Genomic DNA, 57,671 nt, shown 5'->3' with positions numbered 1-57,671 from the left:
AAGGCGCTGCGCTCGGCGCCGCAGGTGCGGGAGTTCCAGGTGCGCCCGCCCTACCGGTTCGGGTACCGCTGGGAGTCGGAGTGGGGGCACATAGTGCACCCGGACCGGGGCCTGTGCGGCGCCAAGGTGATCGGCGAGATGACGCCGCGCGAGGCCGCGCGCCTGCCGACCATGCCCCTGTGCAAGGAGTGCGTCATGAGGTACCGTCGCCGCCACCCGCAGGACCAGGTCCGCCGCCCGGTCGAGCCGTCCGGCCCGGTCGAGCCGTCCTGAGGCGCCGAGCCGTTCCCGACGAACACGCCCGTCCCGACGAAGGAGCCCCGTGCCGCCCTACGACCTCGATCACCGGCTCGTCGTCGGTGTCTCCTCGAGCGCGCTGTTCGACCTGTCCGACTCGCAGCGGGTCTTCGACGAGCAGGGGATCGACGCGTACCGCGCCTACCAGGACGAGCACCTGGACCGGACGCTGCGCCCCGGGGTCGCGTTCGAGTTCGTCCAACGTCTCCTGAGCCTCAACGACCTGTCGCCCAGCGCGCAGGACCCGCTCGTCGAGGTCTTCGTCCTGTCGAAGAACGACCCGACGACGGGCCTGCGCGTCATGAGCTCGGTCGCCGCGCACGGGTTGCCGATCAGCCGGTCGATCTTCACGCAGGGCCTCGCGCCGTACGCGTACATCCCGGCGCTCAACATCTCGCTCTTCCTCTCGGGGGACGCGCGCGACGTGCGCACGGCGACCCTGCTGGGACACCCGGCCGGGCAGGTCCTGGGGAGCGCCGCCGTCGGGCACGTCGCCGCAGCGGGCCCGACGGCGGAGCGCACGCCCGGCGCGCCCGTCACCTCGGGCGAGGCGCGGCCTGCGCCCGACGACGCGGCCGACACCGACCTGCGCGTGGCCTTCGACTTCGACGGCGTGCTCGCCGACGACAGCGCCGAGCGCATCTTCCAGTCGGACGGGCTCGAGCAGTTCCACCGGTACGAGAGCGCGCGCAAGGTCACCGAGCACCATGCGGGGCCGATCCTGCCGTTCCTGCGGGCGCTGAGCACGATCCAGCGCCGCGAGGAGGAGCGGGCGGTCGAGGACCCGACGTACCGGCCCCGGGTGCGCGTCTCGATCGTCACGGCGCGCAGCGCACCCTCGCACGAGCGGGCCGTGAACACGCTGCGCTCGTGGGGCGTCACGGTCAACGACGCGTTCTTCCTGGGCGGCGCCGACAAGGGGCGCGTGCTGCGCGTCCTGCGCCCGCACATCTTCTTCGACGACCAGCGCGGGCACCTCGACCCGGTCGCGCGCGAGGTCGCGAGCGTCCTGGTGCCGTACGGCGTGACGAACGAGGCGGCGGTGGTCCCGGCCGGACCGGCCGGGGTCGCCGAGCCGGACGGGCCCGCCGAGCGGGCCGCAGCCGCCGTGCCGGACTCGACCGCCCCCGCCCCGGTCGGCTGAGGCGGCCGTCGTGCCCTCCGTCTCCCGACCGTCCGCGCGTCCCCTCGACGACGGGGCGAGGCCCGGCCTGCTGCTCCCCGCGGCCCGCACGGTCCGGGCGCACCTGCCGACCTACCTCCTGACCGTCGTCCTCCTCCAGGGCGTCACGGGCCTGGTCGTCGTCCCGCTCATGGTGTGGTTGTTCGACCGGGCGCTCGCGGTCGCCGGGGTCGCCTCGTTCACGCACCTCGACGCGGTGCGGGTCCTGTCGAGCCCGGGCGCGGTGCTCCTGCTCGTCCTCCTGGCTCTGGTCGCCTCGGTCGTGGTCCTCGTCCAGCAGGGGGCGTTCCTCGCGATCGGCGTGCGCGTGCGGGCGGGGGAGCCCGTCTCGGTGCGCGGTGTCGCGCACGACCTCGCCCGTGCGAGCCGCCGGCTCCTCGGCCCTCAGCTCGTGCTGTTCGTCGGGTACTCCTTCGTGCTGGTCCCGGTGGGCGGGTTCGGGATGGCGGCGTTCCTCGTGCGGGGCATCGCGATCCCGGACTTCGTCGTCGGGGAGCTCCTCAAGTTCGACGGCGGCCTGTTCGTCTATCTCGCGTTCCTCGCGGGAGTCCTGTTCCTCAATCTGCGCCTGGTGCTGACGCTCGCGATCCTGCTGACCTCCGACGTGTCGGTCGCGGGGGCCATGGCCGCGAGCTGGCGCGCGACCCGGCGGTCGTGGCCGCGTCTCCTCGGAGTGTTCGCGGTCGTGGGCGTCGCGGTGCTCGTGGTGGCCGCGGGGATCGTGACGATCGCGCTCGTCCCCACGCGGGTCGCGGACCTGCACGCCCCCGGCTTCGCGCCCCTCGTCGCGGGGGCGACGCTCACGGTCGTGCAGGTGGTCGGGTTCGTCCTCGCGGGGTTCGTCGCGGCGGTCCTGACGCAGGTCGTGGTCGCGGTCGCGGGGCGTGCGGTACCGCTGCCCGACGGCGCCGCTCCCGCGGGTGCCGCAGCCTCGCCCGGGCAGGTGGCCGGGCCGGTGGCAGCCGCGCCGGCCGGACGGCACGCGCTCCTCGGCCTGTTCCGCGGCCGGGCGGGCCGACCGCGCGCGGTGCGTGCCGCCGTCGGGCTGGGTGCCGTGCTGGTGCTTCTCGCCGTGACGGCGGCCAACACCCGCGCCATGACCACGCTCGTGCGCGAGGAGCCCGGTGCGGTGATCGCGCACCGGGGCGACCCGGGCGGCGGCGTCGAGAACTCGATCGCGTCGCTCGAGTCGGCCGCGGTGCTCGGCGCGGACTACGTCGAGCTCGACGTGCTCCAGGCCGCCGACGGCGGGCTCGTCGTCTTCCACGACCTGACCCTGCGGCGGCTCGCGGGCACCGACCGGGCCGTGCACACCATGACGCTCGACGAGCTGACCGCGACCACGATCCGTCAGGGCGGGTTCGAGGCGACGATCCCGTCGCTCGACGAGTTCGTCGAGCGCGCCCGCGAGCTCGACGTGCCGCTCCTGGTCGAGCTCAAGGCGCACGGCCACGAGACGCCGACGTTCGTCGCGGACGTCGTCGCGCTCCTGCGCGCGCAGGGCGTCGCCGACGAGTACCTGGTCCAGTCGATCTACCCCGAGCAGGCCGACGAGGTGCACGCGCTCGGCCCCGAGATCGCGGTCGGCTACGTCGTCCCGTTCCTGCGCGGGGCGCTGGGCGACCTGCCGGTCGACTTCGTGGCGATCGAGCAGTCGTCCGACTCGGCCCGCGTGCGCGCCGGGGCTCGTGCGGCCGGGATCGAGGTCTATGTCTGGACCGTCAACGACCCTGCGACGATGCGCGCCCAGCTGCGCGGCGGCGTCGACGGCATCATCACGAGCAGCCCGCGCCGTGCCGTGGCCGAGCGCGCCACGGTCCGCGACGACCTGGCCCTGTCCACGCGGCTCGAGGACGAGCTGCGCGACGCGCTCGCGTGGTGAGCTCCCGTGCCCACGAGAACGGGGTCGAGGTCGCCATCCCCTCGATGACGACCTCAACCCCGTTCTCAGCACCGGCCGGCCGGCCGGCCGGCTGGCTGGCCAGCCAGCCGGCCGGGCGAGGTGGTCAGCCCTCGCGCGGGCCGTCCACGGCCGACCCGACCAGGAACTGCGAGTACGCCCCGATGGTCAGGAAGGTCGGGAAGTCCTCGGCGAGCGCGACGGCACGGAACACGTGCGCGGCGTCGTCGATCCGGTTGCCCTCCCCGCGCGGCAGGTCGTCGACGACCTCGGCGAGCAGCGCCTCGACGCGGGCCCGCGTGATGGGCACGCCGCCCTCGGTGCGGGTCCCGGACGCGATCCACTGCCACACCTGCGAGCGGGAGATCTCGGCCGTCGCGGCGTCTTCCATGAGGTGGTCGATCGCCGCGGCCCCCACGCCGCGCAGCCACGACTCGATGTAGCGCACGCCGACCGAGACGTTGGACCGCAGCCCTGCCGCGGTCACGGTGGCACCCGCACGGCGCACCGAACCGATGTCGAGCAGCTCGTGCTGCCCCACGCGCACGTCGTCGCGCAGTCGCGAGACCTGGTGCGGCCGGTCGCCCAGCACGGCGTCGAACTCGGCGCGTGCCGCGGGGATGAGGTCGGGGTGCGCGACCCAGGTGCCGTCGAACCCGTCGCCGGCCTCGCGCCGCTTGTCCGCGCGGACCTGCTCGAACGCCTTCTCGGTCACGTCGGGTCGGCGGCGGTCGGGGATGAACGCGCTCATGCCGCCGATCGCGTGCGCCCCGCGCCTGTGGCACGTCGCGACGAGGAGCTCGGTGTAGGCCCGCATGAACGGCGCGGTCATGGGCACCTGCGAGCGGTCGGGCAGGACGTACTGGTCGCCGCGCGTGCGGAACGACTTGATGACGGAGAACAGGTAGTCCCAGCGGCCCGCGTTGAGCCCCGCGCAGTGGTCGCGCAGCTCGTGCAGGATCTCCTCCATCTCGAACGCGGCGGGCAGGGTCTCGACGAGCACGGTCGCGCGGATCGTGCCCTGCTCGATGCCCAGGTACTCCTGCGCGAACACGAACACGTCGTTCCAGACGCGCGCCTCGCGGTAGCCCTCGAGCTTGGGCAGGTAGAAATACGGTCCGCGGCCGCGCTCGACGAGCTCTCGCGCGTTGTGGAAGAAGTACAGCCCGAAGTCCACGAGCGAGGCGGACGCCGAGACCGCGACGCCCGCGCGGTCGGCGTAGCGCAGGTGCTTCTCGATGAGGTGCCAGCCGCGGGGCCGGAACACGATGGTCGGCAGGTCGGTCAGCTCGGTCGAGCGCAGCGCGTACTGCTTGCCCTCGGGGGAGGTGAACGCGAGCGTGCCGCGGATCGCGTCGTGCAGTGCGAGCTGGCCCTCGATCACGTTGCGCCACGTGGGCGACGACGCGTCCTCCTGGTCGGCGAGCCACACCTTGGCGCCCGAGTTGAGGGCGTTGACCGCCATCTTGGGGTCGGTCGGGCCGGTGATCTCGACGCGGCGGTCCTCGAGGCCGGGGGCGCCGCGCGAGCCGGCGACCTGCCACGACGGGTCGTCGCGCACGGGTCGGGTCGCGGCGCGGAAGTCGGGGTCGATCCCGTCGGCCACGTCCTGGCGGCGCTGCTGGCGGTCCATGAGCAGCCCGTGGCGGGCGGCGAGGAAGCGGTCGTGCAGCGCGGTGAGGAAGTCGAGGGCGCCCGGGGTCAGGATATCGCGGTAGCGCTCACCGAGGGGCCCGGTGACGTCCAGGGTGCCCGACGGCGTCGCGCGCCGAGCGTCGTCGTCGCGCCCGCCGTGGGGGCCGGGGTGCTGACGGGCCGTGGTGGGCCGGTCGGACGAGGTGCGTGACGTCGTCGGGCCGGAGGGATGGGGGTTGAGGGTGCTGGTCGTGCTGGCTGTGCTGGGCATGGCATGGCTCCGATGGTCTGTGCCGCGAGGTAGAGGGGAGTCGTCGAGGTAGAGGGCCGCAGCCCTCTACCTCGACGCGTGGCCTCTACCTCGGTGAGGCGAGGCGAGGAGGCGAGGATCAGTGGAACTGGGCGGTCTCGGTGGAGCCGGCGAGCGCGAGGGTGGCGCTGTCGGGGTTGAGAGCCGTGGCGACGCGGTCGAAGTAGCCGGTGCCGACCTCCCGCTGGTGGCGGGTGGCCGTGTAACCGTCGGACTCGGAGGCGAACTCGGCCTCCTGGAGCTCGACGTAGGCGCTCATCGCGCGGTCGTTGTAGCCGCGGGCGAGCTCGAACATGGAGTGGGACACGGCGTGGAAGCCGGCCAGGGTGATGAACTGGAACGCGTAACCCATCGCGGCGAGCTCCTTCTGGAAGCTCGCGATCTGGGCGTCGTCGAGGTGCTTCTTCCAGTTGAACGACGGCGAGCAGTTGTACGCGAGCTTCTTGTCGGGGTACTGCGCGTGGACGACCTCGGCGAAGCGGCGGGCCAGCTCGAGGTCGGGCTCGCCCGTCTCGACCCAGATGAGGTCGGCGTACGGGGCGTAGGCCAGGCCGCGCGAGATGACCGTGTCGATGCCCGGACGCGTCCGGTAGAAGCCCTCGGCGGTGCGCTCGCCCGTGAGGAACTCCTGGTCGCGGGGGTCGACGTCGGACGTGATGAGGTCGGCGGCGAGCGCGTCGGTGCGGGCGATGATGACGGTCGGGACTCCCGCGACGTCCGCGGCGAGGCGGGCCGCGTTGAGCGTGCGGATGTGCTGCGAGGTCGGGACGAGGACCTTGCCGCCCAGGTGACCGCACTTCTTCTCGGACGCGAGTTGGTCCTCCCAGTGCACGCCCGCAGCGCCCGCCTCGATCATCGAGTGCATGAGCTCGTAGGCGTTGAGGGGCCCGCCGAAGCCGGCCTCGGCGTCGGCGACGATGGGGGCGATCCAGTCGCGCTCGGGAGCGGTGCCCGCGGGGGAGCCGGATCGCTCCGAGGTCTCGATCTGGTCGGCGCGCAGCAGCGCGTTGTTGATGCGGCGCACCACGGCCGGCACCGAGTTTGCGGGGTACAGCGACTGGTCGGGGTAGGTCTGGCCGGACAGGTTGGCGTCGGCCGCGACCTGCCACCCGGACAGGTAGATGGCCTTGAGGCCCGCGCGGACCTGCTGCACGGCCTGGTTTCCGGTCATGGCGCCGAGCGCAGCCACCCACTCCTCGGTGTGGATGAGGTCCCACAGCTTCTCGGCGCCGCGGCGGGCCAGGGTCCGCTCCTCGCGGACCGAGCCGCGCAGGGCGATGACGTCCTCGGCCGTGTAGTCACGCTGCACGTCGGACCAGCGGGGGTCGGTCGCCCACGACAGGGCGAGGTCGGCAGCGGTCTGCCGCTGGTCGCCGGGGCGCGAGGGTGAGTGGCTGTGGGCGTGGCTGGTGCCGGCGGGTGCGGGGGAGGGGACGGGGGCCGTGACTGCCTCGGTCCGGGAGGTCGCGGACGCCCGGGGCGTGGCGTACTCGTTCTCGGAGCGGCGGCTGATGATGGGCGGGGTGGTCACGGGGTGCCTCCAGAGCGTCGTTGCGTGCGGTGGTACTCGTTCCGGCGCGCCGCCCGGGTGAGCGGTTGCCGTGGAACGACCTTCCTTCGCCGCACAAGGGGTCCACAAGGACTTCTTCGGCAGAAGAAGTATGTTTCTTCTGTTGTGCGCAAGGAGTGGCGTGTGTCACCCTCAGTCATGGCATCTGACGCGCGGTCAGCACAGAAGTTCCTCGGACGGCAGGGCGGGGCGCTGCCGGGCGGCACCCCGCTCGGCGGCACGCTGCCCGTCGAGGACGAGGCCGACGCCCTCACGATCGGCCGTCGGGTCCGGCACCTGCGGACCGAGCGAGGCATGACGCTCGAGGAGCTCGGGGCCGCGATCGGGCGGGCGCCCTCGCAGGTCTCGGTGATCGAGAACGGGCGCCGCGAGCCCAAGTTCTCCCAGCTCCAGGCGATCGCCCGTGCACTCGGGGCCAGCGTCGAGGACCTGCTCTCGGCCGAGCCGCCCACGCGCCGGGCGGCCCTCGAGATCGAGCTCGAGCGTGCGCAGCGCGGACCGCTGTTCGCCTCGCTCGGGCTCGGTGCGGTGCGGGTCGGCAAGTCGCTGCCGAGCGACGCGCTCGAGGCCATCGTCGGTCTGCAGCGCGAGCTCGAGCGCCTGCACACCGAACGGGCCGCGACCCCCGAGGAGGCGCGCCGCGCGAACACCGAGCTCCGCGCGACCATGCGAGCCCAGGACAACCACTTCCCCGAGCTGGAGGCCACCGCGCGCGAGCTGCTCGACGGCGTCGGGCATGCGCGAGGTCCCATGTCCCAGCGTGTGGCCGCGGACCTCGCGACGCACCTGGGCTTCTCGCTGCACTACGTGCACGACCTGCCGCACTCGACCCGCTCGGTGATCGACCTGCGCCACCACCGCGTGTACCTGCCGAGCACGGGCACGCGCGCGTCGAGCGATCCGCGTTCAGCCCTGCTGCAGGCGCTCGCGTCGCACGTCCTGGGGCACCACGAGCCGCGCGACTACGGCGAGTTCCTGCGCCAGCGCGTCGAGGCCAACTACCTCTCGGCCGCGCTCCTGCTCCCCGAGCGCGACGCCGTCAAGCTCCTCAAGGAGGCCAAGGACGCGCGCGAGATCTCGGTCGAGGACCTGCGCGACGCGTTCTCGGTGTCCTACGAGACCGCGGCCCACCGGTTCACGAACCTCGCCACGACGCACCTGGGCATCGGGGTGCACTTCATGAAGATCCACGAGTCGGGGATCATCCACAAGGCGTACGAGAACGACGGCGTGCGCTTCCCCGCGGACCCCCTCGGCGCGGTCGAGGGCCAGTACGTGTGCCGCAACTGGACCGCGCGCACGGTGTTCGCGGTCGAGGACCGACTGAGCCCGTTCAGCCAGTACACCGACACCCCGACCGGCACCTACTGGTGCACCTCACGCGTCCAGGACTCCGACGACGGCCAGTTCTCCGTCAGCGTGGGCGTGCCGTTCGGGCACGTCAAGTGGTTCCGCGGGCGCGAGACGACGGAGCGCACGGTCTCACGCTGCCCTGACGAGTCGTGCTGCCGTCGCCCGCCCGCGGCCTTGACCGAGCGCTGGGCGGACCGGTCGTGGCCGAGCGCGCGTCCGCACGCGAGCATGCTCGCCGCGATGCCGGTCGGGGCGTTCCCGGGCGTGGACCAGACCGAGGTGTTCCGGTTCCTGGAGTCGCACGCCCCGGCGCTGCGGTAGCCGCCCTCCCGCTGAGTGCGGAGTTCTTGCGAGAAACGCCCGGCGAGTCGCGCAAGAACTCCGCACTCAGCGAGGCGACAGGTCAGGCCAGGCGGGGGAAGACCGGCGTCGGCGGGCTCACGCGGGTCCCGGCGCCGAGCTGGGCGCGCAGGCGGGCGGCGCCGTCGGGCACGAAGGGCGAGAGCTCGACCGCCACGACCCGGCACGCCTCGACGAGCCGTGCGAGCACCTCGTCGAGACGTTCGCCCGTGCCCGTCCCTCCGGCGCGCTCGCGGGCTGCGAGCTCCCAGGGCTTCTCGGCGTCGACGTACCGGTTGGCCGCGTCGACGATGCGCCACACGGCCCCGGTCGCGGTCCGCAGGTCCGCGTCCGCGAGGGCCGCGTCCACGGCAGGGGCGACCTGCCCGACGGCGGAGCCCAGCTCGTCGGGTGCGCTCGCCAGGGTGCGGGGGAGCGCGGGCACGACGCCGTCCCGGAACCGGTGCACGAGCGTGAGCGTGCGGTTGACCAGGTTGCCCACGCCGTGGGCCAGCTCGTCGTCGTGCCGCGCGACGAGGCGCTCGGTCGTGAACTCGGCATCGCCCAGGAGCGGGACCTCGCGCGCGAACCACCAGCGCAGGGCGTCGGTGCCGTACGCGTCCACGAGCCCGACGGGGTGCACCGCGGTGCCCGTCGACTTGGCGAGCTTGGCGCCACCGGCCGTGACGTAGTCGTGCACGTGGATCGTGGTGGGCAGCGGCTCGCCCGCCGAGAGCAGGAGCGCGAGCCAGTACACCGCGTGGAAGCGTGTGATGCCCTTGCCGATCACGTGCACGCGCTCGTCGCCGCCCGACCACCAGGTGCGGTAGTCGTCCGCCGCTCCGGGGTCTGCCGGGTCAGTGCCCTCGCCGCCGTAGCCCAGCGCGGTGACGTAGTTGGTCAGCGCGTCCCACCAGACGTACACCACCTGCGAGGGGTCGCCCGGGACAGGGACGCCCCACCTGTCCGAACGGGCTGCTGGCCGCGAGACGCTGAAGTCCTCGCACCCGGCGTCGACGAACGCGAGGACCTCGTTGCGCTTGGCGGCGGGGTTGATGCGCACGCGCCCCGTCGCGATCTCCTCACGGATGCGGTCGCCGTAGCGGGACAGCCGGAAGAACCAGTTCTCCTCGACGACGCGCTCGGGCAGGGGCGCGTGCTCCGGACAGCGGCCCGACGCGTCGAGCTCGTCGGGGGTGTAGAACTGCTCGCAGCCCGCGCAGTACAGGCCCTCGTAGGAGCGTCGGTAGAAGTCGCCGGCCTCGGCGCAGCGACGCCACAGCGCCTCGACGCCGGGGCGGTGACGAGGGTCGGACGACGTCGACAGGAAGTCGTCCGTGGACAACGACAGCGCAGGGCGCAGGGCGCGGAAGTCCTCGACGCGCTCGGCGACGAACCCCCCGACCTCACGGTCCGCGGCGCGGGCGGCGCTCACGTTCTTGAGGGCGTGGTCGTCGGTGCCGGTCAGGAAGCGGGTCGGCCGCCCCCGCAGGCGTGCGTGGCGGGCCAGGACGTCGGTCTGGACGAGCTCGAGCGCATGACCGAGGTGCGGGTCGCCGTTGACGTAGGGGATGGCGGTCGTGACGTAGAAGGTGGGCCGGGCGGGTGTGCTGGCGGGGGAGGTCTGGGCGGTCATGGCGAGAGTCCTCTCGGGGACGACGGGCACCCTTGACGGGTGCGGTGGCGCCTCGACCGCACCGGGCCCGGACACACGAAAGGCCTCGCTACGGCGAGGCCTTGGGTGGTGGAGCGCGTCAGCGCATCACGAAAGGGCCCCGGGCGGGGCGCATCATGACGGTTGACGAGAAGCTCATGCGCACGACCTTACCAGCGGGGCCCTCGAGCCCCGCTGAGTGCGGAGCAGTTGTCGTGCGACCCGGCGTGTCGCGACAAGTGCTCCGCACTCAGCGGCGGGGTGGGGTGGGGCGCGGCGGCTCAGCCCGTCGAGCTCGACGCCGCGGGCTGCTTGGTCAGCATCTGTTCCTTGAGCCGTGCGGTGTCGGCGTCCGTCCAGGTGTCGGGGGCGTTGAGGGCCGACCAGCCGTCGGCGTACTCGAGGTAGTAGACGTGTCCGTGACCGGCGGGGATGTCGGAGGCGGCCGCGACGAACAGGTCGCCCGTGAGCTGCCAGAACGTGACGACGGGGCGCCACCGAACGGCGTCGAGCACGTCGGGGCCGCGGGGTTCGCGCATCCAGTCGGGCTCGGACCACAGGGTCGTGGGGGACCACCAGGTGACGCCGTCGGACGCGTGCTGGACGTAGACGATGCGCGGGGTCTCCCACGTGCCGGGCACGGTCCAGATGTTCGCGGCGCTCGAGACCTCGGTGCCCCAGCGGATCTGGCTGCCCTCCTCGTAAACGGGCGAGTACTCGGGGGAGCCGGGGTCGCGGTTCGCCGTGAAGTCCGTCCAGTTGGGCGTGAAGTTGGGTGTGCCCACGAACATGGCGCCGTCGGTGCGGGTCGTCATGTCCTGCAGGCCGCTGAACGCGCCTTGTGCGCCGAACGAGCCGAGCGAGATGCCGAACGCCATGAGCTTCGGCCGGGTGTCCTCGGGCTGGGCGGACCAGGCCTCGTACACGGCCTCGTAGAGGGCCTTGCCGGCGTCGGGCGGGGTGCTGCGGTCACCGACGAAGCTGATCCAGCTCGGCAGGTACGAGTACTGCATCGAGGCGATCGCGGTGTCGCCGCCGTGCATGAGCTCGAGCGAGTTGCTCATGCCGGGGTCGACCCAGCCGGTGCCCGTGGTGGTGGCCACGACCAGGACGGACCGGTCCCAGGCGTTGGTGCGGTCGAGCTCGTCGACGACGCGCTGCGCGGTCGCGTCGAGGTCGCCTGCAGGGTCGAGGCCCGCATAGACGCGGATCGGGACCTGGACGTCGGCCGGGTCGACCACGTCGCCGCCCGCGGCGAACTCGGTGAGCTCGGCCTGGGTGGGGCCGAGCGTCACGAAGCGTCGTCCTTCGGCACCGAGCGACGCCCACGACGAGCCGGACTCCGGGGAGCCGGACCGCTCGGGCGAGGTCGGCGCGTCGAGCGCAGGGTCGATCTGCTCGTTGGCGCTCGCGTAGACGTTGTTGAGCAGGTGCAGCACGCCGGCCCAGATGACGCCGTTGAACAGCAGCACGACCACGACCGCGACGATGACCCCGCTGAGGAAGCGGGCGATCGGCTTGGGCATGATGTTGTCGACCAGCAGGCTCACCCACTGCGCGACGCGGCGCAGCGCGCGGGCGAGCTGCAGGACGCCGATCGCGATGAGGACTGCGACGAACACGACCGCGACGTCGTTGGCCGGCGCCTGCTCGGGCATGCCGAACAGGGCGCGCAGCTCGTGCTGCCAGCGTGCGCCGAGCACCAGGAAGAGCGGCACGAGGACGATCGTCGCGGCCCCCAGGACCCACCAGGCGATGCGGCTCACGCGTGGGCTCCAACGGATCCGCAGCCCGACCTTGAGGGCGAACCACTCGACGAACGCCCCGATCCCGTACCCGCCGACCATGCTCATGCCCGTGATGAGCGCCTGGTAGTACCAGGCGCGGGGGATGAGCGAGGGGGTCAGGGAGTAGCAGAAGAAGAGCAGGGCGAGGACGAGCCCGGTCGTGGAGAAGCGTCGCGCGTAGTGCTGGAGCCACGCCCACGCCCGACGGCGCAGCGGGGGTCGGGTGGGTCGCTCACCGCCCGGGGCCACGTCCTGGCGTCCTGGTGCGACCGGTGCGGTCGCGGGGGACGGTGCGGCCGCGTCGGACGCGGAGGCGTCCTCCGTGGTCGTCGTGGTCCTGCTGCTCGGGGCGGTCTGGGACCGGCGCGGGGCGTCTGGCGTCACGGGTGCGATCGTACGGGGCTGGTGGGATCGCGCCACCGAGAGCGCTGCGGGCGGGTCGTGGCGGTCAGGGGAGGTAGCCGCCGATGAGCGCGTCGACCCACGCCTGCTTGTCCCCGCCGGAGCAGTCGCTCGTGTAGTTCACCCAGGAGGCGCCGAAGCGGATCGCTACGCAGTCTGCGACCTTCTCGCTCGCGTTGGAGCCGAAGGCGCCTGCGAGGAGGCCGTCGATCTGCGACCACGACATGCCGTGCGCTGCCATGAGCCGGCCCTGGTAGATGTGCGCCATCTCGTGCCGGATGACGTCCTTGGTCTTCGACGGCTGGCCGGCGAGCCGTGACGCGTTGACCAGGATGGTCGAGGTGTTGCCCTTCCACACGCCGCCGAGGTGGCCTGAGAGGCCCGGGTCGTCCCAGGAGAGCGAGACCCCGCCGTTGCCGGGAAGGCTGCGCAGGGTTGCTTCGCCGATCTCCCGGATCGACGGGGACGGCGCCGCAGGGGTGGACGGGTCGGCGGGCGTCTGCTGCGCGGGGGCCGACTGTGCTGCAGCGGTGCGCTCGGCCGCGGCCTGCTCGGCGGCGGCTCGTTCTGCGGCGGCCTGTTCTGCGGCAGCTTGCTCGGCCGCGGCCTGTTCTGCGGCTGCCTGCTCGGCCGCGGCCTGTTCTGCGGCTGCCTGTTCGGCTGCCGCCTGTTCTGCTGCTGCCTGCTCGGCAGCGGCGACGCGGGACTGCTCGAACTCGAAGCTCGCGATCGCCAGGCGCACCCGGGCGTCGAGGCCTTCGGCGTGCTCGACGGCGTCGCGAAGTCGCACGAGCCCTCTGGCGAGCAGGGGGCGGGGCGTGCGTCCGGTCCTCTCGGCCTGCTCGTCGACCTCGTCGACCGCGCGACGGAGCGCGAGACGGAGGCCTTCGTCGACCTTCCCGGTGGCCCGTTCGACCGTGCGGGTCGCGCGTTCGACGAACCTGCTCGCCTTCTCCTGGGCGTTCGCGCGTTCGATGTCACCGGTCGCGGTGGTCGAGATCCCGGTCGCGGTCGCAGCCGAGTCGCCCGTGGTCGCGGCCGTCCCGCTCGCGAGGACGACGACGAGCGCGACCCCGGCGAGGCGCGTCCCGAGCCTCCGACGACGTCGGGTTCGTCCGGCGCCCGGCAGTGCCTCGCACCGGCACGGGCTCTCGGCGGGTCCGGCAGCGCAGGTGTGGTCGACGGTCGAGGGCTGAGAGTCGCGCATGCTCTCTCAATGCAGCTGCCTCGGGCGTCAGCAGGTCTCCGTCGTTCGGGCGTCGACGGAGACCTGCCGGGTCAGCGCTCGTCGTCCGCCGCGTCGCCGATGTACGTCGAGACGTCGTCGGGGAGCCCGTCCTCGTTCATGTCGTCGGAGCGCTTGCGCCGGGCGTCCCAGCGCAGCGCGGCGGCGGCGAGCAGCGCCGAGGCGACCGAGGCGAGGAGGACTGCGGCCTTGGCCGACTCGGTGTGCTCGGAGTCGGGGAACGACAGCTCGGCGATGAGCAGCGAGACCGTGAAGCCGATGCCGGCGAGCAGCCCCACGGGCAGAAGGTCGCGGACGCCGATGCCGGGCGCGAGACGCAGCGGTGTGAGTCTCGTGACGAGCGCCGTGATTCCCAGCACTCCGATCCCCTTGCCGACCACGAGCCCGACGATGATGCCGATCGCGACGGGCTGGCCGATCATCTCCCCGATCCCACCGCCGTCGACGAGCGAGACGCCTGCGGCGAAGAACGCGAAGATCGGCAGTGCGAGCCCTGCGGAGATCGGCTTGACGCGGTGCTCGTACTGGTGGGTCCGGGAGGTCTTCTCGCCGTGGATCGCGAGGGCGGGGACCATGAAGCCGAGCAGGACGCCCGCGACGGTCGCGTGGATGCCCGACTCGTGGACCAGCGCCCACACGACGGCGGCGAGCGGGAGCAGGAGCCACCAGTGCGTCCGACGGCGGCGCACGAGGAACGCGAACAGCGCGACGCCGACGAGGGCGAGGCCGAGCGGGGCCCAGTGCAGGGTGTCGGTGTAGAAGATGGCGATGACGATGATCGCGAGCAGGTCGTCGACCACGGCGAGCGTCAGCAGGAAGGTGCGGATCGCCGTCGGGAGGCCGCGGCCGAACACCGCGAGGACCGCGAGCGCGAACGCGATGTCGGTCGCGGTCGGGATGGCCCAGCCGTGGACGGCGTCGGCCCCGTCGGTCAGCAGGACCACGGCGACGTAGAACGCGGCGGGCACGAGCATGCCACCCACCGCGGCGAGCATGGGAACGCCTGCCTCGCGCGGGTTGCGCAGCGACCCGGCGACGAACTCCTGCTTGAGCTCGACGCCGACGACGAAGAAGAAGATCGCGAGCAGGCCGTCGGCGGCCCACGTCGACAGCGACAGGTCCAGGTGCAGCGCCTCGGGGCCGACCGTGAAGGAGGCGAGGTCGAAGTAGGCCTCTCGCCAGGGCGAGTTGGCCCACAGGAGCGCGATGATCGCGGCACCGATGAGGAGCGCACCGCCCGTCGTCTCCCGGGTCACCCAGCGCTTCCAGCGTCGTGCGGCGCTCGGCCGCGCGGTCGCCGCGAGGGCCGGGGTGCCCGACGGCGTCGCTCCCGAGGAGGGCGCGTCACCCGCGCGGGGGGTCTCGTCCGGGGTGGGGGTGTGCTGCTCGTGCGTGCTCACAGGTCTCCTGTGGTTGAGGGGTCGTCGACGTCACGCCGACCAGACTTCCCGGCACACCAGCGTCCCATCCTACCGGGCGGCAGGCTCGGCAGGCGCAGTCGTGGCACGCCGGGCACCCCGGAAGGAGGACCTCGCCCGGGCGGGAAGTCCGCCGAAAGGGGGATGTCTCGGGCACCTCGACCACGGGAGCATGGTCGGGTGCACGAGAAGAGCCACGAACCCTTGACCATGGACGCAGCCTCGCAGGACCCCACGGAGACGGTCGTGGGAGTTTCTTCCCGCGAGACCCGGTTCCTCCGGCTCGTCCTGCCGGTCCTCGGGATGGTGGCCGGTGTCGGTCTGCGCTGGCTCGCTGCCTGGATGGCGGGCCTGCCCTGGGTCCCGTGGCAGGGGCTGGCGCGTTCCGTCGATGCCCTGGCCGACGTGTGGGGCACGTGGGCACTCGTGGGCCTCGGTGCTCTCGGCGCGGTCGTCGGGGCGTGCTTCGCGCAGCACCTCGTGGAGAACATGGGCCGGATCGCCGTCACGTGCACGGGTGCGGGGTTCAAGAACAAGGACACGCTCGAGACGGTCGGGCGCTCCGAGGTGACCGACGTGTTCGTCGAGGGCTCGCAGGTCGTGCTCCTGCGGGCCGGTCGGGAGGTTCGCCGTTGGCCCGCTGACCTGCCGACCCGCCAGGTCGCGGCGGCCTTCACGGGCCACGGCTGGCCGTGGCGTGAGGGCGGGGACCCGTTCCGCGCCGCGTACCACCGTTGGGACGTCGGCGACGAGAGATTGCCCGCCGGGGCGGACGCGCTGCTCCGTGCGCGGGCGGGACTTCTCGAGGCGGGCAAGGGGGTGCACGCCCGTGGTGTGCGGGACGACCTCGCGGTGCTCGGGGTCGTCGTGCGCGACGAGGGCACGGTCCAGCACTGGCGCCTCGCGACCGACGTCTCGGCGACCGGTACCGGCAGCAGTACCGGTACCGGAACCGGAATCGGGGCCGGTGCGGTCGGCGTCGAGCGCCGCGCCTGAGGCCGAGGTCAGCCCACGTCCTCCACGAGCGCGGCCAGCCTGGTCACGGTGTTCCAGTTCCTTGCCGTGCCCCACACGCCGAGCGCCCTGAGCAGGACCGCTGGGGTGAGCTTCGAGGTGCCGACCCCGCCCTGGAACCACGTGTAGCTCACGGCCCCCGACCAGGCCATGTGCGTGATGCCGTAGCGGGCGGGGTCGAAGGCCTCGACCCTGTCGGGACCAGGCGGGTGCGGATGGAACGTCACCAGCAGGTGGGACGGGTCTTCGCGTGCGGCGTCGTCGAACGGGTTCGCCGAGATCGCGGCCGCCAGGTCCGCACCGGTCAGCGTGAGCACGTCGACGTCGAGACCCAGGCGGTCGGCGAGGCCGGCCTGCACGAGGCGCGTGACGTCGTCGGGCCCGGTGGTTCCCGACGTCCCCGGGGTCACCACCAGGTTCCCGCTGGCCAGGAGCGTGCGCGCCCCCGCGAACCCGGCGTCCTGCGCGATCGCGCGCAGGTCCGCCGACGGAACCTTGCGACCGCCACCCACGTTGACGCCCCGCAGCAGCACCACGAAACCCGACACCAGGGCTCAGCCCGGCCGGTCGGACACGGAGGCGGGCATCGACGCCGCGGCCGAGGACACGGCCACCGGGGGCCGCACCACGCAACGGAAGCCGATGTGGCTCGTCGCCGTGTCGACCGCCTGCGGCGACCGGGCCGCGGGCCGGTAGCGCAAGCAGTACTCCGGCGCGCACAGGTGCGAGCCACCCTTGAGGGTCTTGCGCGGGATCGTCGAGCCGGGCTCGGCGCTCGCGGCAGCGCGCGCGCCGTCGCCGTCGGGCTGTGCCGGTCGGGCCTGCCCGGCGCTCGGTGAGCAGCACGCGGGCATCTCGACCGTGAGCGCGGACCGGGCCGCCTCGACCTCGGCCGCGGACCGGGCCTCGGACGTGTGGTCCGGGGTGTAGAACGACGTGGTCCATTCCCACACGTTGCCGATCATGTCGACCAGGCCGAAGCCGTTCGGCGGGAACGTCCCGACGGGGCTCGTCCCGACCCACCCCGCTGCCCCCGTGTTGCGGTAGGGGAACGAGCCCTGCCAGTGGTTGGCGAGCAGCTCTCCACCGGGCCGGTACTCGTCTCCCCAGGCGAAGCGCGCGCCGTCGAGCCCGCCGCGGGCCGCGTACTCCCACTCGACCTCGGTCGGCAGCGACCGACCCGCCCAGGCGGCGTACGCCTGCGCGTCCTCGAACGAGACCTGCACGACCGGGTGGTCCTCGCGACCCTCGACCGAGCTCCCCGGACCGTGCGGGGCGCTCCAGCGGGCGCCCGGCTGCCAGCGCCACCACTGCCGCCAGTCCGAGAGGTCGACCGGACCTGCGGTCGCGGTGAACACGAGCGCGCCCGGCACGAGGTCCTCGGTCGCGACGCCGGGGTAGTCGGCCGGGTCGAGCGGGCGCTCGGCCACCGTCACGTAGCCCGTCGCGGCGACGAACGCGGCGAACTGCGCGTTGGTCACGGGGTGCTGCTCGATCTCGAAGGGTGCCACGGTGGCCTCGTGGACGGGGCCCTCGTCGGGGTAGAACTCGGCCGAGCCTCGGCGGAACGAGCCACCGGGCAGCGGCACCAGGGGCGAGAGAGCCGTCCTGTCACTCCCGCGGTCGCGAGATCTCTCACGTGCTGGACCTCCCGCCGAAAGACGTGCTGGTGGCGTGCCTGCGGTCGTGTCCATGCGTCTCCTCGTGTCGAGCTCGTTCTCGATGCTGCCCGGTGTCGTCAGCAGGCGTGCCCGGGCGATCGCGGGGCCATCCGTCATGCGGCCCGAGGGGCCTGCTGACCTGCGGCGACGTGCTGTCCTCCGGTGCCCGGACCTGCTGTAGCCGACCCTAGCGCCGGGGACCACCACCCGTCTGCCCCGTGGCTCTGCTCCGCGGTGCGGACTCGACCTGATGGTTGCCCGAGGCGTATATTCCAGCCGGACTATTCCGCCGGGAACCATCACGAGGAGGCGACACATGGCACGCAAGGACCTCTCCGCCGCTGCCCTGCTCCTCCTCGGGCTGCTCCACGAACGCCCCATGCACCCGTACCAGGTCCACCAGACCCTCAAGCAGCGCGGCGACGACCGGCTCGCGAGCATCACGCCGGGTTCGGTCTACCACTCCATGGACCGCCTCGCGTCGGACGGTCTCGTCGAGGCCGTCGGCACCGACCGCGCGGGGAACCGCCCCCAGCGGACCACCTACCGGCTGACCGAGGCGGGTCGCGAGGCCTTCGCGGCGCGCACGGCCCTGCTGCTCGGGGAGCCCCGGCAGGAGCACCCCTGCTTCCCGCTCGCGCTGTCGCAGGCCCATGCGATCGACCGGTCGGTCGCGGTCGCCGCGCTGCGGGCCCGGCGTGCTGCGACGGCCGAGGAGCTCACGGCCTGGTCCCGCAGGTACGACGGCGTGCGGAGCCACGGCCTGCCCCGTCGCCTCCTGCTCGACGTCGAGTACGACCTCCACCGGATCGAGTCCGAGCTCGCGTGGCTCGACGGCCTGCTCGCCGACCTCGACTCCGGCGCCCTGGACTGGGACGAGCCCGTCCCGCAGTCCTTCCGCGACTTCGTCGCCGCCCGTTCGCGGGCACAGGCCACGGACCACGTGCCCTGACCTGCTGCCGGGATCGCGCCCGGCAGCGGCTGCTCGCGCAGCCTCCTGAACACCCCTGCCCGTCGTCGACCTCGAAGGACCCCATGACCACGACCCCTCCGTCCGAGAGCCTGCCCGCGACCGGTACCACGGCCACGGCCACGTCCGACGCACCTGCCGGCCCACCGCTCGTCGACCTCGGCGGGCGCAGCCCGTGGAGCATCCTCCCGGCACTGTGCCTGGGCTTCTTCATGATCATGGTCGACACCACGATCGTGAACATCGCGGTCCCCACGCTGGTCGACACGTTCGACACGACCCTGACGCTGGTCGGTTGGGTCAACAGCGCGTACCTGCTCACGTACGCGGTGCTGCTCCTGCTCGCCGGTCGCCTGGGCGACCGGTTCGGACCCAAGCCCGTGTTCGTCCTGGGCCTCGTGGTCTTCACGCTCTCGTCGCTGTGGTGCGGGCTGTCGGGGTCGGTCGAGATGCTCATCGTGGCGCGCGCGGTCCAGGGCGTGGGCGCCGCGCTCATGACCCCGCAGACCATGTCGATGATCACGCGCGTCTTCCCGCCGCGTCAGCGCGGTGCCGCGATGGGGCTGTGGGGTGCCGTCGCGGGCGTCGCGACCATCGCGGGCCCGCTGCTCGGCGGCGTGTTCGTCGAGACGTGGGGCTGGGAGTGGATCTTCTTCGTCAACATCCCCGTGGGCGTCGTGGCCCTCGTCCTGGCGCTGCGGAGCCTGCCGTCGCTGCCGACCAACAAGCGCAGCTTCGACATGGTCGGGGTCGCGCTCTCGATCGTGGGTCTGTTCCTGTTCGTGTTCGGCCTGCAGGAGGGCGAGACGTACCACTGGGGCACGGTCGTGGGACCGCTGAACATCTGGACGATCATCGGCCTGGGCGTGCTGGTCCTGGCGGCCTTCGTGCTGTGGCAGCGCCACCTCGGTGAGCGCGCGCTCCTGCCGCTCACGCTGTTCCACTCGCGCAACTTCTCGCTCGCGAACGTGTCGGGCATGGCCGTGTCGTTCGGCATGATCGGGATCTTCTTCCCGCTGACGATCTTCCTCCAGTCGATCCTGGGGCTCTCGCCCCTGGAGGCCGCGCTCATCAACCTGCCCGGTTCTCTCGTGTCGGGGGTCGTGGCGCCGTTCGCGGGCCGGCTCTCGGACCGGATCCCGGGCAAGTGGGTCGTCGCGGCGGGCTTCGCGCTGCTCACGGCCTCGGTCGTGTGGCTGAGCGTCGCGGCAACTCCCGACGCGAGCACCTGGGCGATCGTCGCGCCCATGACGCTGTTCGGGATCGGGACGGGTGCGCTCTTCTCGCCGCTCGCGAACCTCGCGACGTCGGGGCTCGACCACCGCACGGCCGGCGCGGGCGCGGGCGCGTTCAACACGTTCCGCCAGGTGGGCGGCGTGATCGGCTCGGCCGCGATCGTCGCGACGCTCACGAGCAGGCTCTCGGCGACCCTGCCGGCGGCCGCGCGTGACGCCGCGGCTGGGCTGCCCGCGGAGCTCCGCCAGCAGTTCGTCGACGGCTTCGCCGCGGCGGGCGGCGCGTTCACCGGGGGAGCGCAGCACATGGAGCTCCCCGCGGGCGTCCCGCCCGAGGCCGCCGCTCAGATCCGCGAGGCCGCGACCACGGCCCTGCACCAGGGGTTCTCGCTCGCGGTCGGTCAGACGCTGCTCGTCACGGCGGGCGTCCTGGTGATCGGGCTCGTCGCGGCGCTCGCCATGCGCGCGACGCACGTCGCGCACGCGGACTGAGGGCCGCAGGTCCGGGCGCACCACTGAGCCGGCCCACCACGGACCCGGCCCGACGACGGCACGTGAGCGCCGTCGTCGGGCAGGCCGGGTGGGTCCCGCCGTCCCGCCCACCCCGTCCCAGGGGGTGGGCGGGAACGTGCATGTGAACGACAGGTGACATCTCGGACGCGCGGCGTGTTGCCTCGACGCTGGAGAACCACACGGGCGTAGTTTCGAACGTGACGGACGACACACGTCGTCCTCCGGGAGGCCATCCGATGGAGTTTCTGCTCCGCGCAGGAGGGCCGGCACCGGCCCTTCGTCGGCCGGTCGCCCGCCCCACCCAGCGAGAACGGCGCCGCGCGCCGGAGGGAGCCTGCTGTGGTCCGAACCGCTTCTGCTACCGGAGCTGCACCCGACGTCAGGGACACGTCCCGTGACACGACGAGCCCTGACCCTGCGAGCCCTGCGGGGCGTCGCACCTTCGTCGTCGACACGTCCGTGCTCCTGTCCGACCCGCGAGCCATGCTGCGCTTCGCCGAGCACGACGTCGTCCTCCCCGTCGTCGTCATCACCGAGCTCGAGGCCAAGCGCCACCACGCCGAGCTCGGCTACTTCGCCCGCAGCGCGCTGCGCATGCTCGACGACCTGCGGGTCAAGCACGGTCGGCTCGACGCCCCGCTGCCCGTGGGGGCGGTCGGCGGGACGCTGCGCGTCGAGCTCAACCACACGGACCCGGGCGTGCTCCCCGCCGGGTTCCGCCTGGGCGACAACGACACGCGCATCCTGTCGGTGGCCGCCAACCTCGCGAGCGAGGGCTGCGACGTGACCGTGGTGTCCAAGGACCTGCCCATGCGGGTCAAGGCCTCCGCGGTGGGGCTGCGCGCCGAGGAGTACCGGGCCGAGCTCGCGATCGACTCGGGCTGGACGGGCATGGGCGAGATCGACGTGAGCGACGAGCAGATGGCCGACCTGTGGGAGCACGAGTCGGTCGAGCTCTCGGCGCTCGACGCCGCCACGGTCGCGGCCGCCGAGCCGCTCCTGGTCCACTCGGGGCTCGTGATCCACTCGCCGCGCGGCTCGGCTCTCGGCCGGGTCACGGCCGACAAGCACGTGCAGCTCGTCCGGGGGGACCAGGACGTGTTCGGCGTGCACGGTCGCTCGGCCGAGCAGCGCATCGCGATCGACCTGCTGCTCGACGAGGAGATCGGGATCGTGTCGCTCGGCGGCCGTGCCGGGACGGGCAAGTCGGCGCTCGCGCTCTGCGCGGGCCTCGAGGCGGTGCTGGAGAAGAGGCAGCACCGCAAGATCATGGTCTTCCGCCCCCTGTACGCCGTAGGCGGGCAGGAGCTCGGCTACCTGCCGGGCTCGGAGGCCGAGAAGATGAACCCGTGGGCGCAGGCGGTCTTCGACACCCTGGGCGCGCTCGTGTCCAAGGAGGTCATGGACGAGGTCGTGGACCGCGACGTCCTGGAGGTCCTGCCCCTGACCCACATCCGCGGTCGCTCGCTCCACGACGCGTTCGTCATCGTCGACGAGGCCCAGTCGCTCGAGCGCAACGTCCTGCTGACCGTGCTCTCGCGCATCGGGCAGTCCTCCCGGGTCGTCCTCACGCACGACGTCGCGCAGCGCGACAACCTGCGCGTCGGTCGGCACGACGGCGTCGCGGCCGTGATCGAGGCGCTCAAGGGGCACCCGCTGTTCGCGCACGTGACCCTGACGCGGTCCGAGCGTTCGCCCGTCGCGGCGCTCGTGACCGAGATGCTGGAGAGCATCGAGGTCTGAGACCCGGTACGTCGGGCACGCGTCGTGGCCCCGGTCCGCGGGGGACCGGAGCCACGACGCCGCGTACGCGGAACCGGCGTCGGTGCGCGTGCCGTCGGTAGGTTCTTCGAATGCCGAGAAGAGTGCGCACGACATCGGAGGGCCACGTCAGACCGAGCCGCCAGGACCGCAGGCGACGGCGGGTCTCCGGTGGGCTGCTCGTGGCGAGCGGCCTGCTCCTCGTGCTGCTCGGCGTCTGGGTCACGACCTGGGAAGCGGACTACCACGCCGGTTCCGTGTGGAACTTCGCCAACCAGCGCGACATGACCGTCGAGCCGTGGAGTGCGGCGGCGATCAGGACGAACCGCGACGTTCTCGTCGTGGCGGGCGCACTGGGGTTCTCGGGCCTTGTCGGTGTCGGGGTCGGCGCGGTCCGGTGGAGATCTGCGGGCCGCTGAGCCGTCCACGAGGAAATCTGTGCGGACGTGGTGCGTGCGTCAGGGCACGCATCATGCCGAAGACCGGGCGCGTCGGGACGATCTGCGGCGCGACGAGGCGGCATCATCGGTCGATGAGCCCAGGCCCCGCAGCCCTCGTCCCACCGGATCCCGCGTGGGGCGAGCAGGCGGTCGAGCTCCTCGCGGTCGTGCGCTCCGCGTTCGCCGTCCTCGATGGTGCGCAGGGCATGGTCTACGACCACATCGGGTCGACGGCGGTCCCCGGGCTCGCGGCCAAGCCCTTCCTCGACCTCCAGGTGCGTGTCCCGGTGCTCCTGCCCGTCGAGGAATGGACGCGAGCGCTCGGGACGACGACGTTCCGTCCCGCGCAGGGCAGCCGGCCGGACTCCCCGGGGGTCACGTTCGACCTTCCACGGGGCAGCACCGGCCGCGACGACGAGAACCTCTGGAGGAAGTCCCTCTTCGTCTCGGCGGCGCCCGCTGCGATCCTGCACATCAGGCGCGCGGACTCGCCGTGGGCCGCGTACACGGTCGCGCTCCGGGACCTGCTGCTGGAGGACTCGCGTCGACGAGGGCAGTACGAGGACCTCAAGCGGCGGTTGGCTCGCGAGCACGCGGACGACGGCGACTACGACGACTACACGCGCGCCAAGACTGTGTTCTTCGACGAGGTCCAGGACGAGATGGAGGACAGGGTGCGCGCCGCTCGCGGAGCCTCGGTCAGGTCCGAGCCGGGGCGGTGAGGCTGCGCGCGGACCGCGACCGCGCGTGGACCAGCACCACGGCGAGCACGCCGACGACCGCGCCCACGGCCGTGTCGAGCGCACGGTCGAGCGCGATGACGTCGTTCGAGCCGCCGAGCGACGTCATGAGCAGCGCCATGGGGGTGATGGTCAGCATCGCGAGGCCGTAGTGGCGCCCCACGACGAGCTCGGTGACGACCTGCAGCACGACGACGAAGGCTGCGGTCGCCCAGAAGCCGAGGCGCAGGTCGAGCAGCGGCCACACGTCAGGCGAGGTGGCAGGTCGGCGGGCGTCCCGGCGGCCTCCGAGAGCTCGTCGGCGAGGCGGAGCGCGGTCGCGCGCGTGCGGCGGTGCGACGCGTCGTCGGCGAGGACGGTCCGCGCGAGGGCCACGGCGTCGCACGCCCGCCCGACGGCGCCACGGTCGTCGGGTGCGAGGGCTGCGGCCTCGGCGGCGAGGGTCGCACGACGGAGCTGGCACAGCGCGGTCATGCCAACGACGAACGGCGTGGGCCGGGTGCTGTCACCCGGCCCACGCCGTTCGTCGTGCCTCCCGAGGCACCGCCCTCCCGGGCGGGAACCTCAGCGAGCGGTCACGCCTGCGGCGGTCGCGTCATCGACAGGACGTCGAGGGCCGTGTCGAGCTGCTCCTCGGTGACCTCGCCGCGCTCGACGAAGCCCAGGTCGATCACGGCCTCGCGGACCGTGAGGCCCTGCTTGACCGAGTGCTTGGCGACCTTGGCCGCCGCCTCGTAGCCGATCACGCGGTTGAGCGGCGTGACGATCGACGGCGAGGACTCCGCGAGGGCGCGCGCACGCTCGACGTTGGCCGTGATGCCCACGACCGTCTTGTCCGCGAGGACGACCGACGCGTTCGAGAGCAGACGGATCGACTCGAGCACGCCGAGCGCGATGACGGGGATCTGCACGTTGAGCTCGAACGACCCGCTCGCACCGGCCCAGGCCACGGTCGCGTCGTTGCCGATCACGCGTGCGGCGACCATGAGGACGGCCTCGGGCACGACGGGGTTGACCTTGCCCGGCATGATCGACGAGCCGGGCTGCAGGTCGGGGATGAAGATCTCGCCCAGGCCGGTGTTGGGGCCCGATCCCATCCAGCGCAGGTCGTTGCAGATCTTCGTGATCGAGACCGCGATGGTGCGCAGCGCACCCGAGAGCTCGACGAGCCCGTCGCGCGAGCTCTGTGCCTCGAAGTGGTCGCGCGCCTCGGTCAGCGGCAGGCCCGTGTCCTCGACGAGCAGCGCGATGACGCGCTGCGGGAACCCGGCCGGGGTGTTGATGCCCGTGCCGACGGCCGTACCGCCCAGGGGGACCTCGGCCGCGCGGGGCAGCGCCGACTGCAGGCGCTCGATCCCGTAGCGCACGGCCGCGGCGTACCCGCCGAACTCCTGGCCGAGCGTGACCGGGGTCGCGTCCATGAGGTGCGTGCGGCCCGACTTCACGACCGTCGCGAACTCGGCCGACTTGGCCTCGAGCGCCTCCGCGAGGTGCGTCAGGGCAGGGACCAGGTCGTGCACGACGCCTGCGGTCGCGGCCAGGTGCACCGACGTCGGGAAGACGTCGTTGGACGACTGCGACGCGTTGACGTGGTCGTTGGGGTGGACCTCGCGGCCCAACGAGCGCGTCGCGAGCGTCGCGAGGACCTCGTTCGTGTTCATGTTCGACGACGTGCCGGAGCCCGTCTGGAAGATGTCGATCGGGAAGTGGGCGTCGTGCACGCCCGAGGCGACCTCGTCGGCGGCGGCCACGATGGCGGCCGCGACGTCCTCGTCGAGCACCCCCAGCTCGGCGTTGGCGCGCGCAGCGGCCTTCTTGACGCGAGCGAGGGCCTCGATGTGGCTGCGCTCGAGAGGAGTGCCCGACAGCGGGAAGTTCTCCACGGCGCGCTGCGTCTGCGCGCGGTAGAGGGCGGCCGCGGGGACGCGGACCTCACCCATGGTGTCGTGCTCGATGCGGTAGTCGGAAGCTTCGGCAGAAGTCATGGGCCTAATGGTGCCGCACCGGGACGGGTGTTCTCGAACCGGTCCGGTCCTGACCTGCGAGCCGCGCTCCGGGCAGGTCCCGCCCGCAGGCGGGACCCGGGCCTCACACGTCCGGGGTGTCGTCGACGTCGCCCACGACCTCGACGAGCCGGGCGCGGCCGTCCGCGAGCGTGTACTCGACGCCGACGATCGCCAGGCGTCCCTCGGCGACCGCGTCAGCGAGCGCCGCGGAGTAGCCGTGCAGCATGTCCACGGTGTGGCGCACGTGCTCGCGGCGCAGCGTGTCGGGGTCGACGGCGGACACGCCGCCCTTGCTGCTCGTGATGTTGACGATCGAGGGGATGACCCGGTCGACGACCGCGCGGACGAACCCGTCGGCCTGCTCACCCGTCGAGAGCGTGTGCGCGGCCGCAGCGATCGCGCCGCAGCTGTCATGACCGAGCACGACCACGAGCGGTGTCCCGAGGATGTTGACCCCGTACTCGATCGACCCGATCACCGTGGTGTCCAGGACATGACCCGCGGTCCGTACGACGAACACGTCGCCGAGCCCCTGGTCGAAGATGATCTCGGCCGCGACGCGTGAGTCCGCGCAGCCGAAGATCACGGTGTGGGGGTGCTGGGCCACGCTCACCTCGGCGCGACGTGCGGCGCCCTGCGACGGGTGCTCCATCTCGTCGCGCACGAAGCGCCCGTTGCCGTCGCGGAGCTGGGCCCAGGCCTCGGCGGGGGTCATGGAGGTGGTCTCGGGAGTGCTGCTCGTCGTCGTCACAACCTCCATGTTCGCTCACGACGGGCCGTGCCGTGCGCGGCGTTCACGATCTGACCAGAGCCCTGGACACCGCGACGCCCGCACCCGGGCGAGCGGCGCCGTCGGGCCCGGTGGAAATGTCCCTCGCGTGGCGAGTCGTCCCCGGACCGGGTACCTCTAGAAAGAGGAACCAACCGAGAACGGGCACAGCGAAGCGCCCGTTGGACGAAGGGGAGACCGTGCACCGACGCACCCGGGCACTCGCCGCGGCACTCGCTGTCGCGACGATCGTGCCGCTCGCCGCGTGCAGCACCGGGGAGGGCTCCGGCCCGCCCGTGCTCACCTGGTACATCAACCCCGACAACGGGGGGCAGGCCGCGATCGCCGCGTCCTGCAGCGACGCCTCGGGCGGCGCGTACCGCATCGAGACCTCGCTGCTGCCGCGAGACGCCGCAGCCCAGCGCGAGCAGCTCGCGCGCCGCCTCGCGGCCAAGGACTCGTCGATCGACCTCATGAGCCTCGACCCGCCCTTCATCCCCGAGCTCGCCGAGGCGGGGTTCCTCGCCCCCGTGCCCGACGACGTCGCGACCGCGACGACCCAGGACGTCGTGCAGGGCGCGGTCGACGGCTCGACGTGGAAGGACGAGCTGGTCGCGATCCCGTTCTGGGCCAACACGCAGCTCCTCTGGTACCGCAAGTCCGTCGCCCAGGCCGCGGGGCTCGACCTGACGCAGCCCGTGACGTGGGACCAGATCATGACCGCGGCGCAGGACCAGGACACGTACCTCGGGGTGCAGGGCGCCAAGGCGGAGTCGCTGACCGTGTGGATCAACGCGCTCGTCGAGTCCGCGGGCGGTCAGATCCTCGAGAACCCCGAGGCCCCGGCCGACGAGCTCACGCTCGGCCTCGAGACCGACGCAGGCCGGGCCGCCGCACGGATCATCGGTGAGATCGGGAGCTCTGGCCTCGGAGGGCCCGGCCTGCCGAGCGCCGACGAGTCGGCGTCGCTGGCCCTCTTCCAGGGGGACGAGGGCTCGTTCATGGTCAACTGGCCGTTCGTCTGGTCCTCGACGCAGGCGGGCGTCGACGCCGGCTCGCTCGACCAGGCGCTGCTCGACGACATCGGCTGGACGACGTACCCGCAGGTGGTCGAGGGGCAGGACGCCCGCCCGCCCTACGGCGGCATCAGCCTCGGCGTCGGGGCGTTCAGCGAGCACACCGACCTGTCCTACGAGGCCGCGCAGTGCATCGTGAGCGCCGAGAACCAGGCCGCGTACTTCGTGTCCGACGGCAACCCCGCCGCCAACACCCAGGCCTACGACGACCCCGCCGTGCAGGAGGCCTACCCCATGTACGACGTGATCCGGCAGTCGCTCGAGCAGGCCGCGCCCCGGCCGCAGACACCGTTCTACAACGAGGTGTCCACGGGGCTCCAGCAGACCTGGTACCCGCCCGCGAGCGTGACCGAGGACGGCACACCCGTGACGTCGACCGACTTCATCACCGCCGTGCTGCGAGGGGAGCGACTGCTGTGAGCACCGACCCCCAGGACCTCGCCCCCGACAAGAAGGCCAAGGCCGCGCGCAGCGACCGCGCCAGGGCCGAGGCCCGCCTCGGCTGGTACCTCGCGGGCCCTGCGTTCGTCGTCATGCTGGCCGTGACGCTCTACCCGATCCTCCAGGCCGTCTACGACTCGCTGTTCAACTACAAGCTCACGGCCCCCGACGACCGCTCGTTCGTGGGTCTCGGCAACTATGTCGTGATCCTCACCGACCCCGTCTGGTGGCGCGACTTCGCGGTGACGTTCCTCATCATGGTCGTGTCCGTGGTCGTCGAGCTCGTCCTCGGTTTCGCGCTCGCGCTCGTCATGCACCGCGCGATCAAGCGCCTGCGCGGGCTGCTGCGCACTGCGATCCTCGTGCCCTACGGCATCATCACCGTGGTCTCGGCCTTCGCGTGGTTCTACGCGTTCGACATCACGTCGGGCTACGTCAACAGCTGGTTCGACTGGGTGCCCGGCGTCGGGCCCGACCTCAACTGGTTCGCCCACCAGGGCACGAGCCTGTTCGTCATCATCGCGTCCGAGGTGTGGAAGACCACGCCGTTCATCTCGCTCCTGCTGCTCGCCGGCCTCGCCCAGGTGCCGGGCGACCTCGAGGAGGCCGCGAAGGTCGACGGCGCGACCGCCTGGCAGCGCTTCTCGCGCGTGATCGTGCCCAACATGAAGGCCGCGATCATGGTCGCCGTCCTGTTCCGCGCACTCGACGCGTTCCGCATCTTCGACAACGTGTTCATCATGACCAACGGCGCGAACAACACGGAGGTGCTGTCCTTGCTGGCCTACCGGACCTCGATCGGTCAGCTCCAGATCGGCATGGGCTCGGCGATCTCGGTCCTGCTGTTCCTGTGCGTGATCGGGATCTGCTTCGTCGCGATCAAGCTGTTCAAGGTGGATCTGGCCGGCGCGAGAGGGGAGCGATGATGGGAAGCGTCCTGAGCACCCGGGCCCGCGTGTGGTGGGCCGTCATCACGGTCGTCGTCCTCGTGGGGGCGCTGTTCCCGGTCGTCTCGATCCTCATGACGAGCTTCAAGGGCGCGAGCGACCTCAACTCGGGCACGTTCCTGCCGCCGCGGTGGAGCACCGATAACTACGAGCAGATCCTGTCCCCGAGCGGCTCGGCGCAGGAGCTGTTCCTGTCGGCGCTGCGCAACTCGGTCGGCATCTCGCTCATCGCGACCGCCATAGCGGTCGTCCTCGCGACGCTCGCCGCGTACGCGATCGCGCGCTTGAACTTCCCGGGCAAGCGCCTCATCCTCACGACCGCGCTGGGCGTCTCGATCTTCCCCGTGGTCTCGATCGTCACGCCCCTGTTCAACCTGTGGCGCAACATCGGCCTCTACGACACGTGGCTCGGGCTCATCATCCCGTACCTGTCGCTCACGCTCCCGATCTCCATCTGGACCCTCGCGGCGTTCTTCCGCCAGATCCCGTGGGAGCTCGAGCAGGCCGCGCAGGTCGACGGTGCCACGCCGTGGCAGGCGTTCCGCAAGGTCATCGTCCCGCTCGCCGCACCCGGCGTCTTCACGACCGCGCTCATCGCGTTCTTCATCGCGTGGAACGACTTCGTGTACGGCATCTCGCTCACGTCCACGAGCGCCGCCCGGCCCGTGCCGGCCGCCCTCGCGTTCTTCACGGGTGCGTCGTACTTCGAGGAGCCGACCGGTGCCATCTCGGCTGCGGCCGTGGTCGTGACGATCCCCGTGGTGATCCTCGTGGTGCTGTTCCAGCGCCAGATCGTCTCGGGCCTCACGCAGGGGGCGGTCAAGGGATGAGCGCCACGACCTGCCCGACGGCGCCGCTCGCCCCGAGCGCCCGCCGCACCCCGCGCACGGTACGCCGCACGCAGGCGCGATGTCTCCCGGCGGTGCGCGACGCCGTCGGGCCTCCGCACCCCGCCCCGCCCCGCCCCCGGACCCAGCGCCGCCCGACCCCCGACCGAGGAGAGAGCTGATGGCCTCCATCACCCTCAAGAACATCGTCAAGAAGTACGGCGACGGGTTCCCCGCCGTCCGAGGCGTCAGCATCGACATCGCCGACGGCGAGTTCGTGATCCTCGTCGGCCCCTCGGGCTGCGGGAAGTCGACGCTGCTGCGCATGATCGTCGGCCTCGAGGACATCACCTCGGGCGACCTCCTGATCGACGGCGACCGCGTCAACGAGAAAGCGCCCCGCGACCGCGACCTCGCGATGGTCTTCCAGAACTACGCGCTCTACCCGCACCTGACCGTCGCGGAGAACATCGCGTTCCCGCTGCGCCTGACCAAGGGGAAGTTCAGCGACGCCGAGATCCGCGAGAAGGTCGAGCGCGCGGCCGACCTCCTAGACCTGCGCGAACACCTCGACCGCAAGCCTGCCAACCTGTCCGGAGGGCAGCGCCAGCGCGTCGCGATGGGCCGCGCGATCGTGCGCGACGCCAAGGCGTTCCTGTTCGACGAACCGCTGTCCAACCTCGACGCCAAGCTGCGCGGCCAGATGCGGACCGAGATCGCGCGCCTCCAGCGACGCCTCGCGACCACGACCGTCTACGTGACGCACGACCAGACCGAAGCCATGACGCTCGGCGACCGCGTCGCCGTCCTGCGCAAGGGCGAGCTGCAGCAGATCGCGAGCCCGCGCGCACTCTACGAGCAGCCCGTCAATCTGTTCGTCGCAGGGTTCATCGGGTCCCCGCCCATGAACTTCCTCCCCGGCAAGGTCTCCGGGAGCAGCATGGAGCTGCCGTTCGGCACGTTCGAGCTGCCCGAGCGGATCGTCTCGGCGATCGGGGACCGCGAGCTCGTGATCGTCGGGCTGCGCCCCGAGCACTTCGAGGACGCCCGCCTCGTCGACCCGTCCAAGAAGGACCGCGGGCGGACCTTCGACGCGCAGATCGACGTCACCGAATGGCTCGGCGCCGAGCTCTACGCCTACGTGCCGTTCGAGATGCACGCCTCGGTCGCGGCCCAGCTCGAGGAGCTCGACCGCGAGCTCGACGGCGAAGGCCTGCGCACCCAGTTCGTCGTCGCGCTCGACTCCGCGTCCCGCGTGCGCGACGGCGACTCGACCGGGCTCTGGTTCGACCCCGACAAGATGATGGTCTTTGACCCCGAGACGGGCGAGAACCTCACGCACGACCAGGACGAGGTGGACCGGCTCGACCGCGAGAACGAGGAGGACCGGCGCGCCTCGCTCGAACGCGCCCAGGCGCAGTCCGAGGGGCAGGCGCGCAAGAGCGCCTGACCCTCGGCCGGGTCGGTCGTCCCGGTCAGTCGTCCTCGGTGCCGGTGTCCTGAGCGTCGACCGCGGCCGACGGCGCACCGTCCGCCGCGCGAGCCGACGCGAGGCGCTCGCGCGCGCCGTCGAGCCACTGCTGGCAGCGGGCCGCGAGGGCCTCACCGCGCTCCCACAGGGCGAGCGAGGCCTCGAGCGGCTCGCCGCCTGCCTCGAGGCGGGACACGACCTGGACCAGCTCGTCGCGTGCCTGCTCGTAGCTGAGCGTCGCGACGTCGGCGGGGGGCGGGGTGCTGCTGCTCATGGTGGAGGGCCTTCCTGGTGGTGAGGGTCGGTAGGTCGTCGGTGCGTGCAGGGCGTGGCGGTCGTGCGGGGGCGGGGCGGGCTCGGACCGTCCGAGGGACTCGGTCAGCGCACCGTCGCGTCGATCGCGCCGCTCGCGAGCCGCACGTGCAGCGCATCGCCCGGACTCACGTCGTCGGGAGAACGGACGATCCCGCCGTCAGGCCCGTGCACGACGGCGTAGCCCCGCTCGAGCGTCGACGCGGGGGACAGGGCGCGCACCTGGGCCGAGAGGCGGTCCACCTCGCCGTGCGCGCGCAGCAGGATCGCGTCGAGCGAGCGCCGGGCCCGGTCCCGGGCCGCGAGCACGTGCTGCTCGCGCGTGGAGATCATGGTCTCGGGGGCCGCGAGCACCGGGCGCGAGCGTGCGCTGTCGAGGCGGGACTGCTCGCGCTGGAGCTGGTGCGTGATCGCAGCGCGGATCCGTGACCGCGCCTGCAGGACGCGCGCCCGCTCCTCGCCCACGTCGGGCACGATGCGCTTGGCCGCGTCGGTGGGCGTCGAGGCGCGGTAGTCCGCGACCAGGTCGAGGAGCGGGGTGTCGGTCTCGTGACCGATCGCGCTGACCAGGGGCGTGCGGCACGCGGCCGCGGCCCGGACGAGCGCCTCGTTGCTGAACGGCAGGAGGTCCTCGACCGCGCCACCACCACGGGCGACGACGATCACGTCGACGTCGGGACGTGCGTCGAGCTCGGCGATCGCGCCGCTGACCTGCGAGACCGCGCTCGCGCCCTGCACCGCGACCTCGCGGATCTCGAAACGCACCTGGGGCCAGCGCGCGCGGGCGTTGACCACGACGTCGTGCTCGGCCTTGGACTCCCGCCCGCACACGAGCCCCACGACCGCGGGCAGGAACGGGAGAGCGACCTTGCGGTCCGCGTCGAACAGGCCCTCGGCCGCCAGGATGCGCTTGAGGTGCTCGATCCGGGCCAGGAGCTCACCGATCCCGACCGTGCGGACCTCGCTCGCCTGGAGCTGGAACGACCCGCGCTTGGGCCAGAACACGGGCTTGGCGTGGACGACGACGTGCGCCCCCTCGGTCAGGGGCGTGCTCGCGGACTCGAAGACCTTGGCGAGCGCCGCGACCGGGAGCGACATGTCCGCGTCGGTGTCGCGGAGCGTGAGGAACGCCATCGAGGCGCCGGGACGACGGTTGAGCTGCACGACCTGCCCCTCGACCCAGACCGGGGACATCCTGTCGATGTACGCCGTGATCTTGCTCGACAGGAGCCGGACGGGCCACGGGTGCTCGGCGCTCGTGTCGAGGGCCCGGACGGGGAGGGCGGACGGCTGTGCGGACGGCTGTGCTGAGGAGGCGGGCGAAGCCGGGGCGCTGGTGGGGTCGGCGGGTCGGTCGGTCACGGGGTCAAGCCTGCCGCATGGGTGTGACACCCGCCGAGGGTGACGCCCCAACCCGCCGAGGGTGACGCCCCAACCCGCCGAGGGTGACGTGCCAGACCCCCGACGGTGACGCTCGCACCCGCCGAGGGTGACGCCCCTACCTGCCGAGGGTGACGCTTCCGTCACCGTCGAGCGGGCAGGCGGTCACCCTCGACCGTCGACGCGGTCACCGTCGACCCACCCGTACGTCACCCTCGGCCTGCCTGAACGTCACCCTCGGCGGGCAGAACCGTCACCCTCGGCGCACCGGCGGCCCGGCCCACCGTGAGGATCCTGTGGAGTTGCTGCCAGGACATGGTCCGTACCGCGCCCGGACCCATCCGCCCGGCCCGCCACCGAAAGCCTGTCACCTAGACTCGTGACGTGACTTCCCCGACTGGTAAGCGTGTCCTCCTCGCCGCCCCCCGCGGTTACTGCGCGGGCGTCGACCGCGCCGTGATCGCGGTCGAGAAGGCGCTCGATCACTACGGCGCCCCCGTGTACGTCCGCAAGGAGATCGTCCACAACAAGTACGTCGTCGAGTCGCTGAGCGACAAGGGCGCGGTCTTCGTCGACGAGACCGACGAGGTGCCCGAGGGCGCTCGCGTCGTGTTCTCGGCGCACGGCGTCTCGCCCGCCGTCCACGAGGCTGCCGCCCAGCGCAACCTCCAGACGATCGACGCGACGTGCCCCCTGGTCACGAAGGTGCACAAGGAGGCCGTGCGTTTCGCGGCGGACGACTACGACATCCTGCTGATCGGCCACGAGGGCCACGAGGAGGTCGAGGGCACCGCGGGCGAGGCCCCGGACCACGTCCAGATCGTCAACTCGCCCGACGACGCCGCGAACGTCACGGTCCGTGACCCGGAGAAGGTCGTCTGGATCTCGCAGACGACGCTGTCGGTCGACGAGACCATGGAGACGGTCGACCGTCTGCGCGAGCGTTTCCCGACGCTGCAGAACCCGCCGTCGGACGACATCTGCTACGCGACGCAGAACCGTCAGGTCGCGGTGAAGAAGCTCGCACCCGAGTGCGAGCTCGTGATCGTGGTCGGTTCCGCGAACTCGTCGAACTCCGTGCGTCTCGTCGAGGTCGCCCTGGGCGCCGGCGCGGACGCGTCGTACCGCATCGACCGCGCCCAGGAGATGGACGAGTCCTGGCTCGACGGCGTCACGACGGTCGGCGTGACCTCGGGGGCCTCGGTCCCGGAGATCCTCGTCAACGACGTGCTCGCGTACCTCGCGGAGCGCGGCTACGGCGACGTCCAGGAGGTGCGCACCGCGACCGAGGACCTCATGTTCTCCCTCCCCAAGGAGCTGCGCGCGGACCTCAAGGCCGCGGGCAACGCACCGGCGCGCCCGCGCCGTGAGAACCGCACGTCGCTCTCGGTCGAGCCCGTCTGAGCCGTCGCACGTCGAGGCCCGTCCCGGAGCATTCGGGACGGGCCTCGTTCGTTCCCGGTGCGCTGCAGCGGCGACCCGGCCCGTCACCCTCGGCGGTCCAGCCCGTCACCCTCGGCGGTCGGGTGCGTCACCCTCGGCGACCCGGCACGTCACCGTCGGCGGTCCGGCACGTCACCGTCGGCGGTTCAGCCCGACGGCGCCGCTCACCAGGACGCGGGCGTCACTCTCCGGCGATGCTCACGCGGCGTCAGGACGCGTCTGCTCCCCGGTCGCGCTCGCGCCGTCCGGGGGCGTTGACGGTCCCGAGCATCCCGGCGTCGAGCGGGTCCTGCTCGTCGTCGTCCGCCGGATCGGCGCCTGCGCGCGACGCCGTGGCGATCTCGTCGATCGCGACGAAGTTCTCGTGGACGGACGCGAGGAGCTCGGGGGCGCTCACGGCGCTGAGCTGGGGGTTGGCCACGGCGGGGCTCTCGAGGTCCTCGTCGACGACGTTGAGGTCGGCGAAGCGGCGCGCGCTCACGAGGACGCGTGTCTCGAGCGAGGCGACGGTGCGGTTGTAGGACTCGGCGGCGCCCTGGATGGAGCGTCCGAGCTTGGCGAGGTGGCTGCCCATGACGGCGAGGCGGCCGTGGAGCTCCTTGCCGAGCGTGAGCACCTGCTGGGCGTTCGCGGCGAGCGCGTCCTGCCGCCAGGCGTAGGCGACGGTCCGCAGCAGGGCGATCATGGTCATGGGCGCGGCGATGATGACGTTCTTGGAGACCGCGTACTCGAGGATCGACGGGTCCTGCTCGATCGCGGCGGACAGGAACGACTCGGCCGGGACGAACATGACGACGAACTCGGGTGCCGGGCTGAACTGGTCCCAGTACCGCTTGCCCGCGAGGTCGTCGATGTGCTTGCGGAAGTGGCGGGCGTGCGCGGCGAGGCGTTCGGCGCGCACGCGGGGGTCGGTGGTCTGCTGGGCGTCGAGGTAGCCGAGGAAGGCGACCTTGGCGTCGACCACGACGTTCTTGCCGCCCGCGAGCCGGACGACCATGTCGGGGCGCAGCGCGCCGTCGTCGGTCGTGACCTGGTCCTGCTCCATGAAGTCGACGTGGGGGATCATGCCTGCGGCCTCGACGACGCGGCGCAGCTGGAGCTCGCCCCACGCCCCGCGGACCTGTGAGGAGCGCAGGGCGGTGACGAGCTGGGACGTCTCGGCGCGCAGCGCCTCGGAGTCGTGGCGCATGCCGCGGACCTGCTCGGCGAGCGTGCCGTGGGCTTCTCGGCGCGCCTGCTCGGCGGCGGAGACCTCGGCCTTGACCTGGTCGAGGGCCTTGCTGAGGGGCTCGACGAGCTGCTGGACGGCCTGCTCGCGCTTGGCGAGCTCGGCCTCCCCGACCTGCTGGCTGCGCTTGAAGCGTTCCTCGGCCTGCGTGAGGAACTGCTCGGAGCTGGTCGCGAGCGCCTTGCGGGCGAGCGCCTCGAACTGGGCCTCGAGCCGCGCCTGGTCGCCGCGGATCTCGGCCAGTCGCTTCTCGGAGCCGGCGCGCAGGTCCTCGATCGAGCGTTCGTGGTTGGCGCGCTCGATGTCGAGGCGCTCGTCGGCGGACCGTTCGGTGCTCGCGAGCTGGCGTCCGAACGCCTCGCGCTCGGTGCGGAGCTGGCGCTCGAAACCCTCGCGCTCGGCCGCGAGCCGCTCGGCGAGGCCTGCTCCGCGCGCGGCCTCCTGCTGGGCCTGGGACAGCAGGCCGGTGAGCCGGCCGATCTCGGCGCGCCCGGAGTCGGGGGAGGTGCGGCGAGCGAGCCAGCCCAGGAGGGCTCCCACGAGGAGTCCGACGACGAGCATGAGCCACGGCAGGGCGTTGTCCATGCCCGCACTCTGCCAGGTGCCACCCACAGGGGGCGGGGAGCTGCGCCGTCGGGCGCGTCGCCTGGTCCGCGCGGCCGCGTGGACGGGTGAATCCGGCCTCGACCTGGAAAGTCGTGACATATCTCCTGGGGGGACGCCGCCCGGCTCCACTAGGTTTGTCCGTATGGCCCACGAACCTGAGCCCCGCGACCAGCTCCCACCCCTTGCCGACGCAGCGCCTGCGTACCCCGCAGCGCCTGCCGCGCCCGTCCTCGCTCCTGCGACGCCCACGCCCCCGACCCACGCGGCGGGTGCGGCCCCCGCGCTGTCGGTGCGCGGGCTGTGGAAGAAGTTCGGCGAGAAGGTCGCCGTGGCGGGTATCGACCTCGACGTCCCGGCGGGCTCGTTCTACGGGCTCGTCGGCCCCAACGGTGCGGGCAAGACGACCGCGCTGTCGATGGCGACGGGACTGCTGCGCCCGGACTTCGGCTCGGTCCACGTGCACGGCCTGGACCTGTGGGCGAACCCGCTCGAGGGCAAGCGCCTGCTGGGCATCCTCCCGGACGGCGTGCGCCTGTTCGACCGGCTCACGGGCGCGCAGCTCATCACGTACGCGGGCCTGCTGCGCGGCATGGACCGCGAGACGGTCGCCGAGCGCACCGCGGACCTGCTCGAGGCCCTGGGCCTGGCGGCTGACGCGAACACGTTCGTGGTCGACTACTCGGCGGGCATGACCAAGAAGATCGCGCTGGCCTCGGCGCTGATCCACGCCCCGAACCTGCTCGTCCTCGACGAGCCGTTCGAGGCCGTCGACCCGGTCTCGGCGGCCAACATCCGCGAGATCCTGGGCGGGTACGTCGCGAGCGGTGGCACCGTGATCGTGTCCTCGCACGTCATGGACCTGGTCCAGCGCATGTGCGACCACGTCGCGGTCATCTCGGGCGGGCACGTGCTCGCGGCCGGCACCGTGGACGAGGTCCGCGCGGGCCAGAGCCTGGAGGACCGCTTCGTCGACCTGGTCGGCGGGCGTCAGACCACGGAGGGGCTGTCGTGGTTGCGCACCTCGTAAGGCTCAAGCTCACCCTCCTGCGCAACACGCTCAAGAAGAGCGTGTGGCAGACGGTGGGGCTGGTCCTCGGCATCCTCTACGGGCTGGGCGTCATCTCGATGTCCCTGGTCGGTCTGACGGTCCTGGGCACCACCGCTCCCGAGATGGCGGGCCAGATCATCACGATCGTCGGGTCGGTCGTCGTGCTCGCGTGGTGGATCGTGCCGCTGTTCGCGTTCGGCGTGGACGCGACGCTCGACCCGCAGCGCTTCGTGACGTTCGCGGTGCCGCAGCGCCAGCTCCTCGCGGGGCTCGCGGTCGCGGGTCTCGTGGGCATCCCGGGGATCGTGACGCTCGTCGCCTCGGCGGGTACGGCGCTCGCGTGGTGGCGTTCGCCGCTCGCGACCCTGGCCGCGCTTGTGGGCGCGCTGCTCGCGGTCGCGCTGTGCGTCGTCGGGTCCCGTGCGACGACGACGGCGCTCGCCCCGCTGCTCGACTCGCGGCGCTACCGCGAGGTCCTGTCGATCGCGGCGTTCGTGCCGCTCATGCTCGCGGGGCCGATCATCGGCTGGGCGACGTCGGCTATCGCGCGCGGCCAGGAGGTGCTGCCGGTCATCGCGGACGTGCTGGGGTGGACGCCGTTCGGGGCGCCGTGGGCGGTCGCGGCCGCGGTGTCCGACGGCGCCTGGGGCCTCGCGCTCGTGCGGCTCGCCATCGCGGTGGTCGTCCTGGTCGCGGCGTGGGTCGTGTGGGACCGTGCGCTCGCCAAGGCCCTGGTCGCGCCGCACGGCGGCGCCTCGGCAGGCAAGTCCAAGGGGCTCGGTTGGTTCGACCGGTTCCCGGCGACGCCCGTGGGGGCGGTGGCGGCGCGCTGCCTGACGTACTGGTTCCGCGACCCGCGCTACTCGGGGTCGATCGCGGTGGTCCCGCTGCTCCCTGTCCTGCTGTGGTTCGTCGGGTCGAGCATGGGGATCGACGGCGGGGACGGGTTCAAGGAGCTCATGCTCGTGCTGGGCCCGGTCACGGCGTTCACGTTCGGGTTCGCGATCTCGGCGGACGTCGCGTACGACCACACCGCGTTCTGGACGCAGGTGTCGTCGGGCGTGAGCGGGTTCGCGGACCGCGCGGGCCGTGTGCTCGCGGCCGCGGTCATCGGGGTGCCGGTCGTGCTCGTGTTCGCGGTGGCCTCGGTCGCCTTCACGGGCCGGTGGGACCTCCTGGTCGCCACGATCGGGCTGAGCCTGGGCGTGCTGGGTGCGGGGCTGGGTGTGTCGAGCGTAGTCTCGGCGCGCCTGCTCTACCCGGTGCCCAAGCCGGGGGACAGCCCGTTCAAGTCGCCGCAGGGCGCCGCGATGGCGACGCTCGTGGCGCAGATGATCACGATGCTGGTGCTCACGGCCCTGTGCCTTCCGGCGGCGGGGCTCGCGCTCACGAACGTCCTGACGGGGGCGGCGGTCTGGGGCTGGCTCACGCTCGTCGTGGGCGTCGGCCTCGGGGTGGTCTTCCTCGTGGTGGGCATGCGCTGGGGCGGCCGCCTGGTCGACCAGCGCGGCCCGGAGCTCCTCCAGCAGGTCATGAGCTACAAGTAGGCGCCTCACGCAGCGGCCCGACGGCGCCGCCCGCCCCGGTGCGCCCGTGCAGCAGTGCACGTGACCGCCCGGGGCGGGCGGCGCCGTCGGGCCGTCTGCTGGGCGCACGCACCGTGGTGAGAGCGCCGCCCGTGGTCGCTCCCGTAGACTCAGGCCCCGTGGCTCTAACTATCGGCATCGTCGGCCTGCCCAACGTCGGCAAGTCCACCCTCTTCAACGCCCTGACGCGCAACCAGGTCCTCGCCGCGAACTACCCGTTCGCGACGATCGAGCCGAACGTCGGCGTCGTGTCCCTCCCCGATCCCCGGCTGAACAAGCTCGCGGAGATCTTCGGCAGCGAGCGCATCCTGCCCGCGACCGTGTCCTTCGTGGACATCGCAGGCATCGTCAAGGGGGCGAGCGAGGGGGAGGGGCTCGGCAACAAGTTCCTCGCGAACATCCGTGAGGCGGACGCGATCTGCCAGGTGACCCGCGCGTTCGACGACCCCGACGTGATCCGCGTCGAGGGCTCGACGGACTCGGCGGACGACATCGAGACCATCAGCACCGAGCTGATCCTCGCCGACCTCCAGACCCTCGAGAAGGCGCTGCCGCGCCTCGAGAAGGAGGTCAAGATCAAGAAGGGCGACCCGGTCCTGGTCGCGGCCGCGCAGAAGGCGCAGTCCCTGCTCGAGCAGGGGATCACCCTGTTCCAGGGCGCTGCTGCCGCGGGCCTGGACCTGGCGGAGATCGCGAGCCTGCAGCTCATGACGGCCAAGCCGTTCATCTACGTCTTCAACACCGACGACGCGGGGCTCGTGGACGAGGCCCGCAAGGACGAGCTGCGCGCGCTCGTCGCGCCGGCGCAGGCGATCTTCCTGGACGCCAAGTTCGAGTCCGAGCTCGCCGAGCTCGAGCCCGAGGAGGCGGCCGAGATGCTCGCCGAGACGGGCCAGGAGGAGTCGGGCCTCGACCAGCTCGCCCGCGTCGGGTTCGACACGCTCGGCCTGCAGACCTACCTGACCGCCGGGCCCAAGGAGTCGCGCGCCTGGACGATCCGCAAGGGCTGGACCGCGCCGCAGGCGGCCGGGGTCATCCACACCGACTTCGAGCGCGGCTTCATCAAGGCCGAGGTCATCTCGTTCGACGACCTCGTCGAGACCGGCTCCGTGGCCGCGGCCCGGGCGGCGGGCAAGGCCCGCATCGAGGGCAAGGACTACGTCATGGTCGACGGGGACGTCGTGGAGTTCCGCTTCAACGTCTGAGCCCTTCGGCCAGGCCTCCGGCAGGCTGCTATGAGGTCTGCCACTTTCGTCGCTTCTGGGACGGGTGCTGCCGCATCGTGAGACGCGGTCGGCGCCCGTCCCGTGTTTCCGGTCCGTTGCGTACCGGTTTCTCCGGGTATCGAAGCGGAAACAGCACCGTACCGGCCAGTATCAACTCGGTAACGATCGGCCGCTCGAAAGGTGCAACCGGGTGAAGTCGCCCATCTTGGTCGGTACCGTTGCCCCAAACCAGTGGTGGGTCTCCCGCACGTGTCGCCGAGCTCCGCGCAGTGCTGCTGCGGAGCACGTCGACGGGGAACCCACCATCCCCTTGAGGAGGAACATTGAAGATCTCACGGAAGTCTGCGGCTGTCGCAGCCGTGGCGGCGAGCGCACTGGCGCTCTCCGCGTGCGCCGGTGGGTCCGGCGACGGCAACAGCGACGGTGCGGGCATCAACGACAGCGAGAGCGTCAACATCGCGTGGAACCAGCCGTTCTACTCGTACAACGGCAACTCCATGACCGGGAACGCCACGGCGAACAACGTCGTGCTGTACCTGATGAAGGGTGGCTTCAACTACTACGACGAGGACCTGAACCTGGTTCAGGACGAGTCGTACGGCACCTACGAGAAGGTCTCCGACGACCCGCTGACGATCAAGTACACCTACGCGGACACCGCCGGCTGGTCCGACGACGTCGCGGCAGGCCCCGCGGACCTCCTCCTCGAGTGGGCTGCTCAGAACGGCAAGTTCAACAACGTCGAGCCGATCCTGGACGACGAGACCGGTGAGGTCACGAACCAGGCCGAGGTCGACGCAGGTGTCTACTTCGACGCTGCGTCGCCCGCCGTCGCGCTCATCACCGAGACGCCCGTCATCGAGGACAACTCGATCACGATGACGTACTCCAAGCCCTTCGCCGACTGGGAGACCGCGATCTCCCCGAACCTCCCGGCGCACGTCGTGGGTCAGCGCGCGCTCGGCATCGAGGACGCGACCGAGGCGAGCGACGCCGTCGTCAAGGCGATCCAGGACAACGACACCGCGAGCCTGCAGAAGATCGCCAAGGTGTGGAGCACCGACTTCAACTACGCCGAGCTCCCCGACGACGAGAACCTCTACCTCTCGAGCGGCGCGTACGTCATGACGGACTTCGTCAAGGACCAGTACGTCACGCTGAAGGCCAACGAGAAGTACGAGGGCGACCGCAAGGCCGGCATCGACCAGGTCACGATCCGCTACAACGGCGACCCGATGGGCCAGGTCCAGGCGCTGCAGAACGGTGAGGTCGACCTCATCAACCCGCAGTCCACGGCCGACATCCTCTCGGCCGTCAACGCGCTCGACGGCGTCAAGGTCGAGTCCGCGACCGAGGGCACCTACGAGCACATCGACCTGCAGTTCACCAACGGTGGACCGTTCGACCCGGCGACCTACGGCAACGACGCGGAGAAGGCCAAGAAGGTCCGCCAGGCGTTCCTCAAGACCATCCCGCGTCAGCAGATCGTCGACAACCTGATCAAGCCCCTCAACCCGGACGCTGAGATCCGCAACTCGTACACGCAGGTCCCCGGCTCGCCCGCCTACGACTCCATCGTCGCGGCGAGCGGTCAGTCCCAGTACGACCAGGTCGACATCGAGGGCGCCAAGGCGCTCCTGGCCGAGGCCGGCGTCACGTCGCCCGTCTCCGTGCGCCTGCTGTTCGACCCCAACAACACGCGTCGTGTCAACCAGGCGCAGCTCATCACCGAGTCGGCCGCCCTGGCCGGCTTCACGGTCGCCCCGTACCAGGTCCAGACGGACTGGGGCACGGACCTGAGCAACGCGACGTCGTTCTACGACGCGGCGCTCTTCGGGTGGCAGTCCACCTCGACGGCCGTGACCGAGTCGGACGCGAACTACCGTACCGCCGCGACGAACAACTTCTACGGCTACTCGAACCCCGCGGTCGACGCGCTGTTCGACGAGCTGCAGGTCGAGACGGACACGGCCGAGCAGACCCGCATCCTCGGTGAGGTCGAGAAGCACCTCGTCGACGACGCGTTCGGTGTCACCATCTTCCAGTTCCCGGGCGTCACCGCCTGGAACGAGTCGAAGATCTCCGGCGTCGTGCCGCTCACGATCGCCCCGGGCATCTTCTACGGCTACTGGGACTGGACGACCGGCAACGCCGAGGCCAGCAAGTAGTACCGACTCCGTCAGGTGAGACGTATCGCTCGCGGGGAGGGATGTGAGTCCCTCCCCGCGAGCGCGTAGGATCTCCTCGGTCGGAGACGACGAGAGGGCGCCGGAAGCACCCATCCGGCGCCCTCGCGCGTGCCTGCACATGCCGGCCAGAACTTCCCGCCGCGCATCAGCTGCCGGACCGCGGAATAGAATGACTCGCTGATCGCGAGTCCTCAGTCGTCTGCGAGGTTTACCCCAACGTGTTGACGTTCATTACGCGCCGCCTTCTGGCCGGCATAGCCACGCTGTTCGTGGCCATCTTCCTGATGTACCTCCTGGTCGATCTCGCGATCGATCCTCTTGCCGACCTGCGTGAGTACAAGGGTGCGGACAAGGCAGCGCGCATCGCCGCGCGCGAGGACATGCTCAACCTCGACACGAACGTCGTGGTGCGATTCTTCCAGTGGCTCGGCCACGTCTTCCAGGGAGACTTCGGCATCGCCTGGCGTTCCGGCCAGGACGTCGGAACCCTGGTGTCGCACGCGATCGGCTCCACCCTGCAGCTCGTGACGGCCGCCACGGTCCTGTCGCTGGTCCTCGGTGTCGCGGTCGGTATCGTCAGCGCACTGCGCCAGTACGCGACGTTCGACTACCTGATCATCTTCCTGTCGTTCCTGCTCTACTCGTTGCCCTCGTTCTGGGTCGCGGTGCTGCTCAAGCAGTGGGGAGCGATCGGCTTCAACGACTTCCTCGAGGACCCGACGCTCTCGATCCCGGTGCTGATCGGTGTCGCGGCGCTCATGGGCCTGCTGTGGGTCCTGGCGATCGGCGGCTCGGTCGCGCGCAGGGCACAGACCTTCGCTCTCGCCTTCGCGGCCACGCTCGGAGTCATGCTCTACGTCCAGCTCACGGACTGGTGGGCCGACCCGCAGCTGGGCCCGGTGCTGATCGCCATCACCGGTGTCGGCTTCGCGTTCGCCCTGACGGCGGTCTCCGCGGGCCTGCGCAACCGTCGTGCCCTGTACACGGCCCTCGCGACCGTGGCCATCGGCGTCGCCCTCTACTACCCGCTCCAGGGCTTCTTCAACTCGGTCGCCCCGAGCCACCTCATGATGTTCGGCCTCGCGCTCGTCGCGATCGGCGTGGGCGTCCTGGTCGGCTTCCTGTTCCGCGGTCCCGACTGGGGAGTCTCCGCACGGACCGGCGGGATCACGGCGTTCGTGGTCGCTGCCATGATCTACATCGACCGCGTCATGCAGGTCTGGCCCGCGTACGTCAACTCGAACGCGATCAACGGCCGCCCCATCGCGACGTTCGGTGACCGGACCCCGAACCTCGGCGGGAACTACTGGGTGCAGGTCCTCGACCAGTACACCCACCTGCTGCTGCCGACCCTGACGCTGATCCTGGTCGCCTTCGCGGGCTACACGCGCTACTCGCGCTCGAGCATGCTCGAGGTCATGAGCCAGGACTACATCCGCACGGCTCGTGCCAAGGGGCTGAGCGAGCGCACCGTCATCATGCGCCACGGCTTCCGCAACTCGCTGATCCCGCTCGCGACGATCGTCCCGATCGACGTCATCACCCTCATCGGTGGTGCGGTCGTCACGGAGCGGATCTTCAACCGGCCGGGCATGGGCGCGCTCTTCCTCAACTCGCTCCAGGAGGCCGAGATCGAGCCGGTCATGGCCTACCTCCTGATCACCGCTGCGCTCGCGATCATCGCCAACATCGTGGCGGACCTGATCTACGCTGCCCTCGACCCACGAATTCGGGTGAACGCATGAGTACCCCTCAGAACCCCCAGAACGGCGACGACTCGGTCACCATCGAGAACGCGATCGAGCTCAAGGACGTCGAAGGCCTGTCCCAGGGGCAGATCGTCCGCAGCCGGTTCTTCCGGCACAAGGGCGCCATGCTCGGGCTCGCGGTCCTGATCCTCGTCGTGCTGCTCGCCTTCACCTCGGTGGGCTTCGGCCCGGTGCCGGGCTGGTGGCCGCAGGGTGCGGGGTCGGGCAAGGTCATCAACGCGGGCGGCGCACCCACGCTGAGCATGCCCACCTGGCTCGGCGGGTCCGGCTTCGCCATCGGCGAGCACCCGTTCGGTCAGGACGAGAACGGGCACGACATGTTCTACTACGTCATGAAGGGCACCCAGACGTCGCTCGGGGTCATGTTCATCATCGGCACCATCGCGTGCGTGCTGGGCGTCCTGATCGGCTCGTTGTCCGGCTTCTTCCGTGGTCGCACGGACGGCATGCTCATGCGCTTCACGGACCTCGTCATCACGGTCCCCACCATCGTCATCGGTGCCGTGATCGGCAAGATGGCGGGCTCTCTCAGCGCGGCGATCTTCGGTGCGGCGCTCGGTATGATCCTCTGGCCGAGCCTGGCGCGCCTGGTGCGCGGGGAGTTCCTGAGCCTGCGCGAGCGGGAGTTCGTCGACGCCGCGCGCGTCGCCGGTGCATCCAACACGCGCATCATCTTCAAGCACATCCTGCCGAACGCGATCGGTGTCATCATCGTCGCGACGACGCTGCTCATGAGCTCGGCCATCCTGCTCGAGACCGCGCTGAGCTACCTGGGGTTCGGGATCGTCCGGCCCGACATCTCGCTCGGCCAGCTCATCAGCCAGTACCAGTCGTCGTTCGCGACGCGTCCCTGGCTGTTCTGGTGGCCCGGTCTGTTCATCGTCGTGATCGCGCTGTGCATCAACTTCATCGGTGACGGGTTGCGCGACGCGTTCGACCCGCGTCAGAAGCGGATCCCCTCGCAGCGGAAGATGGAACGCGCCGCTGGTCGTTCGCACCAGACCACCATCCCGGCGCAGGCCCAGGGTGGCCACGCGGGCCTGGGCGGCGGGAGCTGACATGACCGGCCTCACGTCACCGGTACCGACGACTCCCCTCGGGGCGCCGTCGGTACCGGTGGCGTGCTCAGCCGAGCTGCGGGGCGAGCACCCCGAGGGCCGTGAGCACCACGAGGCCGGCGACGGTCGCGACGTGCCACGTCGTGCGGGGCGTGAGTCCGTGGTCGTGGCCGTCGAGGTGTCCCGCAGAGCGCAGCGCCTCGTAGCGTTCCCCGATCACCAGCGCTGCGGCGTCGGCGTTGGCCCCGCTGACCAGGCGGTCACCGACCATGCCCCTGGCGGGGTCCACCGTGCGGGGGTTGCGCAGCCTCGCCACGGAGCCGCTGCTGGCAGGTGCGGCCCACGCCGTGAAGGTGCCGCTCGTCGTCGTCACCTTGAGTGCGAGGTGCGCGTCCACGCTCCGGAAGGTGGGCCAGGGGACCTGCACGGTGCGCAGCACGTTGCGCAGCACGATCTCGCCGTCGCTCACCTGGACCTCGGGGTACCAGAAGAGCGCCCAGACGACCAGCAGCGCGAGCAGCGGCCACGCGCCGTAGCGCAGTACTTCTTCGACGCCCCCCGACGTCGCGAGGCTGACCAGGGTGACGAGCGCGACCAGCGCTGCGGCACCGGTCAGCATCCGGCCGTACGTCGACCTGAAAACGTGTGTGGGTCCCATGGGCCCATACTCCCAGAGATGCAGACACCGACCGGAGCGCTGACCAGCGCCGACGTCCGTCGCATACAGGAAGGATCCTGATACCTGTGGCAATCGAGACAGCACCCCAGGCGGCACCGGCGCCCACCGGCGAACCCGTGCTGACCGTCCGTGACCTCGGCGTCGACTTCTACGTCGACGGCGAGTGGTTCCCGGCCGCGTCCGGCGTCAGCTACGACGTGCACCCGGGCGAGGTGCTCGCGATCGTGGGCGAGTCCGGCTCCGGCAAGACGCAGTCGTCGATGTCCCTCATCGGTCTGCTCCCGCCGAACGGTCGGGCGACCGGCAGCGCGAAGCTGGGTGACCGTGAGCTCATCGGGATGTCGACGAGCAAGCTCCGCCACATCCGTGGCAAGGAGATCTCGGTGATCTTCCAGGAGCCCATGACGGCGCTCAACCCGGTGTACACCGTCGGGTTCCAGATCGTCGAGACGCTGCGCACGCACTTCGACATGGGTCCCAAGGACGCCAGGAAGCGCGCGATCGAGCTGCTCACGCTCGTGGAGATCCCCGAGCCGGAGCGCCGTTTCGACTCCTACCCGCACCAGCTCTCGGGCGGCCAGCGTCAGCGCGCGATGATCGCGCAGGCTCTCGCGTGCGACCCGCGCCTGCTCATCGCCGACGAGCCGACCACGGCCCTCGACGTCACGGTCCAGGCCGAGATCCTCAAGCTCATGCGTGACCTGCGTCACCGCATCGACTCGGGCATCATCCTCATCACGCACGACATGGGCGTCGTCGCCGACATGGCGGACCGCATCCTCGTCATGAAGAACGGCCTGGTCGTGGAGGAGGGCACGGCGGCGCAGATCTTCTCCGCGCCCCAGCACCCCTACACGCAGCGGCTGCTCGACGCGGTCCCGCACCTGGGCACCGCTCGCGCCGAGGTCACCGAGCCGGTCCAGCCCGTCGTGGACCAGCGCCCGGTCGTGCTCGAGGCCAAGGACATGGTCATCGAGTACCCGGGTCGTGGCCGCGCGCCCGGCTTCCGTGCGGTCGACCGGGTCAACCTGACGATCCGCCAGGGCGAGGTCGTCGGCCTCGTGGGTGAGTCCGGCTCGGGCAAGACGACGATCGGCCGTGCGGCGGTGGGGCTGCTGCCCGTCACCGGCGGTGAGCTGTCGATCGTCGGCCAGAACATGGTCGGTGCCCGCTCGCGCGACCTGCGTCCGCTGCGCAACCAGGTCGGGATCGTCTTCCAGGACCCGGGCTCGTCGCTCAACCCGCGTCTGCCGATCGGTGAGTCCATCGGGGAGCCGCTCATGCTCCACAAGGGCATCAAGGGCAAGGCGTTGAGCAACGAGGTCGAGCGCCTGCTCGACCAGGTCGAGCTGCCGCGTGCGATGCGCAACCGTTACCCGCACGAGCTCTCGGGTGGTCAGCGTCAGCGCGTGGGCATCGCCCGGGCGCTCTCGCTCGAGCCCAAGCTCCTGGTCGCGGACGAGCCCACGTCGGCGCTCGACGTGTCGGTCCAGGCCAAGGTGCTCGACCTCTTCCAGGACCTGCAGCGCGAGCACGGCTTCGCCTGCCTGTTCATCTCGCACGACCTCGCGGTCGTCGAGATCCTGTCCGACCGGATCGCGGTGATGCACCACGGCAAGCTGGTCGAGGTCGGGGACACGGCGCAGGTCGTCAACTCCCCGCGCGACGACTACACGCGCCGTCTGCTCGCCGCGGTCCCCGTGCCGGACCCGGAGCAGCAGCGCGTGCGCCGCGAGGCCCGCGACCTCCTGCTCGTCAACGAGGCCAAGGACATCGCCCGGGACGAGTCGAGCGAGGTCGACGCGCTCCACCGTTCGCAGCTCGACCGTCGCGAGAACATCGAGGGCGACCGCATCCCGCAGCAGCCCTGACCTCCCGCAGCGCGGGTGAGATGCCCGACGACGGCGCGTGCCGTCGTCGGGCATCTTGCGTGGTGGCCGGGCGAGGGACGGGTGTGACGGAGCACCCTCTCCACGCACTGGCTCGCACCCGGTAAGATAGCCGTGCCCGGACGACGGCGCGCGCGTGCTCTGCGCGGGCGGCGCCCGTCTGCTGGCCACCAACTCCGGGGCGGAAACCTCCGTCGCTCGCTCCTCTCCCGAAATGAGTTCTGTATGTCTGTGCGCTCTGACCTGCGCAACGTGGCGATCGTCGCCCACGTCGACCACGGCAAGACGACCCTGGTCGACGCGATGCTGCACCAGTCCGGCGCGTTCGGCGCGCACGCGCACGTCGACGAGCGGGCCATGGACTCCGGTGACCTGGAGCGCGAGAAGGGCATCACGATCCTCGCGAAGAACACCGCCGTGCGCTACGCCGGTCCGGCGGCCGCCGCGGCGGGGCACCCCGAGGGCATCACGATCAACGTGATCGACACCCCGGGCCACGCCGACTTCGGTGGTGAGGTCGAGCGCGGCCTGTCCATGGTCGACGGCGTCGTGCTGCTCGTCGACGCGTCCGAGGGCCCGCTGCCCCAGACGCGCTTCGTGCTGCGCAAGGCGCTCGCCGCGAAGCTGCCCGTCATCATCGTGGTCAACAAGGTCGACCGCCCTGATGCGCGCATCACCGACGTCGTCGCCGAGGCCACCGACCTGCTGCTGGGCCTCGCGGGCGACCTCGCGGACGAGGTCCCCGACCTCGACCTCGACGCGATCCTCGACGTGCCCGTCGTGTACGCGGCCGCCAAGCTGCGCCGTGCGTCCAAGAACCAGCCCGAGGACGGCGGCGTCCCCGACTCCGAGGACCTCGAGCCCCTGTTCGAGACCATCCTCGAGAAGATCCCCGCGCCGACGTACGAGGAGGGCGCGCCCCTCCAGGCCCACGTCACCAACCTCGACGCGTCGCCGTTCCTGGGCCGCCTCGCGCTGCTGCGCATCTTCAACGGCACGATCCACAAGGGCCAGACGGTCGCGTGGGCGCGTCACGACGGCACCATGCAGAACGTCAAGATCACCGAGCTCCTCGAGACCAAGGCGCTCGACCGCGTGCCGACCGACTCGGCCGGCCCCGGTGACATCGTCGCGGTCGCGGGCATCGAGGACATCACCATCGGTGAGACCCTCACGGACCCCGACGACCCGCGTCCGCTGCCGCTCATCACGGTCGACGACCCGGCGATCTCGATGACGATCGGTATCAACACCTCCCCGCTCGCGGGCAAGGGTGGCAAGGGGCACAAGGTCACGGCCCGTCAGGTCAAGGACCGCCTCGACAAGGAGCTCATCGGCAACGTGTCGCTGCGCGTCCTGCCGACCGAGCGCCCCGACGCCTGGGAGGTCCAGGGCCGTGGTGAGCTCGCTCTCGCGATCCTCGTCGAGCAGATGCGACGCGAGGGCTTCGAGCTGACCGTGGGCAAGCCGCAGGTGGTCACCAAGGTGATCGACGGCAAGAAGTGCGAGCCCATGGAGCGCATGACGATCGACGTGCCCGAGGAGTACCTGGGCAACGTCACGCAGCTCCTCGCGCAGCGCAAGGGCCGCATGGAGACCATGTCGAACCACGGCACGGGCTGGGTCCGCATGGAGTTCGTCGTCCCGGCGCGTGGCCTCATCGGCTTCCGCACCCGCTTCCTCACGGACACGCGCGGAACCGGTATCGCGGCCTCCATCGCGGAGGGCTACGAGCCGTGGGCGGGCCCCATCGAGACCCGCGTCAACGGCTCGCTCGTCGCGGACCGCGCAGGCGTCGTGACGCCGTTCGCGATGATCAACCTGCAGGAGCGCGGCTCCTTCTTCGTCGACCCCACGCAGGAGGTCTACGAGGGCATGATCGTCGGCGAGAACTCGCGCAACGAGGACATGGACGTCAACATCACGAAGGAGAAGAAGCTCACGAACATGCGTGCAGCCTCTTCCGACACCTTCGAGAACCTCACGCCCCCGAAGCACCTGACGCTCGAGGAGTCGCTCGAGTTCGCCCGCGAGGACGAGTGCGTCGAGGTCACCCCCGAGGTCGTGCGCATCCGCAAGGTCATCCTCGACCAGACCGAGCGCGCCCGCGCGTTCTCCCGCGCGAAGAAGTCCTGACCACCTCAGGACGGCACCACCGCTGAGCGTGCAGCCCGTGCCGCCGGTCCTCGTGACCGGCGGTGCGGGCTCCGCACTACCCGCCCCTGTGGAGGATGTATGAGGTCCGAGCCGGTCCGGCCCCGCGGCGGGCTGCTCGCGGTGCACGCCCACCCCGACGACGAGACCCTCGCGACCGGCGCGCTGCTGGCGACGTGGGCGGCGTCGGGCGAGGCCGTGACGCTCGTGACGTGCACGCGCGGCGAGCAGGGCGAGGTGATCGGCACGGAGCTCGCGCACCTCGAGGGTGACGGCCCGGCCCTCGCGGCGCACCGGGAGGGCGAGCTCACCGCGGCGCTGGGGCGCCTGGGGGTGTCCGACCACGTGTTCCTCGACCAGGTCGAGCCCGACGAGAGCACCGAGGACGCGGGCGCGCGCGTGCCCGTCGTGTTCCGCGACTCGGGCATGGCGTGGGCCGCGCCGGGCATCGCACGGGCCGCGGCCGAGGCCGACCTCCCGGACGGCGCGCTCGTCGCCGTCCCGCTCGACGACGCCGCGCACCGCCTCGCGCGCGTCCTGCGCGAGCGGCGGCCCCGGGTCGTCGTGACGTACGAGCCGTCGGGCGGCTACGGGCACCCGGACCACGTCCGAGCGCACGAGATCACGGTCCGCGCGATCGCGCTCGCCGCCCGCGGTGAGCAGGTCCCCGTGCCCGACGGCGCCTCACCGGCCGGCGTGCGGGTAGCCGAGGGCGACGCGCAGGATCAGGGGCCCGAGCTGTGGCAGTCGGTCGTGCCTGCTGCGGTGGCGCGCGCCGCGCGTCGCGAGCTGGCCGGCCTGGCGGGTGTCCGCACCCTGCTCGCCGAGCACCCCGACCTCACCCTGCCGGACCCGCACGAGGACCTGCCTCCCGTGGCGAAGGACTCCCTCGAGAGCGTCGTCGTCGTGGAGGTGGCGCCCGTGCTCGACGCCGTGGTCGGGGCTCTGCGCGCGCACGCGACACAGGTCCAGCACGTCGGGACCGTGCCCGTGGACGCCAGGGACGACGCCGCACCGTCCGAGGGGCCCGATGGCGTCCTCGGGTGGTACGCGTTGAGCAACGACGTCCTCGCCGCCCTTCCTTCACGTGAGTTCTACACCGTGACCCCGGAGTCTGCGGGACCTCCCCGCAGGTTCACGGGAAATGATCAGACAGGACCAGTAGCGTGGACACAGTGAAGAACACCGGGGCACGTACGATCGGGCGTGCGCTGCTGTGCGTCGCGCTCGGCCTCGTGGTGGGAGCCGTGGGCACCGTGATGCACCGTGTCGTGGTGACGGACCACCTGCTGCCCGTCGGGATCGTCGTGGCGCTGCTCGCGGTCCTCGCCGGGGCAGTGCTCGCACGGGCCTGGACGGGCTGGGCGGGAGTCGTCGGCTACGGGATCGGCTGGGTCGTGGCGGTGCAGGTTCTCGCATCCGAGGGGCCGGGCGGCGACCTGCTGGTGCCGAACCAGACCGTCGGGCTCGTGTGGGTCTACGGCGGGATGGCCGTCATCGCGATCGCGGCCTTCCTGCCGTGGTCGTGGTTCAGCGACCAGCCGGTGCGGTCGGGGGCCACTCGCCACCCGACAGCGCAGATCGTCACCGGATCTTCACGCCGGACACCGACCGGACAGATCGGTACGGACGCATAGAATTGCCCCTCGCGGGCAGTCCGCACCACCCTCCTTCGTCGCGGCCTTCGCCGCGCGCCAGAATCGTCACGGAGACAGTCGATGGGCCACCCGACCGAGCGTGAGAACGCGCAGGAACCGAGCACGAGCGACGAGGTGTCGACCCCGGAGCAGCCGACCGACGTCGTTCCACCCGAGAGCACCGCGCCGGGAGCTCCGGACGAGTCGGTCGAGGTAGCGCCCGCCGAGTCGGCAGCGCCCGCCGAGGCCGGAGCGGGCCGGACCGACGGGGTCGATGACGCGGGCACGGCGGTCGACGTTGCACCGAGCGAGCACGTGCCGGGGCCGGCCGAGGAACCGGCCCCTGCGGCCGCGCCGCCTGCCGAGACGGTTGCGCCGACGCTGCGACGCCCGCTGAGCCGGTTGCGCCGAGTGCTGCGACGCCTCGCTGCGACGCCCGCTGAGCCGGTTGCGCCGAGTGCTGCGACGCCTGCTGAGCCGGTCGCGGTGAGTGCGCCGAGTGCTGCGACGCCTGCTGAGCCGGTCGCGGAGAGTGCGCCGAGTGCTGTCACCCCGCCGCCCGAGCCCCGCCATCCCCGTTTCGACGACGGCGACGACGTGCCGTACTCGCCTCGTGTCTTCGCCTTCGAGGAGCCGGTGGCCTCCAGCACCGACGCGCCCGAGGCGCAGACCGCAGACCGCCCGGAAGCCCCCGTCGCACCCGGGCCCCCGGTCCTGGCCGCCCCGCCGACGTCCACCGCCGACGCCCAGCCCACCGTCGACGCCCAGCCCGCCGCTGACGTCCAGCCCGTCGCGGATGCCGGGAGCACGCAGGCCTTGGACCCCGTCGTCGGGCCCGTCGCGCAGGGAGGATCGACGCCTCCTGACTCGCCCTTCGCCCCGGCGGCGTCGGCGTGGACGAGCGCTGCGACGTCGGGCGATGCGACGCCCCCCGCTCAGGAGGCGGCCGCAGGACCGGCACGCACCTCGATCGCGTCGGCGTTCACCCCGGTCGGTGCTCCCGAGGCGGCGTCGACCGCTCCGACGGACGGCGGTTCGCCGCTCGACGGCATCTCTGGCGACAAGGCGCCCAGCCGTCTGCCCAAGGTGGCGTTGTGGGCCGGGATCGGGGTCGTCGTGCTCGGCGGCCTCTACACGGGCGCGCAGTGGTTCTACTCGGACAAGGTCCCACCGGAGACCACCGTGGCGGGCGTGCCCGTGGGGGGCCTCGACACGACGGCGGCCACGGCCGCGCTCCAGAAGGGGCTCGGCGGACGCGCGGCCGAGCCGATCACGCTCCAGGCGGGCACGTCCACGACGACGCTCGATCCGGCCGCAGCCGGTCTCGCGTTCGACGCGCAGGCGACGGCCGACGAGCTCACGTCGTTCTCGATGAGCCCGGTCCAGCTCTGGAAGCACGTCTTCGGGGGCACGGACGAGGAGCCCGTGACGACGGTCGACGACCAGAAGCTCGAGGCCCAGGTCGCCGAGCTCAAGGCCCGGCTGGCGCTCGAACCGGTCGACGGCAACGTCGTGTTCACGGACGGGCAGCCCGTGGCGATGTCGGCGCAGGACGGTGCGGAGATCGTCGAGGACGAGTCGATCGAGATCATCAGCACCGAGTGGCTCACGGGGCCCGACACGCTAGACCTCCCGACGACCCCGGAAGCGCCGGCAGTCACGCAGGAGGAGACGGACGCGGCGCTCGCTCAGGCGCAGAGCGTCGTCTCGGCCCCCGTCACGGTCGCGGTCGGAGGTCAGCAGGCCGAGCTCACGCCTGACGTCCTCGCGTCCGCGGCCGCCTTCAACCCGACGGACGGCGCGCTCCAGCTCACGTTCGACGGCCCGACCCTGCTCGAAGCCGTCGTCGCGGGGACCGACGACCTGCTCGACGAGGCGGCGGACGCGAGGTTCGTCTTCGTCGACGGGGCGCCGGTCATCGAGGGGGGCGAACCGGGCACCACGATCGATCCGGTCGCTCTGAGCTCTGCGGTCACGACGGCAGCGGTCGGCACCGAGCGCACGGCGACGGTCGAGCTCACGCAGTCTGACCCCGCCGAGTCGGTCGCGGCGCTCGAGGCGCTGGGTGTCAAGGAGAAGGTCTCCGAGTTCTCCACGAACCTGACGAGCGACGCGCAGCGCACCGAGAACCTGCGGGTCGGGGCGAGCAAGGTCAACGGCACCCTGGTCAGGCCGGGCGAGACGTTCTCCCTGACGGACGCCCTGTCCCCGATCACGGCGGCCGGCGGCTACTACTCGGCGGGCATCGTGCAGGACGGCAAGCACGTCGAGGGCATCGGTGGCGGTCTGTCGCAGATGGCCACGACGACCTACAACGCCGGCTTCTACGCGGGGCTCGAGGACGTCGAGCACCGTCAGCACAGCTACTGGTTCAGCCGGTACCCCGCCGGTCGCGAGGCGACGATCTTCGTCGGCTCGATCGACATGAAGTTCAAGAACAACACGCCCTACGGTGTGCTCCTGCAGTCCTGGATCGGCGGTGGCAAGCTCCACGTGGCGATCTGGAGCACGAAGTACTGGACCGTGGAGGAGTCCTCGAGCGGCAAGCAGAACGTGGTCGAGCCGACCACGGTCACGCACTCGGGACCGGACTGCGTGCCCCAGGCCAAGGGGAACGCGGGCTTCTCGATCACGACGTACCGCAAGCTCCTGCTCGAGGGGAAGGTCGTCAAGGAGGAGTCGGACCGGTGGACGTACAAGCCGGACAACCAGGTCGTGTGCGAGCCCTGAGGTCGCACTGACGGTCCTGCGCCGGTACGTACCGGAGCGAGGTGAGCGGGTCGAGACCGACGGGTCTCGGCCCGCTCCGCCGTTCCGGGGCGGGGCGGCCGGCCGGCGGGTCACGGCGTCTCAGGGGACTCGCGCGCCCCGTCGGTCTCGGGGTGCCGCCGCTACACTGCTCGTCGGACGCTGACAGGCGCCGCGCACGCGCGGCCACCGTGAGAGGGGCGAGGACACTCGATGCTCGGACGTAGTGAACGCGAGTCGGGGGCCCACGCACGGCTCGCCGCACAGATCGCGAAGTGGCACGGCGCGGACGGGTGGCCTGCGGGCACGGGGGCGGACGACCTGCTGGACCTCGGGTCGACCTCGACGACGCTCGCGACGGTCGCGAGCATCGACGACCTGGCGGCGGTCGTGCACATCGGTCACCCGGCGCAGCCGTCCCACGACCTCGAGCGTGCGTTGCTCGCGGCGGCGCCGTCGCTGGTCATCACGTCGGCGGTCGCGGTGCCCGCGCAGTGGGTGTGGGCGGGGCGCCCGGGGCAGTCCACGGGGAGCGTCGTCGTCGACGAGGCGGGCATGCGTGACTGCCGCCATGTCCTGCGGACGCTGGGGGCGAACCCTCGCCTGGTCCCGTCACGGACCGCGCTCGACGAGAGGATCGCCCTGGCGGGGCCCAGCGGGACGCTCGTCGTCGAGCGCTCGGAGATCCCGGCCGGGTGGGAGGAGATCCCGGGCAGCGCGCGCCTGAGCGAGGGCGCGCCGATCTGGTACGGCCTGGTCGAGGCGCGTCGTCCCGCACCGGAGTTCGCGGGGGAGGCGCAGGTCTGGTTCGCGTTCGGCCCGCGCGACGACCACCGCGGCTCGCTCCAGCAGACGCTCTCGGTCATCGCGGAGAGCGGGATCGACATGCAGCACCTGCGCAGCCACCGTTCGTCGGCGGGCCCGCACATCTTCTTCTCGTCGTTCTCGTGCCCGGACGTCTCGGTCCTGACCGGGCTCATCGCCGAGCTGTCCTCGCGCGACGTCGCCCACCGGGTGCTCGCGGTCCTCCCGGGCCGGGAGTTCGTCCCGGGGCCTGACGCCCTGGCACCGCAGTGGGCGCCGGAGCACGTGGGCTCGTGACGAGGGTCGCCTACCTCGGGCCGGAGGGTACGTTCACGCACCAGGCGGCGGTCCGGTGGGTGCGCGCGCAGGCAGCCGCGGGAGCAGTCCCGACGACGTCGCTCACCCCGGGGGGTGGCGGTGCGGACGGCGGTGCGGACGGCGGTGCGGACGGCGGTGCGGACGTCGAGCTCGTCCCGGCGTCGACCGTGACCGACGTCTACGCGGGGGTCGCCTCGGGCGAGTTCGACCACGGCATCGTGGCGATCGAGAGCTCGGTCGAGGGGTACGTGGTCCCGTCGCTCGACGCGATCGTGGGCAGCGAGGACGTCGTGGCGGTCGACGAGGTGGTCCTGGAGATCACGTTCGACGCGTTCGTCCGCCCGGGGCACGGCGCGCTGACCGAGGTCACGGCCCATCCGCACGGTCTGGCCCAGTGCCAGGACTTCGTGGTGCGCTCGGGGGCCGTCCCCGTCCCGTCGTCGTCCAACGCGGCGGCGTGCCGTGACGCGACCGAGCACCAGATCGCGATCGGTCCTGCGATCTGCGGCGAGCTGTACGGGCTCGACCTGCTCGAGGCCGGGGTCGAGGACTTCCGCGGCGCACGGACGAGGTTCCTGGCGATCGTCCGACGCGACCGGGCCCAGGCGGCGCTCGCCGCCGCGCGGGTCGTCGGGGCGGACGCGCAGTGGCGCACCATGCTCGCGCTGACACCGCACGTCACGGGGCCAGGTGTGCTGGCGAGGATCACGCAGGCGTTCGGCGCGGGGGGCGTGAACCTGTCGAGCCTCATCACTCGCCCGCTCAAGGCGCTCGAGGGGAAGTACGTGTTCGTCCTGACGGTCGATGCCGCGCCCTGGGAGCCCGCGGTGCGCGAGGTCCTCGACGGGTTGCTCGGGGCGGGGGACTCGGTCAAGACGCTGGGGGTCTTCCCTGCGCGCGGGGAGCTCGACGAGGCGCTGTCCTCGGACCACGTCCCGGTGGGGTCGGTCCGGGCGGGCGCTTCGGCGGACGAGCTCCGCAGGGGGCTGCTGTGGGGTTGAGGCGCGACGACGACGCGCGCCGTGGCGGCCCCACGACGGTCGCCGTCCTGGGTCTCGGGCTCATCGGCGGCTCCCTGGCCCGGCGCCTGGCTCGCCAGGGCGTGACGGTCACGGGCTACGACTCGTCGGTGGAGACGCGGGCGCTGGCTGCGGACGCCGGGATCTGGGTGGTCGAGGACGTCGAGTCGTTGTGCGCGTCGGCCCCGGACGTCCTGGTCCTCGCGGTCCCGCTGCGGGCCATGCGCCCCGTGGCCGGCGAGGTCGCGCGGCACCTGCCCGCGACGACCGTGGTCACGGACGTCGGGTCCGTCAAGGGGCCTGTGCGTGAGGTCCTGGAGGGGTGCGGTCTGGGGGACCGGTACGTCGGCGCGCACCCCATGGCGGGGACCGAGGAGTCGGGGTTCGCTGCGTCGTCGGCGGGGCTGCTCGACGCCGCCCGCTGGGCCGTCACGGTCACGGACAGGACGCGCCCCGAGCGGCTCGCGACGGTGCTCGCGCTCGTGACGGGCGCGGCGGGCGGTCGCGCCTTCGTGCTGACCGACGACGTGCACGACGAGGCGGCGGCGCTCATCAGCCACGTCCCGCATGCGTTCGCGATCGAGCTGCTCAACCTCGTGTCGGCCGCGCCCGTCCGGGGTGTGGCGCTGGCGCTGGCTGCGGGGAGCTTCCGGGACGGGACCCGCGTGGGGCGGACGGATCCGCGGCGAACAGAGGCCATGCTCACCGAGAACGCCGGCTGGGTCGCTCCGGCGCTCCGGCTCGCGGCGCGTGATCTCGAGGCGCTCGCGACGGCGCTGGAGGAGAACGCGGCCACGACCGGGTTCTTCGACCGGGCCGACGACGTCCGGGCGACGTGGCAGCCTCAGGGGGCGGCCGCGGTCGCGCCCGTGCCCGACGGGTCTCGGGGTGGCGTGGGCGCTGCGGGGACGGAACGGTTGTCGGTCGACCTCGGAGGACCGGAGTGGTTCACCGAGCTCGTCGAGCTCTCCGTCGCGGGGTGGGCCGTCGTCGCCGTGCACGGCGACATGGTGGAGCTCGCGCGTGAGGGCGACGGGGGCTCGGGGCGCCCGTCGCGCTGATCGAGGTGGTCGCGATCGCGGCGCCCGTCCGGTCCTGGGACGGTCAGTCGATCGGCTGGCGCGGCAGCCTGCGCGGCGGCCGGGGCGGGATCTGCTTGGCGGCCACGAGCTGCTCGGCGGGGATCGTCACCTCGACCGACTCGTGCGAGCCGCCCGCGTCGGTGCGCAGGGTGATCGAGGAGCCGGGGGAGACCGACAGGACGATCCCGATCACGTCGGTCACCGACCTCCCCTCCCCGGTCGCGGGGTCCTGGGTGGCGCGCGCCTCGTCCGGCGTGAGCCGTCGGCGGACCACGACACGGGCGCCAGGGGGCCACGCGACCCACTGCGGGTCGAGCGCCGGGCGCGGGGTGGAACTCATGGTCGTGCTCACGCTCTCTTCGTCCGCCGATGGCCGGGATGCCCCGTTCCTGAGCGATACTAGGGGGAAGTGCTCGGTGCAGCAGGTGAAAGGGAACCTCCGACGTGACGTACGTGATTGCTCAGCCTTGTGTGGACGTGAAGGACAAGGCGTGCATCGAGGAGTGTCCGGTGGACTGCATCTATGAGGGC

45 protein-coding genes and 1 pseudogene (1 of these 46 running past the window's edge) are annotated in these 57,671 nt (G+C 71.8%); 30 read left to right on the top strand and 16 right to left on the bottom strand.

Annotation, left to right across the window (positions count from 1 at the left end; all coding sequences use genetic code 11):
* The 3 genes in view from IE95_RS0113465 to IE95_RS0113455 are tightly spaced (at most 49 nt apart) and all read left to right on the top strand, a layout consistent with a single transcriptional unit that may run on beyond the window.
* Positions 1 to 273, top strand: partial view of a hypothetical protein gene (locus tag IE95_RS0113465; protein ID WP_030152138.1) — the 3' end only. Its footprint begins 273 nt before the window's first position; only the last 273 of its 546 coding nucleotides appear in the window; the start codon falls outside the window, past its left edge; the stop codon is at positions 271 to 273.
* 49 nt (positions 274 to 322) lie between these two features.
* Complete coding sequence (locus IE95_RS0113460) at positions 323 to 1,441, top strand: 5'-nucleotidase (protein WP_084690268.1); 1,119 nt, start codon at positions 323 to 325, stop codon at positions 1,439 to 1,441.
* Between the two features lie 10 nt (positions 1,442 to 1,451).
* Positions 1,452 to 3,362 (top strand): glycerophosphodiester phosphodiesterase, encoded by a 1,911-nt coding sequence (locus IE95_RS0113455; protein ID WP_030152136.1) that lies wholly within the window; start codon positions 1,452 to 1,454, stop codon positions 3,360 to 3,362.
* Between the two features lie 124 nt (positions 3,363 to 3,486).
* Here IE95_RS0113455 and aceB read toward each other — a convergent pair whose 3' ends face one another.
* Positions 3,487 to 5,286 carry a malate synthase A gene (gene aceB / locus IE95_RS0113450; protein ID WP_084690267.1) on the bottom strand — a complete coding sequence of 600 codons (1,800 nt, stop codon included), beginning with the start codon at positions 5,284 to 5,286 and terminating at the stop codon, positions 3,487 to 3,489.
* A gap of 118 nt (positions 5,287 to 5,404) precedes the next feature.
* Complete coding sequence (gene aceA, locus IE95_RS0113445; protein WP_276319046.1) at positions 5,405 to 6,856, bottom strand: isocitrate lyase; 1,452 nt, start codon at positions 6,854 to 6,856, stop codon at positions 5,405 to 5,407.
* Positions 6,857 to 7,033: 177 nt separating this feature from the next.
* Between aceA and IE95_RS0113440 the strand changes: the two genes are divergently transcribed.
* Positions 7,034 to 8,569 carry a helix-turn-helix domain-containing protein gene (locus IE95_RS0113440; RefSeq protein ID WP_084690266.1) on the top strand — a complete coding sequence of 512 codons (1,536 nt, stop codon included), beginning with the start codon at positions 7,034 to 7,036 and terminating at the stop codon, positions 8,567 to 8,569.
* Between the two features lie 82 nt (positions 8,570 to 8,651).
* On the opposite strand, the gene IE95_RS0113435 is transcribed toward IE95_RS0113440, so the two are convergent.
* The 4 genes from IE95_RS0113435 to nhaA all read right to left on the bottom strand — a co-directional run bounded on the left by IE95_RS0113435 (position 8,652) and on the right by nhaA (position 15,076).
* The gene (locus tag IE95_RS0113435) at positions 8,652 to 10,223 is read right to left on the bottom strand and encodes a methionine--tRNA ligase (protein WP_030152132.1); all 1,572 of its coding nucleotides are present in this window, start codon (positions 10,221 to 10,223) and stop codon (positions 8,652 to 8,654) included.
* 299 nt (positions 10,224 to 10,522) lie between these two features.
* On the bottom strand, positions 10,523 to 12,412 hold the full coding sequence (locus tag IE95_RS0113430; RefSeq protein WP_051703103.1) for an alpha/beta hydrolase: 1,890 nt from the start codon (positions 12,410 to 12,412) through the stop codon (positions 10,523 to 10,525).
* Between the two features lie 64 nt (positions 12,413 to 12,476).
* Positions 12,477 to 13,637 carry a hypothetical protein gene (locus tag IE95_RS20885; RefSeq protein ID WP_030152130.1) on the bottom strand — a complete coding sequence of 387 codons (1,161 nt, stop codon included), beginning with the start codon at positions 13,635 to 13,637 and terminating at the stop codon, positions 12,477 to 12,479.
* 71 nt (positions 13,638 to 13,708) lie between these two features.
* A complete protein-coding gene (gene nhaA / locus IE95_RS0113420; protein WP_084690264.1) occupies positions 13,709 to 15,076 on the bottom strand; it encodes a Na+/H+ antiporter NhaA in 1,368 nt (455 codons plus the stop codon).
* 198 nt (positions 15,077 to 15,274) lie between these two features.
* Here nhaA and IE95_RS0113415 point away from each other — a divergent pair, with 198 nt between their 5' ends.
* On the top strand, positions 15,275 to 16,090 hold the full coding sequence (locus tag IE95_RS0113415; protein WP_129429488.1) for a YqeB family protein: 816 nt from the start codon (positions 15,275 to 15,277) through the stop codon (positions 16,088 to 16,090).
* Between the two features lie 8 nt (positions 16,091 to 16,098).
* Here the strand turns inward: IE95_RS0113415 and IE95_RS0113410 are convergent, their stop codons facing one another.
* Positions 16,099 to 16,656 carry a DUF1697 domain-containing protein gene (locus IE95_RS0113410; protein WP_036572031.1) on the bottom strand — a complete coding sequence of 186 codons (558 nt, stop codon included), beginning with the start codon at positions 16,654 to 16,656 and terminating at the stop codon, positions 16,099 to 16,101.
* Between the two features lie 6 nt (positions 16,657 to 16,662).
* Complete coding sequence (locus IE95_RS0113405) at positions 16,663 to 17,700, bottom strand: formylglycine-generating enzyme family protein (protein WP_240666180.1); 1,038 nt, start codon at positions 17,698 to 17,700, stop codon at positions 16,663 to 16,665.
* A gap of 385 nt (positions 17,701 to 18,085) precedes the next feature.
* On the opposite strand from IE95_RS0113405, the gene IE95_RS0113400 reads away from it, so the two are divergent.
* From IE95_RS0113400 to IE95_RS19040, 5 genes are all read left to right on the top strand, one after another.
* On the top strand, positions 18,086 to 18,721 hold the full coding sequence (locus IE95_RS0113400) for a PadR family transcriptional regulator (protein ID WP_030152125.1): 636 nt from the start codon (positions 18,086 to 18,088) through the stop codon (positions 18,719 to 18,721).
* 83 nt (positions 18,722 to 18,804) lie between these two features.
* A complete protein-coding gene (locus IE95_RS0113395; protein ID WP_084690263.1) occupies positions 18,805 to 20,466 on the top strand; it encodes a DHA2 family efflux MFS transporter permease subunit in 1,662 nt (553 codons plus the stop codon).
* A gap of 504 nt (positions 20,467 to 20,970) precedes the next feature.
* The gene (gene phoH2 / locus IE95_RS0113390) at positions 20,971 to 22,230 is read left to right on the top strand and encodes an RNA 5'-3' helicase PhoH2 (protein WP_030152123.1); all 1,260 of its coding nucleotides are present in this window, start codon (positions 20,971 to 20,973) and stop codon (positions 22,228 to 22,230) included.
* 122 nt (positions 22,231 to 22,352) lie between these two features.
* Positions 22,353 to 22,667 carry a hypothetical protein gene (locus tag IE95_RS0113385; RefSeq protein WP_129429487.1) on the top strand — a complete coding sequence of 105 codons (315 nt, stop codon included), beginning with the start codon at positions 22,353 to 22,355 and terminating at the stop codon, positions 22,665 to 22,667.
* A gap of 113 nt (positions 22,668 to 22,780) precedes the next feature.
* Entirely contained in the window at positions 22,781 to 23,410 is a 630-nt protein-coding gene (locus tag IE95_RS19040; RefSeq protein ID WP_051703101.1) for a GrpB family protein, read from the top strand.
* On the opposite strand, the gene IE95_RS20685 is transcribed toward IE95_RS19040, so the two are convergent.
* The 3 genes from IE95_RS20685 to IE95_RS0113365 all read right to left on the bottom strand — a co-directional run bounded on the left by IE95_RS20685 (position 23,388) and on the right by IE95_RS0113365 (position 26,149).
* Entirely contained in the window at positions 23,388 to 23,675 is a 288-nt protein-coding gene (locus IE95_RS20685) for an FUSC family protein (protein ID WP_030152120.1), read from the bottom strand. The genes IE95_RS19040 and IE95_RS20685 overlap by 23 nt on opposite strands.
* A 328-nt stretch (positions 23,676 to 24,003) precedes the next feature.
* Positions 24,004 to 25,413 carry a class II fumarate hydratase gene (locus tag IE95_RS0113370; RefSeq protein WP_030152119.1) on the bottom strand — a complete coding sequence of 470 codons (1,410 nt, stop codon included), beginning with the start codon at positions 25,411 to 25,413 and terminating at the stop codon, positions 24,004 to 24,006.
* A gap of 103 nt (positions 25,414 to 25,516) precedes the next feature.
* Entirely contained in the window at positions 25,517 to 26,149 is a 633-nt protein-coding gene (locus IE95_RS0113365) for a carbonic anhydrase (RefSeq protein WP_030152118.1), read from the bottom strand.
* A gap of 254 nt (positions 26,150 to 26,403) precedes the next feature.
* Here IE95_RS0113365 and IE95_RS0113360 point away from each other — a divergent pair, with 254 nt between their 5' ends.
* From IE95_RS0113360 to IE95_RS0113345, 4 genes are all read left to right on the top strand, one after another.
* Entirely contained in the window at positions 26,404 to 27,699 is a 1,296-nt protein-coding gene (locus IE95_RS0113360; protein WP_030152117.1) for an extracellular solute-binding protein, read from the top strand.
* A complete protein-coding gene (locus IE95_RS0113355; RefSeq protein WP_030152116.1) occupies positions 27,696 to 28,646 on the top strand; it encodes a carbohydrate ABC transporter permease in 951 nt (316 codons plus the stop codon). The genes IE95_RS0113360 and IE95_RS0113355 overlap by 4 nt, the downstream gene beginning before the upstream one ends.
* Positions 28,646 to 29,497, top strand: coding sequence for a carbohydrate ABC transporter permease (locus tag IE95_RS0113350; RefSeq protein WP_036572029.1), 852 nt, complete (start codon positions 28,646 to 28,648; stop codon positions 29,495 to 29,497). The genes IE95_RS0113355 and IE95_RS0113350 overlap by 1 nt, the downstream gene beginning before the upstream one ends.
* Before the next feature lie 178 nt (positions 29,498 to 29,675).
* Positions 29,676 to 30,944 (top strand): ABC transporter ATP-binding protein, encoded by a 1,269-nt coding sequence (locus tag IE95_RS0113345; RefSeq protein WP_030152114.1) that lies wholly within the window; start codon positions 29,676 to 29,678, stop codon positions 30,942 to 30,944.
* 25 nt (positions 30,945 to 30,969) lie between these two features.
* Here IE95_RS0113345 and IE95_RS0113340 read toward each other — a convergent pair whose 3' ends face one another.
* Together IE95_RS0113340 and xseA are read right to left on the bottom strand one after the other, a co-directional pair.
* Entirely contained in the window at positions 30,970 to 31,239 is a 270-nt protein-coding gene (locus IE95_RS0113340) for an exodeoxyribonuclease VII small subunit (protein ID WP_036572027.1), read from the bottom strand.
* A 104-nt stretch (positions 31,240 to 31,343) separates the two neighbouring features.
* The gene (gene xseA / locus IE95_RS0113335) at positions 31,344 to 32,639 is read right to left on the bottom strand and encodes an exodeoxyribonuclease VII large subunit (protein WP_051703100.1); all 1,296 of its coding nucleotides are present in this window, start codon (positions 32,637 to 32,639) and stop codon (positions 31,344 to 31,346) included.
* A 402-nt stretch (positions 32,640 to 33,041) separates the two neighbouring features.
* Between xseA and IE95_RS0113330 the strand changes: the two genes are divergently transcribed.
* Complete coding sequence (locus tag IE95_RS0113330) at positions 33,042 to 34,061, top strand: 4-hydroxy-3-methylbut-2-enyl diphosphate reductase (protein WP_030152111.1); 1,020 nt, start codon at positions 33,042 to 33,044, stop codon at positions 34,059 to 34,061.
* A gap of 247 nt (positions 34,062 to 34,308) precedes the next feature.
* Here the strand turns inward: IE95_RS0113330 and IE95_RS0113325 are convergent, their stop codons facing one another.
* Positions 34,309 to 35,913, bottom strand: a complete 1,605-nt coding sequence (locus IE95_RS0113325; protein ID WP_240666178.1) for a DNA recombination protein RmuC — start codon at positions 35,911 to 35,913, stop codon at positions 34,309 to 34,311.
* A gap of 163 nt (positions 35,914 to 36,076) precedes the next feature.
* Here IE95_RS0113325 and IE95_RS0113320 point away from each other — a divergent pair, with 163 nt between their 5' ends.
* The 6 genes from IE95_RS0113320 to IE95_RS0113295 all read left to right on the top strand — a co-directional run bounded on the left by IE95_RS0113320 (position 36,077) and on the right by IE95_RS0113295 (position 44,810).
* Entirely contained in the window at positions 36,077 to 36,961 is an 885-nt protein-coding gene (locus tag IE95_RS0113320; protein ID WP_084690260.1) for an ABC transporter ATP-binding protein, read from the top strand.
* Complete coding sequence (locus IE95_RS0113315; protein ID WP_030152108.1) at positions 36,943 to 38,529, top strand: hypothetical protein; 1,587 nt, start codon at positions 36,943 to 36,945, stop codon at positions 38,527 to 38,529. Before IE95_RS0113320 ends, IE95_RS0113315 begins: the two co-directional genes overlap by 19 nt.
* 158 nt (positions 38,530 to 38,687) lie before the next feature.
* Positions 38,688 to 39,773 carry a redox-regulated ATPase YchF gene (gene ychF, locus IE95_RS0113310; RefSeq protein WP_030152107.1) on the top strand — a complete coding sequence of 362 codons (1,086 nt, stop codon included), beginning with the start codon at positions 38,688 to 38,690 and terminating at the stop codon, positions 39,771 to 39,773.
* Positions 39,774 to 40,117: 344 nt separating this feature from the next.
* On the top strand, positions 40,118 to 41,962 hold the full coding sequence (locus IE95_RS0113305) for an ABC transporter family substrate-binding protein (protein WP_030152106.1): 1,845 nt from the start codon (positions 40,118 to 40,120) through the stop codon (positions 41,960 to 41,962).
* Between the two features lie 239 nt (positions 41,963 to 42,201).
* The gene (locus IE95_RS0113300) at positions 42,202 to 43,728 is read left to right on the top strand and encodes an ABC transporter permease (protein WP_030152105.1); all 1,527 of its coding nucleotides are present in this window, start codon (positions 42,202 to 42,204) and stop codon (positions 43,726 to 43,728) included.
* Complete coding sequence (locus IE95_RS0113295; RefSeq protein ID WP_030152104.1) at positions 43,725 to 44,810, top strand: ABC transporter permease; 1,086 nt, start codon at positions 43,725 to 43,727, stop codon at positions 44,808 to 44,810. Before IE95_RS0113300 ends, IE95_RS0113295 begins: the two co-directional genes overlap by 4 nt.
* Before the next feature lie 67 nt (positions 44,811 to 44,877).
* Here the strand turns inward: IE95_RS0113295 and IE95_RS19685 are convergent, their stop codons facing one another.
* Positions 44,878 to 45,468 (bottom strand): PH domain-containing protein, encoded by a 591-nt coding sequence (locus tag IE95_RS19685; RefSeq protein ID WP_129429484.1) that lies wholly within the window; start codon positions 45,466 to 45,468, stop codon positions 44,878 to 44,880.
* A gap of 86 nt (positions 45,469 to 45,554) precedes the next feature.
* On the opposite strand from IE95_RS19685, the gene IE95_RS0113285 reads away from it, so the two are divergent.
* The 8 genes from IE95_RS0113285 (at position 45,555) to IE95_RS19030 (ending at position 57,119) form a co-directional block, all read left to right on the top strand.
* Positions 45,555 to 47,360, top strand: a complete 1,806-nt coding sequence (locus IE95_RS0113285; protein ID WP_084690259.1) for an ABC transporter ATP-binding protein — start codon at positions 45,555 to 45,557, stop codon at positions 47,358 to 47,360.
* A 243-nt stretch (positions 47,361 to 47,603) separates the two neighbouring features.
* Positions 47,604 to 49,514 carry a translational GTPase TypA gene (gene typA / locus IE95_RS0113280; protein ID WP_030152101.1) on the top strand — a complete coding sequence of 637 codons (1,911 nt, stop codon included), beginning with the start codon at positions 47,604 to 47,606 and terminating at the stop codon, positions 49,512 to 49,514.
* A gap of 99 nt (positions 49,515 to 49,613) precedes the next feature.
* Positions 49,614 to 50,711 carry a PIG-L family deacetylase gene (locus IE95_RS19680; protein WP_051703097.1) on the top strand — a complete coding sequence of 366 codons (1,098 nt, stop codon included), beginning with the start codon at positions 49,614 to 49,616 and terminating at the stop codon, positions 50,709 to 50,711.
* Positions 50,699 to 51,169 carry a DUF6113 family protein gene (locus tag IE95_RS0113270; protein ID WP_206053266.1) on the top strand — a complete coding sequence of 157 codons (471 nt, stop codon included), beginning with the start codon at positions 50,699 to 50,701 and terminating at the stop codon, positions 51,167 to 51,169. The genes IE95_RS19680 and IE95_RS0113270 overlap by 13 nt, the downstream gene beginning before the upstream one ends.
* A gap of 81 nt (positions 51,170 to 51,250) precedes the next feature.
* A complete protein-coding gene (locus IE95_RS0113265; RefSeq protein ID WP_084690257.1) occupies positions 51,251 to 53,899 on the top strand; it encodes a VanW family protein in 2,649 nt (882 codons plus the stop codon).
* Positions 53,900 to 54,130: 231 nt separating this feature from the next.
* The gene (locus tag IE95_RS0113260; protein ID WP_030152097.1) at positions 54,131 to 55,018 is read left to right on the top strand and encodes an ACT domain-containing protein; all 888 of its coding nucleotides are present in this window, start codon (positions 54,131 to 54,133) and stop codon (positions 55,016 to 55,018) included.
* On the top strand, positions 55,015 to 56,040 hold the full coding sequence (locus tag IE95_RS0113255; protein ID WP_036572039.1) for a prephenate dehydratase: 1,026 nt from the start codon (positions 55,015 to 55,017) through the stop codon (positions 56,038 to 56,040). Before IE95_RS0113260 ends, IE95_RS0113255 begins: the two co-directional genes overlap by 4 nt.
* Positions 56,037 to 57,119, top strand: a complete 1,083-nt coding sequence (locus IE95_RS19030; RefSeq protein WP_084690276.1) for a prephenate dehydrogenase — start codon at positions 56,037 to 56,039, stop codon at positions 57,117 to 57,119. The genes IE95_RS0113255 and IE95_RS19030 overlap by 4 nt, the downstream gene beginning before the upstream one ends.
* Positions 57,120 to 57,162: 43 nt before the next feature.
* On the opposite strand, the gene IE95_RS19025 is transcribed toward IE95_RS19030, so the two are convergent.
* Positions 57,163 to 57,492 (bottom strand): DUF6725 family protein, encoded by a 330-nt coding sequence (locus IE95_RS19025; protein ID WP_036572024.1) that lies wholly within the window; start codon positions 57,490 to 57,492, stop codon positions 57,163 to 57,165.
* Between the two features lie 92 nt (positions 57,493 to 57,584).
* On the opposite strand from IE95_RS19025, the pseudogene IE95_RS19020 reads away from it, so the two are divergent.
* Positions 57,585 to 57,671: pseudogene (locus IE95_RS19020) on the top strand (ferredoxin); the annotation flags it as partial.

This window comes from Oerskovia turbata, assembly GCF_000718325.1.
Classification (GTDB): domain Bacteria; phylum Actinomycetota; class Actinomycetes; order Actinomycetales; family Cellulomonadaceae; genus Oerskovia; species Oerskovia turbata.
The sequence above is the reverse complement of the archived record's forward strand: the minus strand, read 5'-3'. Positions and strand labels throughout refer to the sequence as shown.

Coding starts and splice junctions, on each gene's coding strand:
- IE95_RS19040 (WP_051703101.1), top strand. CDS start 22,781: ATGAGCCCAGGCCCCGCAGCCCTCGTCCCACCGGATCCCGCGTGGGGC.
- phoH2 (WP_030152123.1), top strand. CDS start 20,971: ATGCTGCGCTTCGCCGAGCACGACGTCGTCCTCCCCGTCGTCGTCATC.
- IE95_RS0113265 (WP_084690257.1), top strand. CDS start 51,251: ATGGGCCACCCGACCGAGCGTGAGAACGCGCAGGAACCGAGCACGAGC.
- aceB (WP_084690267.1), bottom strand. CDS start 5,286: ATGCCCAGCACAGCCAGCACGACCAGCACCCTCAACCCCCATCCCTCC.
- IE95_RS0113370 (WP_030152119.1), bottom strand. CDS start 25,413: ATGACTTCTGCCGAAGCTTCCGACTACCGCATCGAGCACGACACCATG.
- IE95_RS0113320 (WP_084690260.1), top strand. CDS start 36,077: ATGGCCCACGAACCTGAGCCCCGCGACCAGCTCCCACCCCTTGCCGAC.
- IE95_RS0113395 (WP_084690263.1), top strand. CDS start 18,805: ATGACCACGACCCCTCCGTCCGAGAGCCTGCCCGCGACCGGTACCACG.
- IE95_RS0113345 (WP_030152114.1), top strand. CDS start 29,676: ATGGCCTCCATCACCCTCAAGAACATCGTCAAGAAGTACGGCGACGGG.
- IE95_RS19680 (WP_051703097.1), top strand. CDS start 49,614: ATGAGGTCCGAGCCGGTCCGGCCCCGCGGCGGGCTGCTCGCGGTGCAC.
- IE95_RS0113340 (WP_036572027.1), bottom strand. CDS start 31,239: ATGAGCAGCAGCACCCCGCCCCCCGCCGACGTCGCGACGCTCAGCTAC.
- IE95_RS0113325 (WP_240666178.1), bottom strand. CDS start 35,913: ATGGACAACGCCCTGCCGTGGCTCATGCTCGTCGTCGGACTCCTCGTG.
- IE95_RS20885 (WP_030152130.1), bottom strand. CDS start 13,637: ATGCGCGACTCTCAGCCCTCGACCGTCGACCACACCTGCGCTGCCGGA.
- IE95_RS19685 (WP_129429484.1), bottom strand. CDS start 45,468: ATGGGACCCACACACGTTTTCAGGTCGACGTACGGCCGGATGCTGACC.
- IE95_RS0113365 (WP_030152118.1), bottom strand. CDS start 26,149: ATGACCCCCGCCGAGGCCTGGGCCCAGCTCCGCGACGGCAACGGGCGC.
- IE95_RS0113295 (WP_030152104.1), top strand. CDS start 43,725: ATGAGTACCCCTCAGAACCCCCAGAACGGCGACGACTCGGTCACCATC.
- IE95_RS0113260 (WP_030152097.1), top strand. CDS start 54,131: ATGCTCGGACGTAGTGAACGCGAGTCGGGGGCCCACGCACGGCTCGCC.
- IE95_RS0113435 (WP_030152132.1), bottom strand. CDS start 10,223: ATGACCGCCCAGACCTCCCCCGCCAGCACACCCGCCCGGCCCACCTTC.
- IE95_RS0113440 (WP_084690266.1), top strand. CDS start 7,034: ATGGCATCTGACGCGCGGTCAGCACAGAAGTTCCTCGGACGGCAGGGC.
- IE95_RS0113400 (WP_030152125.1), top strand. CDS start 18,086: ATGGCACGCAAGGACCTCTCCGCCGCTGCCCTGCTCCTCCTCGGGCTG.
- typA (WP_030152101.1), top strand. CDS start 47,604: ATGTCTGTGCGCTCTGACCTGCGCAACGTGGCGATCGTCGCCCACGTC.
- IE95_RS0113350 (WP_036572029.1), top strand. CDS start 28,646: ATGGGAAGCGTCCTGAGCACCCGGGCCCGCGTGTGGTGGGCCGTCATC.